Here is a 55591-nt window from a genome sequence, read left to right on the forward strand (position 1 = left end):
AAGCGCTGCTGCACGCAGAACGATGGCCCCCGCACCGGAGTTGGTGCGGGGGCCATCGGGTTTCAGCGCGCTTATGTGCCCTTCCCGCCGGTTCCTGCCGTGGCCAGGTAGCCGGCGCCGCCCTTACTGGACCTGGCGGTGGAGGCGGTCGAGCGTGAGGAACATGGCGAGCGTCAGGCTCGCCGAGTTGCCGATGTCGGGGACGTAGCTTCCTCCGAACCCCACCCCGATCGAGATGACCAGGAAGAGCAGGGTGCGCAGCGGGATCACCCGTCCCGAGCGGCCGACCTGCGGCTCCGACTGCTGCGTCACTCCTGCATGACGTACTCTGCTCATGCGTTGACCCTTTCCGCCCCGAGGCGATAGGTGTTGCGCGGAGGCGGGTACCTGGGGTAGGAGCCAGGTGCCCGCCACTTTTTGTGTCGGGTCGGTCGACCGCGGCACGTCGTCCGGCGCCTCTAACTGGGTCCACGCGATCAGTTCGATCTGCGGCCCCGTGGATCCGGACACTGGCACTGTAGTGCGCCACCATGACCGATGTGCGGGGTGGATCCCAAGCTTGACCCGGTGTTGCCAGCCGAGCCGGGGACCAGACCCGCCGTGGAGACCGCGGCGCGTGCCGGGTCAAGGGTGGCCGATACCGCTCGGGGGCGTCCAGGATTTGCCGTTTTCGCCACCGGGGCAGTCGCTGATCAGGAGTTATGCGCTCGGATTGGTTGGTCTGCCGGCATCGCCTAAACGTTGCTTTAGGAGCTACTGCACGGTAAGTCGACGGTCGGCGGTAGGCCGAGGTGGTGGGGTGTGGCGGGACGGCGCCGAGGATTTCCGCCACAAAACGCCCGTTACTTATAGCGAAGGCTCACTTACTTTTAGCTTCATTTGAGGGGTGGCGCGGACGGATCGAAGGCTCAACGAGTTCAAGTAACTAAACCGACACAATCCGTTACGCGCTTGACGTTGGTCACGAGCGAACGTTCCGAACCCGACTCGCTGACTCCCTCGGTGCCGCCCGCCGTGGCTACCCCGTGCGCTGCGCTGAGACGAACTCGGCCACGGCGGGCGCCTTGCGGGTGTGGGGTTGCATTCGACGGCTCAGGCCGGCGATCCGCATCGACAACCGGCCGGAGTTGATGTCGCCGGCGGCGGTTGTGGCCGCGAGCGCGGTCCGGCCCGCCTCTTCGAACTCGCCTGCGTACAGCAGGGCCTCGGCGAGGCTGAGCTGATCAAGGGTGCGGTTGCGGGCCAGCGACACACCGCGTAGGTCCAGGGCGCGGCTTAGGCGGTCGATGGCGGTCGCGGCGTGCGGGGGGCTGGTGCGAGCTAGGTCGGTGTACGCCGCTCCCGTGAGGCTGTAGAGCTCGGCCTCGGTGACGTGCTGGGCCGCCCAGCTTGGGGCGCTGGCGGCGTCGACTCTGGTGAAGGCATCCTCCGCGTCGCCTACCGACCGGCGGACGAGATCAGCGTCGCCTACCTGGGCGTGCGCCCATGCCCGGATGCATGCCTGGTTGGCGCGGTCGCCGGGGGTGAAGAGGTCCCCGGCGCGAGTAGCGGCTGCGTCGAGCAGCGACAGCGTCTTGTCCGGTCGCCGCAACTCGATGTTGTGGCCAGCCATCCGGACCACGGTGTGGCCGCCCAGTGCAGTGTCGCCGGCGGCGGTGGCGGCGGATAGGGCGAGCCAGGCGTGCTCGTCAGCGCCGCGGTGGTCACCGATGTCGCGGGCGATGTACGCGCCGAGTCCGGCAAGGTCCGCGATCGCGACGAGAAGAGCGGTGCGGACCGTGGGATCGGAGGCGGCCCCGTGCATCGCGGCGGCCTGCTCCAGTAGTTGGGCGGCCGGCTGCTGAACCGCCGCCCCGCCATGGCGAGACACCCAGCCGCGGTAGACGGCGGTGGTCTCGGCGATGTCGACGACGTGGTCCATGCCGACCTTGCGGGGTCGGGACGCCGATGCGAGGGGCCAGCCGGCCACCGCCATACCGGCCACGCTGAGGGCCTGAAGTACCGCACGTCGCCGCATGTCCTCACCGCCTTTCTGCTCCTCGCCCGCCAAGGCGAACAGGGCGCCATCGGCGCCGAGCGCGTGGTCCAGCCTCGCCGCCATCTCCCGCCCCGGACGTCGACGGCCGTTCTCTACCTTGCTCAGGTACCCCTGGTCGCAAGGAACCGCCTCGGCGAGCTGTTGCAGGGAGAGGTTGGATTCCACCCTCCGGCGGCGCAGCTCTGCGCGGAAATTGTCGCTCACGATGCCTGGCTCCTTGGCGATATGCCTCGCTGCTGGCATGGGGCAACCCCATCGAGGTCTGATTATGCGCTCGTACCGTCGGTCTAGACAGCCCGCTACGTCACCAATGCACATAGTGATCACGGGTTGATGGTCAGCAGTCTCGACCCACCGGGAGTGACAGTGGATCTGATCAAAATCAACGGCCTTCGCCTTCGCTGCATCATCGGCGTACGCGACGAGGAACGCCGCGACCTCAGCGACGTGGTCATCGACATGGCGGTCCAAACGGAAGCACGACCGGCCGCGCTCGTCGACGACATCGCCGAGGTGTGGAACTACCGCACGGCGACCAAGGGCGTCATCGCGCTCGTGCAGCAGTCCAGCTACCAGACGATCGAAGCGCTGGCCGAAGCGATCGCCACCCACCTACTCGACGACCACCACGCCCCACACGTCAAGGTGCGGGTCTCCAAGCCCGGCGCGCTCCGCTTCGCCGACGACGTCGCCGTGGTCATCGAGCGGAGTGCCCGGTGACCGCCCCCACCGTCGCCAGGCCCACCCGGGACCTGGCCGCCGCCGAGGAAGCCGCCCGCGCGTTCCTGGCCGCACTGGGATGGGACCTGAACACCCCATCGACGCGCGACACCCCGCGACGAATGGCGAAGGCATACGCCGACCTGGCCAGCCCACGCCAGTTCACCCCTACCGCCTTCGACAACGAGGAAGGCTGCGACCAGCTCATCGTGCAACAGGCGATCCCCTTCGCGAGCGTGTGCGAGCACCACTGCCTACCGTTCGTCGGCACCGTGGACTTCGGATACCTGCCCGACGCGCAGATCATCGGCCTGTCGAAGCTCGCGCGCGGCGTCGAACTGTTCGCCCGCGGACCGCAGGTGCAGGAGCGGCTCACCAACCAGATCGCGAACTGGCTGTGCGTCACGCTCCAACCGAAAGGCGTGGGCGTGGTGGTGCGCGCGGAGCACATGTGCATGAGGCTGCGCGGCGCGCAGGTGTCCGGCACGTCAACGGTCACGTCCGCGCTGCGCGGGCTCGTGCTGGACGACCCGCGCACCCGCTCGGAGTTCTACTCCTTCGTCAACGCGGCGGTCGCCCGGTGACCGCCATGATCGTGCTGTCCGGAGGCGAGTTCAGCTTCTGCGCCGCCCACGCCGGACTGCACGCCGACGGGTACGAGCCCCTACACGGACACACCTTCCTCGTGACGCTCCGCCTGGCCGGTGAGCCTGACGACAACGGCATGGTCACCGACTTCGGGCCCGTGAAGACCACCCTGCGGCGGGTCATCGCGCCGCTCCGGCGACGGACCCTCGTCGCCGGCGGGGCCGCGGATCTCGACCTGAGCGTCCCCGAGCAGGTGCGGTTCGGCGACTACATCCTGCCCGCCCGCTCGGTGACCGTCCTGCCGCTGGTCAACACCACCACGGAGGCGATCGCCGGGCACCTACTCGACCAGGTGCTGCTGCACGCCCCAATGCCCGGACTGCACCGGGCGGAGCTGGAGCTGTCGGAAGCCCCGGATGTGGCCGCCAACGTACGGAGGCGGCTCCCATGACCGCCCTGGCATACCGCGTCAAGGTCGCCGCGCTGCTCGCCTACGTCACCGAGTCCGCCATGATCGGCTCTCCGGTGGAACCCGTCCGCACCGACAGCCCGTGGGACATCTGGTGGGTCTGCTACCGCGCTCAAGCCCCGGCGCCCGAGCTGGGCCTGAAGGTGTGGGCGCAGCCAGGCGCGTGCGAGCGGTGCGTGACCATGGTGGCGGCCCTGACGCAGCACCGACCGGTGCAGCATCCGGAGTCGCTGACGCAGAACCCCTGCGGCTGCATGGTCGATTGGGCGAAGCGGATGCGCGCGCCGGGCGGCGACGTCGACTGGCCGCCGCTGCGCGCCAGCGTCGCCATGGTCAAGCCGGGCGGCGACGCACCCGAGGTTCTGCGGGCGCTCAGCGGCGACCAGCTCGTCACCGCCGTCGCTTCCAAGAGGTTGACCTCGGCAGATGCTCGCCGGCTCTACCCCGACGCCTACGGAGCCGAGTACGTCGCCCGGCAGGACAACTACCTCACCAGCGCTCCGGTGACCGTGTACGCGCTGCTGCTCAGCAGCGCCGCCGCCCGGAATCCGAAAGACCTGAAGATGCGGATCAGGGCAGGGCTCTCCGGCGCTGACGTGCTGCGCAACCACCTGCACATGCCGGACTCGCCCGGAGACGCGCTCTGCGACCTGGCGCACCTGACCGGTGAGGAAACCCGAAACGACCTGTACGGGAGGTACGACCGTGTCGGAGCCGACCAACGGATTGCTCTGTACCGGGATCGTCTGGACATCAGGTAGCGCGTCCCTGGCGCTGGCGGGCCCGGACGGCGGCATCCGCCACCAACCGCTTGCGCTCGACCAGATCGTCGGCTGGCACCTGCACGGGCCGCGCCGATGCGTCGGCATCTGGAACCACGACGCCGGCCGGCAGCAGATGTGCCCCCACCGGCACCACATCGAGCTGGACGCCACTGGCGGCCAGTGTCCCGCCTGCCAGGCCGCCGACCCCGGCCGCCGGTTCGCTCGGGGAGTTGACCTCACCGACCCCCGCACGTTCGGGCTCTACCTCGCCTGGTTCGACCAACGGCTGATCAAGGTGGGCCTCACCGCTGTCAAACGCGGCAGCAGCCGCCTCACCGAACAGGCCGCCATCACCTTCACCTGGCTCGCCGAGGGGCCGCTACCAGCCGTACGGCACGCCGAACGGCTGATCAGCGGCCTCGGCGAGCACGGCGAGGCAGTCCGCCGGGACCGCAAGGTCAGCGCGTGGTGGCGCCTCGGAGACGCGGACCAACGCGTGGAGCAGCTCCGCGAGGCGTGGCACCGCACCGTGCCACACATCAGCGGGGACACCCAGCTCACCGTCAAGCAACCACGCGTGCACGACCTCGCCGCGACCTACGGCCTGGCCACGCCGCCACCGGCCTCCGTGCGGGAGATCGGACCGCTCCGGGATGCCGTCACGCTGGTCGGGCGGATCCGCGTCGTCGCCGGCAGCGACATCATCTTCGACACCGTGGCCGGCCCCGGGCTGCTGAACGCCCGCTCGTTGTCCGGATGGACCCTGACCCGCGCCGTCATCAGGGGCGCCGCAGCGCCCCCGATGCGCCCCCTGAACTTGGTAGGAAGCTATGACAAGCACGTACCCGAAACGCTCTTCTGAGCCTCAGATCCGACCGGGCCGACACGTCGTCCTGGAAGGAATGCCCGGATCCGGCAAGACCACAACGGCGGAAACCCTCGCCGCAGGCGGCTACGCGGTCATCGCCGAGTACACCACCCTCGACGGGGCCGCGATCCCGGTCCAATGGCACCCGCCCGTCGGCGACGACAACGCGCACCAGTCGAACTGGCTGATCAAACATCGGCAGGCCACCGCGGCGCGAGCCAACGGGTCCGTGCTCAGCGACCGGGACTGGCTCTCCGCGCTTGCCTACGCCGCGTCGCTCGACGATCGGACGCTGCTGGCCACCCGCGCCTCGTGGGCGTACGAGCACCTGAACGCCGGCCTTCTCAGCGTCCCCGACGCGTACCTCATCGTCGGGTGCGCCCCGGAGACGAGCCTCGCCCGCCGCGCGGACCGGCTCACCGCCGGCCACCCATGGAGCACGCGAGCCGGCCTCGCCAGACTCGCCCTGTTCTACCGGGATCCGACGGCCGCCATCGCCGACGTGCACCCGGCTCTGGCGGCCGAGCTGCGCGCCGCGTCGTGGCACTGGTTGGCCGCCGTCGACCTCGGCACGATCCGCCGGCACGTCACCGACCTGCTGGCGGTGCCATGACCGGCCGCCGCCTCATCGTCTGCATCCACGACGGCTTCTACGGAGCCGGCACCGGCGCCGGGTACGCCAACCGGGCGTTCCTGCGCGCCGCAATCCGACACCTCGCGCCCCACGTGGAGCTGGTCGTCGCGCCCGTTCACCTCGAACCGTCCAGCCCCGAGTACGACACCCAGTGGGCGGGAGACACCGCACGGATCCTGCACAGCGTCGGCGCGCACGTCGCCCCCTTGAGCAACGGCACCGGCGGTCGCACACGCTTCGGTGGACTTCCCGCGTTTCAGCACCTCGCTGCCGATGCTGGCCGGGTCCTGCCGGAGGTGGCACCGCAAACCGGCGACCCTCCCGCGATCGTCGCTTTCGACGTGCCGTTCGCGGGCTTGGCGCTGCACCTGCCATCGCCGTACCTGCGCTTCCTGACGTACGTGCCCCGATCGAGTGCGCTTCAGCACGACCCGGGCAACCGCGACCGCGTCGAGTACGAGCAGCGAGGGATGGCAGCGGCCGTCGCCGGCGGAACCCGCATCGGGGTGATCTCCGAGCACATGCGGCGGCACCTGCGCGACGCCCTGGCGGTGCCAGCCGGCGCGCTGGTCGACCTGCCCGACGGGCTCACGGTCGATGAGCGTCGTCCGCTGACGCCGGCCAATGACCTCGTCCCCGCCTCCGCGCGCGCGGACTTCCTGCTGGCGCTGGGCAGAGCGGAGCCGTACAAAGGGTTCGAGGATCTCCTCGACGCCTTAGCGCTTCTTCAAACTGACCACCCGGGCGGCGGATTGCCGCACCTGGTGCTCGCGGCGGTGACCGACAGCGAAACGATCAGCGCTTACCAGCGCCAGCTCGCCGCCCGGGCCGCACAGTTGCGAGTCGACGTCACCCTCTACACCCGGTTCGACGCCCGTCTGCGCACCCTGCTCGCACATCCAGGTCTGCGTGCCGTGATCGTGCCATCGAGGCAGGAACCGTTCGGCCGGATTCCGCTGGAAGCGTTCGCCGCCGGCGCCGCACCAGTCGTCGCCACAACAGCCGGTGGGCTGGCCGAGCAGATCACCGATGGGATCACCGGGTTCACCGCCGAGCCAGGTCGGCCCGAGGCGCTCGCCGCCGCCATCGACCGCGCGTTGGCCACCACTGCGAAGCAGCGGGACCTGATGCGTCGGGCGGGCCAGGACGAGGTGGCTTCTCGCTTCAACCACGACGCCGCGGTGGGCCGGTTCCTGCGAACGGTCGCGCCGTGGGCGGTCGGCTAGTCGACGACGGTCGCTGGCGCGGACGGGGACCGCGCCGGCAACCTCCACCGGCTCTCCGCGATCTGGGCGGCAAGGGCGGCTTGCTGCGCTCCGGATTCGCCCCAGCCGAGCATGAGCGGCACGTCGGTTACCGGCACCAGGCGGCGGCCGAGCAGCCGGCCCCCGTCCGGGTCCGGGTGCCGAGCGTCGAACCCGACGATCCGAGCAGCCATGCGCAGGTAGGCGCGATCGCCGGCAAGTTCGTGCCCGAGAAGGACAGGGTCGGTCAGCCGTACCTGCGACTCTTCGGCCGCCTCCCGGTGCAGGGTGGCCGCCGCGTCGGCGTCAATCAACTCCGGGCTTCCGCCGGGGAGGTTGTGGCCTTGCGGGGTGTCCTGCACGAGCACGCGCCCGTGGTCATCGAACAGCCAGCCGTAGACCTGCACCACGGTGGTGGTCGGTGCCGGGCTGCCTGCGATCCATTCGAACCGGAGTGTGGTGGGCATGGCGGAAGGCTACGGCGTCCAGGCGGGCGGCGGGACGGCCGCGCCGACGTGTCGCAGACCTGGGGAAGACGTCTCCGCCTGGAGCAGGAGGGCGGTGCGCCGCGCTTCTCACTGGGAGCCGGCGCTCGGCACTGGTCTCGCATGTGGCCGCGCGGAGGTGGCCGCCCGCCAGCGGCCACCTCCGCGCGCCGTTCACTGCACCCCGGCCGCTGTAGTGGGAACCTACAGCGAGGTGCCGTTCTGGAATCCGTTGGTGAAGTTGGCCCATGACGTGGGGCTGAAGACCAGCGTGGGACCGTTGGGGTCCTTGCTGTCGCGGACAGCAACGGCATCGCGCAGGTTGTCCGCGACCTCGACGCAGTTGCCCTGGTTGCCGCTGAAGCTGCTCTTGCGCCACCGGGGGGCGGCGGTCGTATCAACCACGGGTGATGTCCTCCATCGTTGTAGTGATGAACTTCCTCGACGTCTTCTCGTCGAGTGCTCGTGAGGTCAGATCGCCCCAAGCCAGTTCGTAGGCCGCCACCTCGGTCGGTTTGTCGAGGTAGAGAGCGCCGGTGAGGCTATCGACGTAGACCAGCGGTGGTTCGACAGGATCGGCCGTGCCAGGCGACTCGGGGAACGACAGGATCGTGAATGCCGAGGTCATTCCGCCATGCACCCCAGCGTCGAAGGGAATGATCCGTACTGTCACGCTCGGCTGCTGGGATACATCGAGCAGCCGTTGGAGTTGCGCGGCCATCACCTCGGGGCCGCCGACGGTGCGGCGCAGCACCGCCTCGCTCAGCACCACCGACAGGTGAGGCGGGCGCGGGTCGGTGAGCAGCCGCTGGCGCTCCATACGAAGGTCGACCTGACGGTCGACTTCGTGCGCGTCGATGAGTCCTTGCGGCACGGCGGTGACCTGCCGGGCGTACTCGCGCGTCTGGAGCAGGCCGGGAATCGACTCCGGCTCGTACTGCCGGATCCGCTTGGCGCCGGCTTCGAGCTGAACGAACAGGCCGAACCAGCTCGGCAGGCTGGTGTTGGTGTAGTCGTGCCACCAGGCGCTGGCACCGCTGCTGCGCGTCTCGGCCGCCAGGGCGAGCAGCTCCTCGCGGTCGGCTCGGCTCGCCTCGTACAGCTCGACCATGGCGCGGACCTCAATGTCGCGGAACCGCACCCTGGGGTCGCCGGCCTCGATGCGACTGATGGTGGCCGGGCTGCGTTCAAGCGCCGCGGCTGCCTTCTCCTGACTGAGCCCGCGCGCCTTACGCAGCTCGGCGAGCCTGCGCCCGATGCGACGCCTCAACAGGGCTGATCCATCCGTGTCGGCCACGGGGCGCGCCTCCTATCACCAAATTGCCGGATAGCAGCATACAAACGATGGGGCTCCCGATCATAGGGAGCACTGTGCTGCATTTGCCAGGGGAAATACCGTGTGAGTTCCCCCAACATGAGGAAACCTGCGTGGTTTCCTATCCCATGATGTCTTGCATTTTGCCAGACAGCATCCCACGATGGCGGTAGCGAGTTGTGGGGGCAAGATCACCCAGAGCAGCGAACGCATGCAGTCCGGCATGCCAGGTGCCATCACCTGCACCACCGCGGCGACTGCACAGCGCTCAGCCAGCTAAGTAGGTGAAGACCGTCACAGTCCCGCTGATGAGCTGGATGCAGGGCCCGTAGCGGCCCCCCGTCCGAGACGGACCCTGCATCCTCCGGCCGAGGACAACATCCGGCGTCAACGAGAGCCCGGGTACGTCCTCGCATGAGGAGGCGATGGCAGTGGGGCGCTGGAAGTGGTTCACTCCGGCCGACGACCGTGTGTTCGCGCCGTTCGGGGTCGACCGCGAAGGCGCGGCGTCTCTCTTCAGCCGACGTGGCGGCTGGCAGCTCACCAGCAACTCCGTTGGCGCGGGCCTGACCACCAACGAGATCGCCGCAGCAAACCGAGCCTTCTGGACAGTCACAGAGCCCGCCCTGGCCAGACCCGGCCGACGCCGATGGTCGTGGTGCCGCCGTTCCCGGCGCGAGAGCCCATGACCGGCTCGAACGAAAGTGATCGCGGCATCGACCGATTCGACTCAGCCCGGCGGACCGCGCTTCAGCACAAGAACGGTGGCACCTGCTTCCACTGCAACCAGGACGGCACCTGCAACCAGCGAGCGTGGGCCGTCACCGAGCTAGCCCGCCACGCTGGCGGACCGCAGCTTCTTGAAGAGCTCGGCATCCCATCCCCGACTGAGGAAGGCCCACGGCGGTGACCACACCTCCTGGCGCAGCAGAAGACCTAAGAGTGCAGGTGCAGGGTGAACCCCGCGTAGTCAGGCCCCCATACAGCCAGCGCGTCGCCCATCGGCCCCTGCTGCTGGGTGATGAGTTCTTTCTCATCGCTCACGACGACCAAACCGGGAGGCCCCGGCTGCACGGTAACGCGGTCCGGTACGGGCTGGCCGCCGCCCTGCTCGGCGAGCTGGCCTTTATCGGGCGCCTGACCTTCGAGCATGGACACGTCGTTGTGCGGAACGCCTGGCCACCGGAGGACTGGCTGCAACGCTTCGTGCTCTCCGCCGTCGCGGCCGACCAGCGGCACACCGCAACCCGAACCTGGTTGGAGTACCTCGCGGAGACCGTCCCAGATCGCGTGGCGCAGCGCCTGTTCCGACAGGGCAAGGTCGAGCCGGTGGAGCAGCGGCGGCTCCTCCGCATGTTTCGCGGCGGCACGCGACACAAACCCACCGACACCAACGTCGCCGCCTGGTCATGGGCTCGCCTGTCCACGAGGTTGCGCAACTACGAGCCGCTGTCGCCGTTCGACCTGGCACTGGCCGGCATCACCGTGTCGTGCCGGCTGGACGGGTTCGTCCTCGACGGGGCGCCCAACACCGTTGGCGCGCACCTGCGGCGGCTGCTCTGTGAGGCACCAGAACCGATGCGGGACCTTTTCGCCCACCTGGACAGGGAGATCGGCACCGCCGTCATGAGCCACCGCGACTGATCCCCAGGCGCGGCAGCACCACCTTCCACCCCTGCAACCCTGCGAGAGGGATCGATTCCGCATGCCCCCAACTCCCCCTGACACCGTTTCCGCGGTCCTCGCCCGAGGCCGGCTCGGCACGTTCCACATCGTGTTCATCGTGATCGCGGCGGCAGCGCCGCTAACGGTGATCGCGGGCGGTGCGACGACCGGGTGGGCCGTCACCGGCGTCGCCGGGATTCCCGTGGCCTACCTGGTGGTCTCGGCGGTGCTCGCGCTGTTCTCCGTCGGGTTCGTGGCCATGTCCCGGCGGATCGTCAACGCCGGCGCGTTCTACACCTACGTCGCCCGAGGTCTCGGCCGCCCGGCCGGCGTCGGCGCGGCCATGGTCGCGCTGGTGGCGTATAACGCCATGCAGATCGGCCTCTACGGCGGCTTCGGCGCGGTCCTCGCGACGTTCCTGCGCGACCAGTACGACCTGCGCGTCACCTGGTGGGTGTCGGCGCTGATCGGGTGGGCCGTGGTCGCGCTGCTCGGCGTGCTGCGCATCGACCTCAACGGCAAGGTCCTGGCGGTCATGCTCGTCGCCGAGTGCGCGGTCGCGCTCGTCTTCGACGCGGTGATGGTCGGCCACCCCGCCGGCGGCGACGTCACTTTCGGCACGCTTTCCCCGGCGAACGTCCTCACCGCCGGTATGGGGGCCGCGCTGGTCACGGCCCTCACGGGTTTCGTCGGCTTCGAGGGCACGGTGGTGTACTCCGAGGAGACCCGCGACCCGCGCCGGACCGTGGCCCGGGCCACCTACATCTCGGTGGCCGCCACAGGCCTGCTCTACGGGCTGTCGGCATGGGCGATGTCCGTCGCCACCGGACCCGACAAGATCGTCGACGCGGCCCGCGCCGACGGCACCGACCTCATCTTCAACCTCGTCTCTCCGCACCTCGGCTCCAGCATCGTGACGGTCGGGCGGGTTCTGTTCATCACCAGCCTGTTCGCCGCGCTGCTCAGCTTTCACCACACTGTTGCGCGGTACCTATTCGCCCTCGGCCGCGAGCGGGTCCTCCCGGGTGCGCTGGGTCAGACCAGCCGCCGCACGGGTGCCCCGAAGGTCGGCTCGATCGTGCAGAGCGTGATCGCGGTGGCCGTCCTCATCGGCTACGCGATGGCCGGCGCAGACCCGATCGTGCACCTGTTCTTCTGGGTGACAGTGACCGGCGGCCTCGGCGTCCTGATCCTGATGACCGCCACCTCCGCGGCGGTGGTGGGCTTCTTCGCCCGCATCGCCCACCGCGAGGGCTGGTGGACCTCAGTCATCGCGCCGCTGCTCGCCACGCTCACGCTGACCGGGTTCCTCGCCGCCACGCTGCGCGAGTTCGACGTCCTCCTGGGCGTCGATCAGCACTCACCGCTGCGCTGGCTCTTCCCGGCGGCCTACGCGGTAGCCGCCCTCGTCGGCATCGCCTGGGCGCTGATCCTGCGCGCGACACGACCCCAGGTCTACGACGCGATCGGGCTCGGCGCGGACAGCGTCACCGCGACGCTCCGCCGCACCGTCAACTTCCGCCAGCCGGTCTGATCAAGGAGTTCACCATGGCCGCCCCCAGCAGCAGCGTGACCATCCGCTGCGCCACTTCCGCCGACACAGACCCTCTGGTTCCCGTTTTGGCGGAGGCGTTCTTCGACGGGCCGGTCGCCGACTGGCTGATCCCCGACCACGACGACCGGCGTGCCGTCTACCACCGGTACTTCACCCTCGTCCTCCGTCACGGCCTCGACCACGGCCACGTCGACACCACCGCAGACCTGTCCGCCGTCGCGATCTGGTACCCCCGGCCCGAACCCGCGCCTCCATCGACGGCGGAGAACCAGGCCGCGCTGGAGGCCGCCACCGGCCGGTACGCGCCGAAGTTCACGCTCCTCGAAGCCATGTTCGACGTGTTCCACCCCCGCAAACCGCACCACCACCTTGCCTACGTGGCGGTCAGCCCCGCCAAACAGGGCCAGGGTGTCGGCACTGCTCTGCTAAACCGCTATCACCAGCTACTTGACGAGCGGGGCATGCCCTCCTACCTGGAGGCGAGCAATGCGCGCAACCGCGAGCTGTACCTCCGACTCGGATACCGTGATGGGGAGCCGCTGCGCCTTCCCGTAAAGGGACCCACGATCTGGCGGATGTGGCGCGGACCGGTCGGCGCCGACGGTCCACCCGGCTTCCCCGCCGCCGAAACGCCGTCACCCCGGCGGTCGCAGTGACTGCCGTGCCGGCAGAAGGTGCCGTGCGGTCGGTGCAGCCGGGCGACGTCGCCGCCGTCGTCGCGCTGCTGACCGACGGGGTCATGCACGATCCGGTCGCCGAGTGGCTGGTACCCGACCCCGAGCAGCGGCGAACTGTCTTCACCGAACTGTTGGCCATGGACGTCGATCACGCCGTCGAGTGGGGCACCGTCGATGTGCTGCTGGACATGACCGCCGTCGCGATCTGGCGCCACTACCCGGACGACGACCTGCTGTCCCGCCGCCATCTGGCCACCATCACCGACACGGCACTGCCTCGCTTCCGCCACTACGACGCGATGGTCAACGCCTACCGGTCACCCGCACCGCACCACTGGCTGGCCTGGCTGTACGTCGCTCCGAGTCACCGCGGGCTCGGTATCGCCGAGCGTCTACTCGCCCGCCACCACCAGGTCGTCGACCGGCTCGGGATCCCGATCGACGTCGTGGTGACCACCGCCCACGGCCGCGACTTCCTGCACCACCACGGCTACGGCTACCACGCCCGCCTGCCGAGGCAACTACCCGGTGGGCCGAAACTCTGGCCGCTACGTCGCGCCGGCCGGCCGGTTCCCGTGAACCGGACCCAGGCGAGGCGCAGCACCTGACCAAGCGACGCTCCGCTCGGTCACCACATCAGCAGGTTGCAGCCCGGATCGCCGGGCTTCCCTCAGCCGAACCTAAGCGAGGAACGAATCCGCATGGTCATATCGACCGCCCCTGTCCGCCGCGCAGCGGTGAGCCTGCTCGGCAGCCTCCTGCTCGCCGGCTGCCAGACCAGCACGCCAGCCGGACCTGCTCCCAAACCAGCCGCGTCCCCATCCAGCCAGCCTGCCAGCATCCGACCAGCCGCCACTGACCCCGGCCTAACCTCGTCGCAGCGGCTGACGGCCCTCGCCGATGCCGTTACCGCCGCTCCGGGTGACGGCGACACCGGGCTGCCCTACACCTACCTGCACACGCAGTCCTGGAGCCGGGCCACCAACGTCATCACCCGCACCGACCTGCGGCAGTGGCGCCGTCAGACTGACGGATCCGGGCGCGAGAGCACCCGACGGCTGCCCGACCTTCCGGGAGTCGACCACCAACCCCAACGCCAGGAACAGAGCCAGCTCGCTCACGCTTCCGAGACGACGACGACGTATCCACCCGGCACCCTCCGCCCCTATCTACCCGAACCCCTGCCGACTACGGCGAGGTCGCTGGCTGACGCTCTGGCACCCCGTCAGTTGGCCGCGGAATCCGCGTACCCGAGGATCCTCGTCGGCGGGATCGTCACGCTGGTCAGCAGCCAGTACCTCAGCCGGCAGCAGCGGGCGACGACCTTGCGTGTCCTGGCCAGCGTGCCGGGCATCACCTACCGCGGACTGACCAGGGGACTCCTCGGCCGCACCGGCCTGACGTTCGCGGTCGCCGCCGGTGGATCGACAATCGAACTGCTGGTCGACCCGCGCACCGGCGAAGTCCTCGCCGCGCAGGAACACCTGACCGAACGCCTGCGCGGCCTGTTCTCGTACGTCCTCATCCTCGAACGCGGCCACGCCACCAGTCCCACAGCCGCCGAGTGAATCTGAGCTACCCGCTGTCGTCCGGGTAGAAGTGCCCGGAAGGTGTGACCGTGCGAGATCAGCAGGGGACGCTGCGGATCCGCCACCACGAGGTCACCCTTCCGGGCCCTTTCCGGCGCTCAGGTGTTCGAGCCCGACGGCACCGGGCGAGGATCATCCCGGCCGTAGTACGTCGGGGAGTTGGGGCAGACCTGGCACGCAAGCACAAGCGGCTCCCCGACCTTGCCCGGCAGGCTCTTGCCACAACACAACGGCATGGTCTCTGCCGCCGGCGCTTCAGCTTGGGTCACGATGCCACCGTACCGTCGCTCGCATGCGCGCCCCGCCTGCCCGTCGCCGCGCGGCGTACTTCCGCTCTCGGCCAAGTCCAAGGTTCCGCCTCGCTCGGCCGTGACGGTGGGGTGCACATCGGCAGGGATCCAACTGACGCGGTGGCGGTGCTGGTACGGCAGCCAGGTGCCGTGGAGGATGCCTTCCAGCAGGTGGTCTAGGTGGGGGCGCGGACCGCAGGGGAACATGGCGGTCGTGGCGGCCTTCTGCCGGCTGTAGCCGTGCGGGTTCAGCGTCGGGTACAGGTGCATGGCACCGCATGGCTTCGCCTTGCGGGTGACCGGGCAGCGGGTGGTGCTGGTCCACAGGTCGGCCCATCCGCACCGCTGCGTCTCGAAGGTGATCGCGCCGGCACCGATCTCTAGCCGGGTCTCGGACAGATACATGCGGTGGTCGGCGAGGGCCGGCACGGACAGGTGCGGGACCGCGTGCAGGAACGCGATGTCGCCGGCACCGCGGTCGGTAGTCCACACCACGCGGTCGCCCGCCTTGCGGAGCGCTCGCTGCCGGGCCTGGATGCTTCGCGCGTCTGCCTTCGAGTGCTGAACTTCCCCTGCCACCGTCAGATTCGGGCCGATGGCCAGGACGTCGGGTCGACGGCGTGCTCGGGGGCGCCAGACCTCAACCTTGACGTCGCCGCCGACGGCTTCCCAGGTGCGGGCCTTGCGCTCCTTGAGCGCCTTGTGGGTGTCGGTCTCGGGCTCGTGCTCCGGGTGTGGGGAGCGGCCGTCCTCGTGCCGGAACGTCGGGCGGTGCGGTCCCTCGACGAAGGTCAGCCAGACCGGGATGCGAGGCAGTCCGTTCTGGGCTCGGTGGCGCATGCAGAGCAGGCAGAGCAGTTTCTTGCCGCCGATGCCGTGGGGACGGTCATTGGCGAGGCGTTCGCGTAGGCCGGGCCGCGTGGGGTGGCCCCAGAACGCGAGGCGTGGCTGCAACTCGACGCCGGCGGGCACGTAGAACACGCCGTCGTTGAACGTGAGCGGGTCGAGTTGCTCCCAGATTGGTCGAGTCACAGGCTTCCCCCTGCTGATCAGGGGCGCAGGTCGCCAGCACCGACGAGTCATGCGCCGCCTACCCACTGTATCGGCACATGGAAATCGGCACCTCGAACATGAGAGCCCATCTCCGCGTGCCCGGTCAGGCGCGAGCATGCGCGCGCCTGCTCTTGTGGGACCTGTCGCGTACCCTGCACGGCCGAGACATCGGGAGTGGGGCGGGCGATGGACGACATCATCAACGTCATCAAGGCGTGGGGGCCGGGGGCGCTGGCAGTGCTCGGCGCGATCGTGGCGGTCTCGCAGGCCGTCAGCGCCAGAAGCCAAGCCAAGAGCGCCCGAGCGCAGGCCGTGAGCGCGCAGGAGCAGGCCAAGGACGCTGGAGAAGCGGCTGAGGTCGCGAAGCGTCAGGCGCGCGCCGCTGAAGAGCAGGTCGAGTTGGCCCGCCAGCAGTACCGGAGCGAGCAGCAGGCGCGGGACGAAGCGGCCGGGCCGGTCTTTCAGCTCGGTGACGCGTGGGACATGGTCAGCGGGGAGCGGTTCGGGACGATCGTGTTCACGCTGGTCGCTGGCACGCGTTTGGACCGGGTCGTGGTCAGCGCCGCCGACCAGGCCGCTGTGTTGGGTCTTGTTGAGAAGGTCGGCGAGATGGACGTCGCCTCGTCGATGACGCTGACCAATCTCGCGCCCGGCGCCATGCACACCGTCGTGCTGATGTTGGACTGGAACGCGCTGTCGCCGGTGACCGTCCGACTGGACTTCGCATGCCACGAGGGCGGTGGAGGGAGCCGCACCTGGAGCCGGTCGTACTCGGCGCAGCTTAACGAGCCGCCGGCCTCCTTGTCCGAGCGGCCGACGCGTAGCACAAGGCTCCCATGATCAGGGCGTTATCCACAGGCCTGGAAGTTATCCACAGGCATGCGCTGACCGGTGGACCCGCGTGGGCGCGGCGAGGAGACTGCGTTCGGGTCGGCGAGGCCGCCGCCCGGGCTGCTGGCCACGGCTGCGTGCAGGTGGAGCCGGCTCGGTCCGCAGGCCACCGGCCGGTCGCCCCGCGTCAGCCTGACGAAGTTGGCGCGGGGCAACCGCAGGGCCTGGTGACGTGCAGTTCTGGGCCGCCGCCGACGCGAGAGCTGCACTCGACCATCTCGGAGCGGCCATCTCACTCTGCCTGCCGCTGACGTGGCCGGCCAGGCTTCCAGATCCGGGTGTCGTGCCACTGGCGTACCTGCCACTTCGAGTAAACCGGGCCCGACGAGAGTTCGACGAGCGGCCGGGGGAAGTCGGGGTAGCGGGTCGTCCAGTTGCTGATCGTCGCGGTGTTGACCTCAAACTCGTCGGCCAGGTCGCCAGTGCCGGCGAGGTCCGCGAGATCCCAGTAGGCGGGAGGAGTCTCACCCATCAGGGCTGGTACCGCTCGGCGACGGCGACGTCCTCCGGGTCACCGCTGAGATAGGCGACGGCCTCAGCGTAGGTCGCGTGCCGGTCCCACTCGGCGATCAGCTCATCCGCCTCGTCGCGGGTGAACGTGGCCTCCATGCCCTGCCCGGCCCATCGCTTCGCCAGACGCCCGGTCCGGGTGTCGTTCTCGGCGAACGCCCCGACGAAGAGGGCAACCTTTTCCGGGTCGCTGGACATGCCCAGCTCGGCAGCCAGGTCGGTGATAGTGATCATCGTTTCCTCCTTGTGGACGTTGCGGGTTCAGCGGCGGCGCGAGGTAGGCACCGCGGCGGCGAGCAGGATCGCGGCGGTGACGCCGACGATAAAGACGAAGCCCTCGACGCTCCGGAACTCGGGGATCGCGATCAGGAAGCCGATCGCGGCGGCGGCGAGGAGGCCTCGTCCGCGCATCAGAGTTCCCCGGTCGATTCGAGATACTTCAACGCCGCACGTTCGCCGGCTCGCCCAGGCCCGGTGTTGAGGAGGTCCTCGCCGGCCTCGATGAGCTTGTAAAGGTTGGTCCGTGTATCCGGCTTGTAGCCGAGCTTCTTCGCCAGTTCGCGGCGGGCTTCCTCGTAGTCGAGGGCCTGTTCCTTCATCAGGTCGCGCAGCATGCTGGCGGCGAGCCGTTGCCGGGCCTCACTGACGGCGGTGACGGTGCCCTTGTGGTCGCGGATGTAGCCGATGAAGCGGAAGACCTCTTCCTCGCCGAACAGGTCGACGAGCTTCATGATGCCTTCGAGGCCGTCTTCGACGGTGGGGAGGCGGTCGAGGTTCGGCATGGGGATGCTCCTGTCGAGTAAGACTTACTAGCTCCGGCCAAGTATGACTTACTGGGCAGCGGTGTCAAGTCCACACCGCCGCCCAGCTTCACCCGGCTACACCCGGGACAACTCCGCCTCCAACGACGTGGCGAAGTCGTCCCAGTCGAACAGGGCAGGAGCCTCGTACGCCGGCACGGCCGACTCATCCAACGTGCGGACGTGCATGGCGGCCGGGTCGATCCCGCCGATCGAAGAGAGCAGCTCCGCGAACCCCGCCGCCTTGGCACGCCCCTGCGAAAAGGTCAGGACCGCCACCGGCGCCTCACGCCCGTCGACCCGCCGGACCGTCATCCGGCGCAGCGTGCCGCACCGTTCCCACCGCAGAGCTGCGTCGTCCCACCAGTCGTTCCCGACCGGCTCGACGATCTCGATGACGGCCGTCCGCGGCAGCTTCTTCTTGCGCGTCGCCTTCCGGGCCGACGTCTGCTCGGCGGCCGGCTCCTCGTCCTCGACGGGCAGAATGTCATCTGGCCAGGCCGCCACGAACCCTTCGTGCTGGGCGGCGTGCTCGAACCAGTGGTCGCGGGTCTCCCGAAGCGTGTTGTGCCCGTCGTACATGAGCCCGCAGGTCGGCACCGGGCAGTTGAAGATCCACTGCTGGTTGAGCAGCCGGTTGAAACGCACCAGCGGCAAGCCGGCGGCGTATCGCTCGGCCAGATCCCGGGCGCTCTTGCGGCCGTTCCGCCCGTACTTCGGGTTCTCGGCGGCGGCGAGCAGCTCGTCCAGCACCGGTCCAGCGTTCGGCGGCGTGTCGATGTCGGCTTCGAGGGCGGCGAGGAGGTCGTCCATCTGGTCCACGGCCGGCGACACCGCACCGGGTGCGGCCTCGTCGCCCACGTTCGCGTCGAGCGCCGTACCGAACTCCGCCTCAAGGGCGTCGAAGAAGGCGTCCATCTCCTCGACCCCGTGGTCGGCCGCGCGCCGGCGCAGCGCCGGGCCGTCGACGGTGACCCAAGTGTCACCGTTCATCCGCCGCGTAGTGATGACACCCTCGACCAGCCCTTTCAGCTCGAACCGGCCCTGGCCGAGCGGCTTCGGGTCCTCCAGCAGGTGCATCGCGGGGTTCGGGTCGCCGTGGTACTCGGGCGGCAGGATGTCGTCGGCCCGCAGGTCGACCACCGGCATCCGCCGCACATCGCTGGGCTCCACATCCAGCGGCCGATCCGCCGGCGGGTCTAGCGGGGTGAACATCCCGTCCAAGCGAGCCGCCATCCCCACCACCGTCGAGCCGCCCCGGTTCCCGCCGTACGGCTCGTACAAGTCGAACTTCAGCAGCGGCTCACCCTTGAACTTCGCCTTCTCGCCCATGCCCGCGGTGCAGATGCGGGGCAGCAACGTGAGGTAGCCCTTGCCGGTGTACCGGCTACCGTCCGGGTGGAACCCCTTGACCTCGCCGTACGCCCCCCAGGTGACCTCGGTCAGAGGGATCTGCTGCTTCGACGGCTTCCGCTTCCGGGCGGCCCGGACCGGTGCGGCGGCGTGCTTCGCGGCCGGCTCCGCCTTCGGCTGGCCGACCGGCTTGGCCGGCTTGGGCAGCGGTTCCTCCCGGATGGTGCGGGCCGCGCTCTCTTCGGCCAACAGCGCCGCGTACGCGTCCCAGTAGGCCCAGCACCTCATCGGGTGCCGACGCACGTCGACCTCCTGCGCCGCCTCGATCTGCTGCACGGTCGCGTCGGCCGGCAGGTCGTGAACCCGCCGCTTCGCCGCGAGGATCCGCCGCCGGCGGGCCGCCGCCGCGGCGGTGCCGTAGATCGCGCTGACGACCTCCAGCATCCACCACCGCTCGGCCGGGATCAGGTCCCTCGGCGCGGGCAGGTTCCCGTCCACGGTCGGCTCGCCCGCCGGGAACGGCTCCGCCGCAGCGGTCCGGGCCGCGCCTTCCTCGTTCATCAGCGCCGCGTACGCCCGCCAGTAGGCATCGCACTTCACGGACCACCGGCAGTCGACGTCGTCGCGCGCCGCCAATATCTCCCCGATCGGCGCGGCGATCGGCAGCTCGTGTACCCGCCGCATCGCGGCGTACATCCTGGCGCGTCGCAACTGCGCCTCGGCCGTTCCCGGTTCGCCGGGGCTGACCTGGCCGAGCAGCAACCACCGGGCATCCGGCTCGGTGTCGCCCGGCGCCGGCAGCTCCCGGCCACCGGCCGCTTCCTTCGTCGTCTTCGCGGCCGGGTCCTGGTGAACCAGGTGCCGCACTGCGAGGCCTTCCACGCTGACGTACCCCTCTCCGCGCAGCATGAACGTCTCGACCTGCCCGCCGGCGACCGTGCCGGTCAGCTCGACGTAGCCGTCACCGACGTCCCTCGGGTCCTCGGTCAGATCCACCTCCGGGCCGTACCTCCCCAAGTGCCGGTCCTCGTCGGGGAAGGTCACCTCGACCAGGTCACCGGCCCGGGTGTCGCGGGCCAGCACCCGCCGCGAGTCGTTGGGCTTCTGGCTCAGCGGCCGGTCGGCCGGCGGGTCCAGCACAAAGAACTTGGCGTCGAGCAGCGCGTGCATCCCGATGTTGGTCCGGCCCGGGTCGACCATGACGAAGTACCAGTGGGGCTTGCCCGTCAGCTTCGGCTTGGTCATCAGCCCGCCGGTGTGAATCCTCGGCACCTCCGTGACGTAGCCGGTCTGGATGGACGCGCTGCCGTCCGGGCCCATCGCCTTGATCCAGCCGTACGTCCCCCACCCAACTTCGGCCAGCGGCACCTCCCGACCAGCGGCGGGCGGCTTGCGGGTCGGCTCCGGCACCTTCCGTTGTGCCGGCGCGGCGGGCTTCCTCAACGTGCCCGGGTCAACGCGCCGCACAAGCCGGACCGTGCCGCCGTGAAAGGCGTCGATCTCGAACGGTTCCCCGTTGTGCACCTTGAACCAGGTGACCGTTGGCTTGGACGATCGCACGTTGCCATCACTGGCCAGGGTGATCTCGCCGCGACCGGGCACGTCGATGACGTCCCCCGCCTTGAGCCGCACCGGGTAGACGTCGCAGGGCGGTATGGGACGGGCAGAGACGGACACGGTGGGCTCCTTGGGTTCGGGGATGGTGCCGGTCGCGGTGATCGCGGCCAGGCGTTGGAGCTGCGGGCCGATCCCCGCGGTCCCGTCGAGGGGGCGCAGGGCGTGCGGCCACACAGCGGAGACGACGTCGGCGTACTTACGCCCGGCCAGCACGATCACCTCCTCGGCATCGAGCAGCCCGAGCTGTTCTGCCTGGTAGCGGACGGTCTCGGCGGTGACCGATCCGGGCTCGCCCATCAGCAGGTCGTACCGCTCGATGACGTCGAAGAGGTCGAGCAGCCCGTACTTGCCGGAGAGAATGATCTGGTAGCAGTCCCGGCCGCTCCCCACTCCGAAGCGGCCTGGATCGCGGGCTACCAGCGCGTCGGCGGCACGCCGCGCGGCGCGGTGGTATGAGCCGACGTACATGCCGTGCGCGTCCAGCAGCCTGCGGTCGGACTTCTTCCCGCCGCAGCCGACGATGACCAGCCGCTTCGGCGGGTCCGCAGGCGGGTCTTCGAGCGGTCGCAGGCCAGCGACGTACGCCAGGTGCTCGGCGACCGTCCATCCCATCCACGACCAGCGCGGCAGCCACCGGCCCGGGGCAAAGCTGCGCCCGGCCGTGTACCGGCCGAACGGCAGGGGCCGGTCGCGCGGGTCGAGGCCGTACGCCTCGGCGTACCCGGATTGGCTGTCGAGCTGCACCAGGTCATTGCTGACGCGACGCTCGTGTCCCTCGTGCATCTCGACCCGGGTGAACTTCGGGCCAACGGACACCACCGTCGCCCGGGACATGCAGCCCTCCGACGCCGGCAGCGCCCCCGGTAGACACACGACCTTCGCCCCGACCGGCACACTGCCGGGCCCAGGCGGACCCGGGGCCGCCGGCCGGTCGACCGGCGACCCGGAGAGACCACGGAAGCTGATCCGCCGTGGCGGCCGGAACCCTCTCGCTCGGCTCATACTCCGAGCCACCAGCGCAGCAGGACGACGAGGCAGGTCGCGACGACCAGGATCTCCGCGAACGCGATGATCAGCGGGAGGCGGTGGCCGTTGTCCCACCACCACAGGACCATGTCCCACCGCGAGTGCTCGGAACGGAAGTGCCGGCGCTCCGGCTCTCCCGCCTCGACGACCTCTTCGCACAGAAAACAGCGGCTCAGCCCGTTCTCGGGGGTGTATCTGCTCATGGATGGATTGCCCTTCACGCTGCGATAGGTCGGTTGTGCAGGTCAGCCACAGCGCAGCTCCGACAGGATCGGGTGCTCCTGCGCGGCGGCGATGATGTCGGCCATGGATCGGTGCTTCTGGAAGGCGCGGGAGCGCATGTCCCCGTCGGCCAGCCCTCGGGCGAGGTTGCGCTTCTCCACGGCCAGGTACTCCTGGGCGACGTCCTGACTGAGCGCCGCCGCCAACGCCAGGTCTTCGCCGCCGGCCAGCACGCAGAATCGGCAGCTCAGCCGCCGCATGCCCGCGTCGTACGGCCAGCAGTAAGGCACGCCCGACCGGTGGATCTCGGTCCACACCTGGTCCTCGGTCCAGTGGTGGACCGGGAACCACTCGGTGATCTCCCGATTCCGGCTGGAGTGCTGCTCATCGACGCGCAGGACCGGCAGCTTCCCGCGCCGGGTGGACTCCTGCGCACGGAAACCGAACACGTAGAGCACCCGCGCCGGCCGGCCGCGCACGCCCAGCTCCTTGACCAGCCGGGTGATGAGCTTCTTGCCCGGGCCGCGCTTCCAGTCCGAGGTGCAGAACCGGCGGTTGTCGCTGGGGAACTTCCCGTACCGCTCGATCTGGTCGAGCAGATCACCGTCCTGGTCGTGCTCCCGCTCGGTCACCTCGAACCGCAGTCCGTAGTGCTCGGCGTGCAGCCGCGCGGTGCCCTCGCTGCCTGGACGGTCGCCGAACCGGGACATCAGCAGCTCGGCGGTCGACCCCATCTCGGCGGTGCCTGGCCACGACACGCGCTTGCCGAGCCGGTTGTACTGCACGACCAGGCGGTCGAGCACGCCTTCATCGGCAGCCTGCCGGGCGGCGCGGCCGAGAGCGATCTCGCCGTCCTTGCCGCCGGAGTCGTTGGCGATGATGAGGTCCCAGTCGGCCATCCGCAGGCGGGGCCCCTCGGGCGCCCACCACGCCGGCGTCGGTACGCCAACCGGTCGCGGCACCCGGCTGTAGGCCGGTACCCCAGGGGCCAGCTCGGCGCGCAACTCGGCGGAGAGGCGGTCCCAGTCGAAGTCCGCCGACTGCCCGGTCACATCGACTCCGGCTCAGCGCCGTCGGGGAAGACGATCCGGGCGGCCCGACCGTTCGCGTCGACCTCGATGATCAGGCCGTACGCCTCCACGGTCTCGACCGGCATCCGGGTGCCGATCACCTCGACCTCGAAGACGGGCAGGTGCAGCACCCGCTGCACGATCTCGGCGATCACACCCTCCCGCTTGGCCTCGGGCACGCGGGGGAACGTCTTCTCCATGGGCTCGCGGACGGCGTCGTCGAGCGTGTCGGCGCGGTCGACGACGGTGTGTCCGGCGGGGGCGACAGTGGCGGTCATCGTTGGTCCCTCTGCTTTCTGATGTGGTTTAGGCGGCCAGGTCGTAGGGGTCGGGGGTCTTGGGGTAGGGCAGGGCGTCGAGCGCGATCGGGGTGGTCCGCCGCTGTGCCCGGTTGCCAATGGCCCAGGCGAAGCGGTGGTTGCCCCGGTGGCGGACCTTGCGGGCGCCGATCTCGGCCAGCGCGCCGGAGAGCCACGCGGTGAGCTGGTCGGTGGTGAGCAGGAACAGCGGCAGGCCGTATACCGCGCCGGGCGGGGTTGCGCCGAGGCTCACCAGGCGGGTGATCTGCCCGCCCATGCCGCGCTCGCCGCCGGTGATCTTCGCGGCGGAGCGGGCGGTCAGCACGGTGCCGTCCGGCAGCAGCGTCAGGGTGCGGGCGGTCGCCCGGCCGGTGTAGATCGCACCGAGGGCCTGGTAGATCGTCCCGACGTGGCCGGGCATCAGCAGCGCGCCGTCGAGCCGGCGGGGCAGCGGGTCGGAGAACGCGACGACGCCCCGCACGCCTTGGTCGGCAGCCGCGGCGAACACCCGGGCGAGGAACCAGGATTCAGCGTTGGCCGGCACCTCGTCGAGCAGGATCAGCCGGGACAGTTCCAGCGACTCCCGGTAAGGGGTCAGGGTGGGGAACGGCTTGGTCAGCACCGGCTTGGACATCGGCACGCCGAGCACCGCGACGCCGACCAGCCGCCCGTGTTCGAGCAGCCCGTACCGCAGGGACGCGGACGGGTAAGAGCGGGAGTAGTGGTGGCAGGTGACGAAGTCCTGCGCGAGCGCGTCTTCGAGCGCCACGACGGTGTACCGGCGAGGGTCGAACCCGCCTTCGCTGGTGCGCCGCCAGCTGTGCTGGCCGTGCGACCAGCGCTGGCACAGCTCCGACTCGAACAGGGCGATGAGGTCGGTGAAGAGCTGGTCGACGCCGGCGGTGTCGGCGACGGGCAGGTCGAGCACGAGAGAACTCCAGGGGTGCGGATGCGGTGGTGCCGCCGGCCCGGGTGTGGACCGGCGGCACCGGTAGGGGTTGGTGGTCAGGGCTTCTTGCCGCCGTTGCAGGCCCGCTGCTCGACCTCCGACAGTTCGTAGCCCTCGGATTTGAGGTAGCGCAGGTACTCGACCGGCCCCGGGTCGCTTCGGCGCCAGGCGTCGCGGGGGAGGTTCTCCTCGTACGCGGCCAGGATCATCACCAGGGTCACCATCGCGGCGCGGCCCTCGGTCGTGCACAGGTCGGCGAGCAGCTTGCCCCGCCGGTGCTCGGAGTCGTACGTTTCGTGCTGGACGCCGAACAGGTCGCGGGTGAGCTTGTGGCTGCCCTCCATCGCCGTGCGGATCTGGTGGTCGCACGAGGCGAGCGCTCGGGCGATGAACACCGCGGCGCTCTTCGGCGGAGTCTTGCGGGCGGCGAACTCCTTCAGCCACGCTTGGCGGACCTTCAGGGCGCTGTCCCACGCCTTGTTGGACTCGCGGACGTCTCGACGTTCCGCGCGGGCGGCTTCGGCTTCCTCCTCGGTCATGTCTTCGAGCTTTCGGCGGTCGCTGAAGCTGGCACCCGGGGGGTAGCGGTGGGTGTGGCCGTACTTCGGGTAGTTGGTGCAGGCGTACTGGGCTTCCCACACGTAGCCGTGCTGGCCGTTTTTGTGCACGTACTTGTGGTGGATGAACGCGGCGTGGCCCTTGCAGTCCTTGTGGTTGTCCTCGGTGACCTGCCGGCGTCCGTTCTTGAGGTACTCCAGCTCCGCGCGCTTGGGGTCCTGCATCGGTGGGCGCTCGATAACCCTGATGCCTGCGGCGCTGAGCTTCTCGACCAGCTCGGCGCGCTGCCGCTTGGACTCGCGGTCGTCGCGCAGCCGCTGCACCTGGTGGTTGAAGCCGCCCTTCTGCGCCGCGAGGACCAGGATCTTCACCGCTTCGTCGTCGCCCTCGAATTCGGCGAGCGCCGCCGCCTGTTCGAGGTCGAGGAAGTCCCATCGCTCGGTGGACTTGCGGGCCACCTCGCTGCCGGCCACCCTCAGCGCGGCCTCCACGACCGGCTTGGGTCGGGCGGTTCGCTTGGCGATGGCGCCGGCGGGGACACCGAGCGCGGCGAGCTGCTGGTAGGCCACGACGTCCTCGTGGGTCGTCAGGCCCGCGCGGTGGTGGTTCTCGGCGAGCTGGTCGATGAGGCGGTCGGCCTCGCCGGGCTCGGCGATCACCACGACGGGGACGGTGGGCCGGCCGGTCTGCACCGCGGCGACGGTGCGCCGCTGGCCGTACAGGACGACGAGCTGGTCCAGGCTGTTGCGGTGGGCGACGATCGGCACTCGTACGCCGCGCTCGCGGATGCTGTCGACGAACTCGGTGTCGAGGCGGGCGTCGAGGCGGACGTTCGCTCCCACGATGAGCGTGGAGGGCTCGACCTCAACGAAGGCGGTGTCCTGCTCCTCGGGTGCGGGGGCAGGCTGGATGGTCTGGGTCACGCTGTTCCCTTCGATCGTGTGCCGGGGGCGGATCAGTGGTCCTGCGAACGGGGCCACTCGGCGCCGATCGGGCCCGGCGGTGGGTCCGATCAGCGCCGGGCGGTGACGTTCAGGCGGCGTCGGCGAGTAGCTCCGCGAGCGGCTACGCATGCACGACGGCGATCGTGAATTGCCGCCGGTGCACGCGAAGCTATCTGCTACGGGCGACAAGCAGCAAGCATGGCTTGCCAGGTGGGCCCACCGGCTCACCAAGTGAGACTGACTAGGATTGGCTACGGCGAAACCGAGCCCACATCACCGTCAAGCCGGTGGAAGACGCCGGCGGTGACCAGCTTCTCGATCAGCGGCCGGGCCTCGTCCATCGCGGCCTGCGCCGCGTCCGCCTGGTCGACGTTGATCGCGAAGAACGCCGTCGCGAAGAGCGTCAGGTTCTCGTCCTCCAGCCCCGCCGTGCCCTTGGCGTGGTCCAACGCCTCGTCGATGAGCGGCTGGTGAACCGCGATGAGAGATCGGGCGAACTCGCGAACCGATGCCAGCGAGTGGAGGTGGAAGTAGGTCGTCGGGTCGGTCGTCATGAGCTTGTCGAACGCGGCCCAGTCGATGCCCACGCCGAACTCGCGGGCCAGATCGGTGACGGCTGCGGAAGCTCCCCGCATGGTTGGTTCTCCTCTGTCCGGGTGCGTCTCGGGTCGGCACCACTCGGAGCCCACCAGCCCGCGCTCGGCGGGCCGGTGAGCACCGGGCAGCGTCGTCAGCCGATACCGAACCGATCGCGCAGCAGCGCGATCAGGTAGCCGAGGAACAGCGCGTCGCCGACGGGGAGCATGAGCAGCCACGCCCGGTCACCCCAGGTGCCGTGGTCCCAGTCGAAGAGCACTCGCTGCCACCAGCCGTGGTCTCGCCGGTGCCGCCACAGGTCCTCGGCCTGCACCGGGTCCTGACACATCGGGCAGCGTCTCAGTCCGTTACCGCCCGGCACCGATGGCCTCCCGTCCCGCGCCGACGCTGGTCCCGCCGAGGTTCGCCCGGTTCCCGGCCGCGAGTCCCGCTCCAATGCCGGCCCCGCTGCGCTCCCGGCCGCGCTGCGTACGCACCTTCGGGTATTCGGCCTCGAAGGCGTCTTTCACCAGCGCCGCCCGGTCGCGCAGCACCAGCGCCACCGACGGACCTTCGCCGCCGTGTTGGCGCCGCTGCGTCTCCGCCTCGTCCTGGGCGTTCGTCTCGGCGGCCTTCAGCCGCTTGCCGATGGATGCCCGGTACCCGGTCATGAAGTTCTTGACGAACGCGATCTTCGCGATGTGGGGCGGGCACGGCGTCTTGCCCAGCTCCGAGGCCGACTGCACGAGCAGCGACGTGAACAGCATGTTGACCCGGTCGAGGTCGCTGTTCATGCCGAACAGGCGCATCCGCTGGTTGGTGCCGGTCGTCAACCGGATGTGCTTGACGCCCAGCGCGTCGGTGATCGTGATGAGCAGCAGCACCTTGTCGTAGGCGTACGGTCCGGGCACTTCTAGGTATCGGTTCTCGACCTGGTTGGCCGTCGGGTCGGCGGCCTCCAACATCGCGGCGGACACGCCGTACTTCCCCATGAGGTCGATCGCCTTGGCGGTGAACGCCGTCGCCTCGGCTGAGGTGGCGGCCGGATCCTCGGCCTTCGCCAGCATCTTGCGGATCCTGTCGAGCATCTTGTCGAGGTCGACGTCAGCCGCCGCGAGCGCTGCCTCGAACTCGGCTTCCAACGCGTCCAGATCGAGCAGGTCTTGCACGGTTTCTCCTTGTGGAAGCGCCCGGCCCGTCGGGTGACGAGCCGGGCGTGGGCGGGTGGTGAGGGTGCCCGGCCGGCCCCTGGTGGAGCCGGCCGGGCAGGAGCGGTCAGGCCCGACGGGCGGCGTCCCACTCGACGCCTCGGGCAGCCGCCGCGGTGATTGCCTCGACCTGCTCGCACAGCGCGGCGATCACCGCCAGGTAGCCGGCCTCGTCGCGGTCGGGCTCGCCCTGCCGCTCGTCGAACTCGGCCACGTTCTGCGGGTACCGCCAGTCGATGAGGTACTTGTTGTCGAAGCCCTGGTCGGGGGCGAACCACAGGAACCCGTCCGGGCCCTGGAAGTAGGCGATTCCCTGCACGACGACGTACACGGCGGGGACGGGGAAGTCGTCGCTGAACGTGAACCCGTCGTAGTCGAAGTCCTCCCGCGTGCCGTACGTGGTCTTGTCCGGGGCGGTGGGCTGCAACGTCGCTTCGTTCATGGGTGGGATGTCCCTCCTGCACGGGTGCCGGCCGGATGCCGGGCACCACTCGGCACCCGCCGGCCCAGGGAGCAGGCCGGCGGGTGGGCGTGCGGCGCCCGACGGTCAGGCCGGCGGGCAGGCGGGGAAGATGCCGAGGTCGGGGGTCAGCGTTTTCACCACCCGGCCGGTGACGGCGTGCAGAACCCTCATGCAGCGCTCGCATCGCAGCCAGCAGTTGGAAGCGGGCGTCACGTCACGGCCGTGTTCGTCGACGTCGGTGAACCCGTCGGCGGATGAGGTGTTGCCGCAGACGCAGAGCATCTCCTGGAAGCTCCCCGACAGCGCGTACTCCTCACTGGCTGGCCGCTCGATGACCTCGTCGTCGATGCGCTGCCGCCACAGCTCGAACACCTCGTGCCGCTCGTCGCCGAGCGGGTACGGCGAGGCGAAATACCAGGCGACCGCCGAGAAGTCATTCGCTGGCGGCATGTCCGGCATCCCCTCGGGCTTGTCGCTCTTCAGCGGGTCGGCCATCACCGACCAGCGCGGCCGGATGGCGGCGGCCAGGTCCCGGATCGCCTTGGCCGGATCGAGGTAGGCACGGACCACGGTGCAGAGGCCAGCGTGGTCGACGTAGATGTGCTCCAACTGCCACACCTCGCCGTCACCGATGGCGGCGGGGATGAGGGCCTGGCTCGGCGCGAACTGGATGAACTCGGTGGTCATGTCGGTCCCTTCGGTGGAAACGGAAGCACCCGACCTGTCGAGGGACGGGCCGGGCGCGGGATGGTTTGGTCAGTGGCGCGGGAACGCCGCGTTGATCTCCCTGGCGACGCGCAGCATCGCGGTGATCGCGGCGTCGGGGCCGAAGCCGCCGGTGGCCAGGTCGACCCGGCTCATCGGCGTCGTGCAGATCCGGCCCCGGCCGGCGACGTCAGCGCCGAACACCCTCTTGCCGCCGGACACCCGGATGGCGAACACCCCAGTCAGTCCGTGCAGCTGCAACGCGCGGCCCGCGACGGCGGAGCCGCTCTCGTGGAGGTCTTCGAGCAGGTCGCCGACAGTGTCGGGGTCGGGCGTCCAGTCGCTGCCCATGAAGTAGTGCTCGGGATGCGTCAGCCACTCCCGCAGGGCGTCCTCGTCGAAGGTGACGCGAGGCGCTCGCCACGCCGAGGTGGCGTTGTTGGCCAGCTCGGCGACCGCGCCGAGCGCGTCGACTGCCGCGTCCAGTCCAGGCTGTTCCTCGCCGGCGGCGAACGTGGAGAACATCTCCCACGCGCTGGCGAACCGCCGACCGTCCATCTGCACGACGACCAGGCCGCCGCCTTCGTAGAGGTCGGGAGTCGGGTAGACCTCGATCGAAGCCGCCGCGTGGAGGTTCCATACGTCCGGCCGAGGCGCGTTCTCCAACGCCTCGACCAGCTTGAACGCCCACATTTCGATCTCGTCGCGGTTGGACTTGTACTTCTTCCGGATCCCAAGGTGCCGGGCCCGAGTGATCGTCGCCCCGCCTACGGTGACCGCCTCGGTCAGCCAGCGCCGTGCGGCGTCGGGGTTGTAAGTGACGATCGGGTCGGTGTCGTGCACGTCTGCTCCCTGCATGATCGGGGCGTCGGGCGGGTTGCCCGTGCCACGCGGCGCCCGCCGCCCCCTGCGCGGCGGCGGGGGCCGGTTGGCGCGGGGCGGTACGGGGACAGCCAGGCGGGAGCCGCCGTCCCGGCCGGTTGCGGCCGGGACGGCGGGGACCGTCAGCTTTCGGTCGACTCGTCGTCGGCCGGGGCCTGGTCCTCGACGTTCTCGTTGTCGGCGGCGTCGCGCAGGTACGCCAGGAAGGCGGCTCGCGTCGTGTTGTCGGCGTGGTCGAGCAGGAAGTCGTAGGCGAGGTTGGTCAGGGCCTCGAAGCTCCAGCCCTGCTCGGCTGACATCTGCTGCGCCGGTCCGGTCACGTCGACCGGGTTGGCGGGGGCGAGCTTTTCCATCTGCTCGATGAGGCTGCGGCTGGTCGACCGCAGCTCGTCGGGCTCGCCGATGATCACCGTGTCACCGAGCTTCGCGCCGTACTCGATCTCGCCGAGGACGTCCATCCCGTAGTCCGTGCCGGGCGGCAGGATCTCCGGGGTGTCGGCGTACACGACGTGCAGGTTCTTGTCGGGCATGGTCTCTCCTCGTTGAGGTTTGGATGTCGGGCGGCTGCCCGCCACCACTCGGCAACCGGCCCGCCCCGAGCCTCGGGGGCGAGCCGATCACTGGGCGGTGCCGATCAGTCGTTGTCGCGGCGGTGCGCCGCGGTCTCGCGGCTGCACAGGCCGTCGTCGAGCAGCGCGCCGCAGAGCTGCGCGCCCGCCGACGGCACCCGGCAGCGGTCGGCGCCGTCCGGTCCGTCGACGAGGATGGTGTCGCCATCGACGTTGATCGTCGGGACGGACGGCTCCGGGTCGGGGATATACGTCAGGCCGTGCCGGGCCAGGATGTGCGGGTAGTCGTCCACCAGGTCCTGCTCATTCAGCGTGGTGCCCTCGTTGACGGCGCTGGTGAACGCGGCGGGGTCGCTGGCGAAGTCGTCGACCGCCGCCGTCCACGCCGCGTGCAGGTCGGTGACGCTTTCGGCGAGCTGGAACCGCCACGCCCCGGCTGACACCGCCTCGATGGTCGACCACTCGACGTACCCGTAACGGGGTTCCTTCACAGGCGGCGCTACCGGGGCGATTCCCTCGTCCGGGGCGCTGTAGCTCAGCCACAGGTTGACCGCCTCGTACCGCGCCCGTCTGAACCGCAGCACCGCCTCCGGCGGGATTGCCCCGGCGGTGGCCTCGGGGAACGCGGCGGCAATCGACGCCCAGAACGCGTTATCCGCCGCCTCGACCGCCGCCTCGATCCGCCCCCGCTGCTTCTCGACGCGGCGAACCAAGTCGATGACCATGCGGGCAACCTGCTCTGCCGGCGTGCCGTCCGGAATGACCGTCGCCGGTCCGTCGCCGTCGTCGTCGAGGCCGATCCAGAAGTCCCCGGCGTCACTGAACGGACGCTGGAGCACCGAGTCGGTGAACGACCCGGGCCCTGCGAGAACCGCGTAGCGCTGGTCACCGCGGCTGTCCGGCCACAGCCACATGTCACCCGCGTGGATCGTCGCGCCGCCGCCGTCGTAGCCGACGAACGCCGACACCCCGGCCTCCCGGACGTGCCGCACCACCTCATCCATGTCGATCCGGCCGGACGCGCGGCCCTTCTCGTAGGCCGGCAGCAGTTGCTCGACAACGAGAACGTCGGCGTCGGTCAGCCCATCGACCTGCCCTGCGATGCCCAGACGCTCGGCCGCCGGCCGCAGCCGCTTCCGCAACTCGCCGAGCGGCGCCGGCTGCTTGCCCTGGTCCTGCGCGCCGAGGTCCTCGGCGGCGTCACACAGCCGGTTCCATCGGTCCTTAATCCCAGCCATCGGCTGTCTCCTTCGGTGTGTTCGGTGGTCCTGGCCCTGCGGTCGGGGCCACTCGGCAACCGGCCCGCCCCCGAGGCTCGGGGGCGGGCCGATCACCGGGCAGCGGCGATCAGGTGCTCAGGTCTCGCGGGTGCCGGCTGCACGTCCTGCTGGGACGGTCGTGATCGAGTAGCCGGCCGCACAGCAGCCCGTCGGCGCACTCGTGGACGCAGCGCCGGTCGCCGTTGGTGACGAGCAGGTGATCGGCGACGACGACGGTCGGCCCATCGGGGAGCGAGGCGAGCGTCAGACCGTGCGCGGCGAGAATGTCCGGGTACTCGGCCACAAGGTGGTCGGGTGAGACCGCCAAGCGGTTCTGGACGACGTCGGTGAACACCCGCCGGTCGTTGCAGAACGTCGCGATCGCCGCCTTCCAGGCTGCGGCGAAGTCGGTCACGCTGTCGTCGAGCTGGAACGTCCACAGGTCGAAGGTCGGTTCGTTGTAGGCGTCAAGGGTGGGGAACTCCACGAATCCGTACCGGTGGGTTGTCCGGACCTTCCCGGCCAAACGTGATGTGAGAGTGCGCAGCTTGCGGCGCAGGGCGATGATCTGCCCCATCGGGTTTCCCTTCGGGTCGCTTCCATGGCCGGCGTTTGAAGGCAACGCCACTGGCCCGGCCCGCCTCTCGACGGGCGAGGGGCGGGCCGGTAGCGGGCTGGTGTCGGTCAGCAGTAGAGGTCGGCCGGGAGGTGCGTCGGCCGGGTGGTCACGTCGACCCACTTACCGTCGCGCCACACCTGCCACCAGGCGTGCTCGGCGGGCGGGCGGCGACGGTGCAGGGTCTCGGCGGCCCATTCGAGGTTCAGCCGCTCGGCAGGCATCGACCAGGTGGTCTCGTCCTGCGCGTACGGGTCGCCGGCCGGCTTGCCGTCGCCGTCGGGCATGAAGCCGAGCATGCGCAGCAGCGCGCCGTCGCGCTTCTCGACCGCCTTGATGCGCTTGGCGGTCTCGAACTCAGTGACCAGGTCGTTGAGCAGGTCCTCGATGTTGACCGGCCCTCCGCGCTCGCTGCGGCACAGGGCCGCGTACTCCTCCAGCGCGCCGGTCGAGACGTGCAGCGGGTTGCTGTGTTCGAACTTGCACCAGAAGTTGGTCGGCCCGCCGTAGCCCTCGTTCTCGATCGTGCCCACGATCCGCGCCCGGTCCTTCAGGTTGGCGGTGAAGGCGACCCCGTCGTGGGCCATGTGCTGGCTGAGTGAGGTGACCTTGAAGCGGTCGTCGGGCGTCCGCAGCCCGGTGTGCGGGTGGCGGACCAAGGTGATCGTGTCGGTCATGGTCTTCCTTCCGTGGGGATGAAGTGCCGCCGGGCGGACGCCCGGCACCACTCGGCAACCGGCCCGCCCCCGGTGGCGCAAGGGGAGCGGGCCGGTCACTGAGCGGCGCCGGTCAGCCGACGTCCAGCCCCTCCCGCTTGGCGACCAGCCGGAGCACCTTCTCGGCGACGGCGCGCTGCGGGTCGGTGATGCCGACCTGGCCGAGCCGGTTGATCCGGGTGGTGAGCCACTGGTTGGCGAGCACGGCCAAGGCGTGCTCGATCTCCTCGGGCGTGAGCTGCTCGGCGATGCCGCCGCGGTGGACGCTCGCCCACACATCGCGGTCGTCGACCTGCACGGTGATCTCCGGGGCGTTCGGCCAGTCGGCAAGCGGCATCACCGCCGTGGTGTCGACGTTGACCACGAGGCGGCCCTCGTCGTCGGCGAAGGTGGCGGTGTGCAGTCCGGCGACCTCCACGGCCGGCTCGTCGTAGCCGAAGGTGACCGGCTGGAAGACGGCGTTGCGGTTGGCGTGCTCGGCGATCGCGGCGGTGTGCGCCCGCAGCGTGTCGGCGTACTTGCCCCGGTCGTCATCCGGTCCGGGGTAGTTGACTGGGTGGCGCCTGGCGGCGGTGTCGAGCATGTGTCTCTCCTGTTCTTCAGGGTGCGGCGGCGCCGGCACCACTCAGCACCCGCCGACCCGGCGCTGCGGGTCGGTGGGCGACTGGGCAGTGCCGGGGTCAGATGGCGGCGTCGTGGCTGGCGGTCAGGCGGCGACGGCGGCGGGGTCGGCGAAGCCGCAGCGCGCAGCCGCCCTCGGGCACGAACACCTCGCAGTCGTACTCGGCCCGCTTCTCGGCTAGCGGCGGCCGGACGGTCAGGACGTGGCCGAGCTGCGCTCGGCCTCCGATGAAAACTTCTTCCCAGTGGATGGCCACCAGGTCCCCGGTGACCGCGTCGGGACACCCGTCGCTCGGGTCGAACCCGGCGACCCGAGCGAAGTCGCCCACCTTCAGGACCTCGATCCGCGCGGTCAGCTGCGGCTCCCACTCCTGGAACAGCGACGCGGCCTCCACCGACGCGGCATAGTGCCGCTCGCGGTCGCCGTCCCAAATGGCCTCGTAGATCCGCCGCATCGAGCGGCGGAGCTGCGCGATCGCCTCTGCCGGCATCGTTCGGGCGGCGCGCTGCCGCCACCGTGCGCCCTCTTCGATCGCGGCGAGGAACTCGCCGGCGCTGGTGCAGACGGTGCCGCCCATCTCCGCGGCCATCACTCGGGCATCGTGGGCCACCATCTCGGCGACGGTCATCTCGGTCATCGGTCACTCCCTCGTTTGCTGGCTGCTACTGGGTGTCGTGGCTGGGCAGGCCGGCCCGGTGCCTCGCGGCACCGTCCGGCGCGGTGATCCGGACGGTGCGGTCAGGCACCGTGGTCAGATGCCGGAGGCGTGGTCGAAGAGGGCGGTACGAGCACCGGCCTCGCCGAGCTGGGCGAGCAGGAACGCGGCCTGGCCGTGGACGCCGTGGTTGTTGGCCTCAGCAGCGACCGCGCCGGCCATCTCGTAGAGCGCGTCTTCGGCGTCCTCGTCGTCGACGCCGTCGAGAAGCCCCTCGGTGTGCTCGTGCGAACGGTGCTCGATCGCGACGTCGTGCACGAGGTCGCCGAGGGTGAGCCAGTCGATGTCCAGCGACTCGATCAGCTCGACCAGTCCGTCGACGCCCAGATCGGGGACCGGCCGCAGCGCGTCGGTGATGTCCAGGCGCAGCGCCCCTCCTGCGGGGAAAGCGCGGGGGAACAGTTCGGGGGCGGTGCGGTAGACGGTGCGCAACCGGGCCGAGATCACATCCGTGCGCCGGAGCTGGTCACTGTGCTCGTCCGTGGCGGCCCAGATGTCGGCCCGGACGGTGTCGTAGAGCGTGAAGAGCTGGACGCTGACCTCACCGGCGGCGGGAACGTTCGGCGAGGCGTAGAAGACCATCGAGCCGGCGTTGGTGAAGCACTGCTGGATGCGCCGGGCGGCGTCCTGAGCGTGGAGACGGGCGATGTACAGGCGGTTGCGGGTGGTCGAGACGTTCATGGGCGGGTCGCCTCCTCGGCGGGGGTTGGGGATAGGCGGTGCGGTGTGGCGCCGGCCGGGCGGGGTGCCCGGCCGGCGCGGGAGAGCGGTCAGGCGGGGCGGTTTGGCAGTCGCCAGGGAGCGATCTCGGCGTAGACGCGCCGGTCGGCGATGACGGCGTAGGGGTTGCTGTCGTCGAGGACGACCGTGCGGATCTCGCTGGTGGTGCGACCGTGGTCGTCGAGCAGCCGGCCCATGACCACCGGGAAGCGCTCGATGGTGTCCAGCAGACCGATGCGCAGCCGGTAGGTCTGGCCGTCGCCGGCGGCGGTGACGTCGATGACGTCGCCGGTCGTAGCGGCGATCGTGTGAGTGACGGTGAACTGCATGGGTCGCTCCTGGCTTTCAGCCTGCTCAGCGGCAGGCAGCATCGGGTAGGACTTACTTGTTGTTGGGTGTGAAGGGGCCGCGCCGCAGCACGGGCGGGCCCGGTGCAGCCACCGTGCGGCGGCACCGGGCCCGGGTTGACCGTCAGGCGAGCATCGCCAGGAGGTCGTCCAATTCGGTCGCGAGCTGCGCTTCCAGCTCGGCCAGTTCCGTGCTTAGCTCCGCTTCGAACGAGTCGAAGAAGCTGTCCAGATCCCCGAGGTCACCGAGCCCGTCGACCGGTGCGGTGTCGGCCGGCACGGTGGCCACCGGCTCGGCGTCGGCCGGGACCGCCTCGTCTTCCTCGTTGCGGACCGCCGCCGCGTGCAACGCCGCCTCGATCTGGTCCAGCCGGGCCAGCGCGGCGGTCAACTCGTCGGCCTGCTCGAACGGCCGCACCGCCATCTCCTCCGAGCTGGCGATCTCCGACCGCAATCGCGTCACGGTGCTCCGCAGCGGTCCGGCCATCGCGTCCGCCGTCGCCAGCAGCTTGCCCAACTCTTGGGCGTACCGGGCCGGCTTCCAGAACCGGTACGCCCGCAGCTCGACGTTCCCGCCGCCGCCGTTGACCAGCAGCATCGGGTGCCGCTCCGGCTGCTTGCCGGTCTGCGTCCATGCGCTGGCCGACACCCGCACGCCGGCGAACACCCCACTAGGAGCGCTGAAACTGGAGTACGACTCGGTCAGGGTGGCGAGCCTGTCACCGTCGTTCTCGGCCAGGTCGCCAGCGTTGGCCGCGATGGCTTCCCACGCCTCGGCCTCGCGCTCCTTATGGCCGGCGCGCTCCTGCATGTGGGGGATGTCCCGCTTCATGCGGTCGACCGTCGACCGGTGGTTTCGCTGCAACCCGCGCAGCTTCTTGATTCGCGCGTCAATCTCGGCCTTCTCCAACAGGAGCGGCTGGCCGGTCGCGGACGCCTTGACGGCAGCGAACGACATGACGCCGTCGGAGGTGACGTCCTCCACCGTCCGGTCGAGCTGCCCGGAGGTGACCTGCGAGATGAACCCGATCTTGCGCGTGAGCATCTGCCACATGTAGGCGTCGAAGGTCCGCTCCGTGACGTACCGGCGGACCGCCACGACGCTGTGCCGGTTGCCCGGCCGCAGGCCGCGCCCGTCGCGCTGCTCGACATCCGCCGGCCGGTACGGGGCGTCGATGTGGTGCATCGCCACGACCCGGTCCTGGATGTTCGTGCCGACACCCAGCTTGTCGGTCGACCCGAGCACCACGGACACCTTGCCCGACCGGCAGTCGGCGAACAGCGCCGCCTTGGCCACGTCGCTGTCGGCGTCGTGGATGAACCGGATCCGGCCGCGTTCCATGCCGGCGGCGACGAGCATGTCCCGCAGCCGTCCGTACGTCTGCGGCCCACGGTCCTTGTTCGGCGTGCCCAGGTCGAGGAACCCGATCTGCAAGTCCTCGGGATTGGCCCGCCAGAACTTCACCATCTCCTCGGCGACGGCGTCGAGCTTGCCGGGCTCCGGATCCCACAGCCCGACCAGCACCGGGTCGGTGGCCATGCGCCGGCCGTCGCCGCACACGGCCAGCATGTTGTCGTCGCCCGGCTGGATGTTCCGGCCCCGGCTGCGGCAGTCCCGGGCCCGGTCGACCAGCTCCCGCGTGTACTCCCGCTGAGCGGGGGTGGGCTGCACGACGATCGTCTGCACGTCGGCCGCCGGCCGCTTCAGCCCAAGCTGCTCGGCCGTGCGGATGTCCGCGACCTGCGACACCAGCATCCGCAGCTCGGGGGCGTTGAAGAACAGCGCCGGCCGCGTCCGCAGCTCGAACTGCCCGCCGTCCACGGTCACGTCGACCGAGGTGACGAACTGCACGAACGCCGCCGCCCACGAGTCAGCCGACGCGAGCCCGATCTCGCGCAGGTGCTCCGGCATCAGATAGTGCAGCACCACGTACAGCTCCAACATCGTGTTGGACACCGGCGTGCCGGTGAACAGCGACGCGTAGCGGCCCGACCCGCGCCGGCCCAGCCACTGGAGCTTCATGTCCAGGTCCGTTGCCCGCTTGCTCGGCCGGACCGAGAACCCGTCGGTGCGGACCGGCACTGCCAAGTTCTTGTAGTAATGCGCCTCATCGATGAGGATGTAATCCACTCCGAGCTGCTCGAACGTCACACCCTTGTCCCGGCCCCGGGCCGTGTGCCGCAGCTCCAAGATCCGCTCTTCGAGCGTGTCCTTTCGCTTGGCGGCGTTCTTGACCATCCGCCCTTCCAACTCACCGTCCGGGCACGCCTCGGCGATGGACTGCTCAAGGTCCGCGATCTGCTCGTGCAGGTACGCCTCCTCGGTCTGCGCGGCGACCGGCAGACCCGACGGACCGAACGCGCTGTGCGTCATCACCACGATGTCCCAGTCCCCGGTCGCGCAGCGCGCGGCGAACGCGCGCCGGTTCTCCGCGATCGTCTTGGCCGACGCCGACAGGATCCGCGCCGACGGGAAGAGCTGTCGGAACTCCCGGGTGATCTGCTCGATCAGGTGGTTCGGAACGACCACCAGCGGCTTGCGGGCCAGGCCGGTCTGCCGCAGCTTCATCGCGGTCATCGCCATGCTGGCCGTCTTGCCGGCACCGACCGGGTGGCCGCACAGCGCCGCCGGCGTCGCCATGGCCCGCGCCACGTACTCCAACTGGTGCGGGTACGGCTTGAACCAGGGCGCGAGCCCGTCGACGGTGATGTGCTCACCGGAGAACTTTCGAGGCGCGAGGCTGTTGTACAGCTCGTTGTAGAGGTTCACCAGCCGGTCGGTGCGGTCCGGGTCCTCCCACACCCACTCGGCGAACCGGTCCCGGATCCGCTGCTGCTTCTCCGAGGCGAGCAACGACGCCTCCGGGTCCTTGCGGCGCACGTCCCGGCCGCCGATCGTCACCTCGCGGTAGACGATGGGGGTCTTGCCGTTGAGGGCGTCGGCGATCAGCTTGTACGCGTTGGCGTCCGGGGTGCCCCAGTCGGCCGTCGCGGCGACCGTGCCCGTGCCGTAGCTGTCGACCTCCCACGCGTTGGTCGACTTGATCCGCTTCACCTCGGCCGCGTAGCCCAGCAGCTCCTGAACGAACTGCTGCACGTCGTCCGGCCCGATCCACGGTGCTCCCAGGTTCGCGGTGATCTCACCCGGCCCCAGCAACTTCGGGAGCACCCGCTCCAACGCGGTCACGTTCACCGCGAACGACGGGTCGGCCTCGGCCGCCGTGATGGCCTTGCGGTGCTTGCCCCGCACGTTGCCCGACAGGTACTCCTCGGCCGTCTGGTAGTCGCGCGTCTCGGGGTCGCAGAACACCTTGTCGCCGAGCATGCCGGCGATGTCCCGCCGGATTCGCTCGCTCTGCTCGCCGACCGGCCCGGCCCCGTCGCCGAGGCTGACCGACCGGCCGAGCAGCGCGGCGATGTAGTCCAGGTCGACGCGGCCACCGCGCCGGTCGAGGCACCACGCGAGCGCCTGCTCCGGGTCGTCCGTGCGGGTCGGCCGAACCGGCGGGACGTTCTGCCGGCTGCTCAGGATCGGCGCGGGCTTACTCTCGTTGGTGTCCTGGTCGAACACCTCCAGCGCGAACACCAACTGCGCGTCCGGGTCCGACCGGAACCCGCCCATCCTCGGGTTGCGGCGCACCAGCGTCGGCCGACCGTCCTCGTCCGGCTTCCCGTTGACGACGTCCCCGCGGTTGAGCGCCCCGAACTGCTTCACGTACCGCAGGTACGCCGCGCGGCACTGACGCCGCACCGGCTCGATCTCAGCGTCCGGCAGCGAGTGGTCCGCTTCCTGCTCGACCAGCTTCACGGCCAGGTCCCGCAGGCCGATCAGGGCTTCCAGTTCCTTGCCGGCGCGGGCCACGGGCACCGTCCGACCGCCCTCGACCTTGTGCACCTTGCCGCCGACCAGGTGGTAGGACCCCTCGTGCCAGCCTTCCGGCGTGGTCAGGTCGTCGACGTCGCCGAGCGCCGTCACGTCCTCCGGCCCGATCCACAGCAGGTTCCGCTTGCGGGCCTGCTCGACGATGTCGGCGCCGACCTTGGCGATGCCGTGCGCGGCCGGCAGGTCACCGGGCCGAGCCTTCACGGTGACGCTCAGCCCGTACTGCGACGTGCGCCCCTCGCTCATCTCGCCCAGCACCGCGCCGGGCTCCTCCTGCCACCACTTGTTGATGAACCCGATGCCCGGCACGTATACCGTGTCGCGGAACGGCTGGCCGTAGGTGCGCGTCTCGTCCTTGCGGCGCAGGATCACCACGTCGGCCACGATGTCCGTGCCGCCGGCCAGACCGCCGTTCGGCAGCCGGATCGCGCCGACGAAGTCGGCCAGCGCAGCGATCTCCGCGCGGTGCTCGTCGCCCGTCGCGTCCATCGTGTAGCGGGAGGTCAGCAGCACCGCGACGCCGCCCGGGGCGAGCGCCGACATCGTCCGCCAGATGAAGTAGTTGTGCAGGGACGACCGGACGGCCGCCGGCGCGTTGGCGTCGAACACCCGCACGTCGGCGTACGGCACGTTCCCGATCGCCGCCGCGTAGCCGGCAACCAGGCGCGTCTCCTGCAACTTCCCGACGTGCACCGTGGCGTCCGGGTGCTGCGCGGCGCAGATCGCCGCCGCCGTCGGGTCCCGCTCGACGCCGGTCATCTCGACGCCGTCCGGGGCGGTGCGCAGGAACACCCCGCCGCCGCAGCCCGGTTCGAGCACCTTGCCGCCGGTGAAGCCGAGACTGCGGAGGATGCCCCACATCGACTCGGCCACGTCGGTCGGCGTGTAGAACGCGTTGTAGGTGCCTCGCGATCCCAGCTCGACGTCCTCGGCCGGCAGCAGCGAGCGCACCTCTTCGGCGATGTCGGCCCAGGTCTGGTCCTTGGGGGCGAACATCGGAGCGAGCGGCCCCCAGCCGGACCAGCCGGCCAGGATCTCCCGCTCGTCGTCGTGGGCGACGGTACGCGCCTCCCGGCGCATCCTGGCCAGCGTCCGCAACGCCGCTACCGACGCGCGGGCACGGCCGATCGCACCCAGACGGGGCGCAGCTTCAATCATTGAACATCCTTTCAAGTAAGACTTACTGGCTGAAGGCGCAGTGATGCGCCGGCCCGTGCACCGATCCGGCACACTCCCGCGCGCCCGCCCCCGCCGGGTCGGGCGCCCGAGGCAGTGTCAGAGCAGTCAGGAAGCCCGCCGGGGCACCCGCGGAAGGTCGCGCGCCGCCGGGGTCGTCCTGACGCCCGTCGACTCGCGATGCAGCTTCGCCGCAGCGGCCCGCTTCGCAGCGAGCACACTCGTGACCGGCGCAGCGTCGTACGCGGCACGCACCGGGGCGGCGTGCAGCCGCTCCTGCTGAGCCGTGAGCGCGTCGCAGGCCGCCAGGAATCGCTCAACCGACGGGGCGGCCGGAGCGGTCTGACGACACAGCACCCACCAAGCGCTGTCCTCAAGCGAGTCCAGCGTCCGGATCACCCGGCTGCGGGCCTTGTTGCAGCCGTCCGGGTACAGCCATTGGGCCACCCGGACGGCGGTCAGCGGGTCGACGCGCAGATGGTCAGCGAGAATCCGCAGGTTCACCGCAAACGGGCACGCCCCGATGCCGTGCCGGTAGGCGTACCGGTTCGACACCGAAAACGCCAATTGCTGCGCGCCTTCGTCGAGGATGTACATGCGGCCGTCCAGGCGAATCACGACGGCCGGAATGGGCGGGAAGGGCATCGGAACCCCCGATGTCGTAGGGACGTGTGGCCAGGTCTGGCACACTCCCGGCGTGCCCATGCCGCCGCAGTGGCATGGGCACCCGAGGCCGTGTCAGAACGGGCCCATCACCACCCCAGTCGGGAGGTAGACCGGGACGTTGAACATGGACCAGACGTGCACGGACAGCGGCGACGCGAAGTGCGCGACCTCGAAGCCGTCCGGGCGACGCCGGATCGCCTCGAACCGCGCCTTGCCGGCCGGCAGGGGAAGGTTCGTGCAGGTGTCCCGCTCGGCGGTGGTGCCGTCGCACCAGACGATCAACCCGACCGCCTCCGGCTCCCCGTCCCGGTAGACCGTCAGCACTTCGGCCGGGTCGCCGGGGTGCCGCACGATCCGGTACCGGTGGCCGTCGGTGCCGGTGCCGCTCTGAACGGGGCGGGGCTCCCGCTGGGCGCGCTTGCGCTCCTCTCCGCGCAGGCCCCAGGGCATCGGGGCGGCGGCGAACCAGAGAGGCATGTGCTGCGTGGTCATCGTGTTCCAATCCCGCCGGCCGGGCCGGCGTAGGTGGGGGGTGAAGTGGCCAGTCCGGCGCACTCCCGGTGCATCCGGTCCCGCCGTCGCGGTGCCGGATGCCCGAGGCAGCGTCAGCGGGGGCCGTCGATGGCCAGGACGTCGCCGCCCTCGATGTCGTTGGGGCAGCCGGGCATGTGCGGGTCCGCGATGTGCGCCCCGCACTTCCGGCACTCGTTGCGCCGGTTGTAGGTGCTGTTACCGCCGAGGGTTGCCGTCAGGCGCTTCATGCCAGCGGCGAGACTCTGCAGCCACTCAGGCATCAGCGTCTTGCGCTCGTCGGCGCTGATAGCGGTAACGAAGTCGGCGGCGACGGATGCCAGCGGCTCCAACGCCCGACTCCTGGCGACATGCCACAGGAACACCTGCCGCTCGGTGAGGACGCGAGCAACCCGAGCGTCCGAGGTATCGACGATCCGCCCGTCCGGGGCGATCCACCGTGCGAGACCTTGGGCGGTCCACGCGTCGCACCCGAACCGCTCGCCCAGGGCGTACACGAGCACGGCGTTGGTGCCGTGCTCGGCGAAGCTGCGGGCCTTCCCGTACCGTCGCGCCACCTCGCAGGCGAGGTCCTGGTCGCTGGGGGTCAGGATGAACGGCTTGCCGTTGAAGTAGGTCACGAGGGTCGGCTTGGTCATGGTCGGCTCCTTGCGGGGTTGCTCGGTGGTGTGCGCGGGCTGGCACACTCCCGGCGTGTCCGTCCGGCCTGGCCAGGGTCGGACGGACACCCGAGGCAGTGTCAGCACTTCAAGTCAGTCTTACTTGCTGAGGGCAGAGTGATGCCCCGGCAGGTCAGGCAGCGAGGGAGTACGCCTCATCCGTGAGACCCACACCCCGGACGCCGGACACGATGCCCTCAACCCGCTCGACGATCGTCGCGGCGTCCACCACGGGCGACAGCTTCACGGTGACGGTGAACTCGTCGCGCGCCCGGTTGTGGAACACGCTGACCTTCATCTGGTCGTCCTCGTTGGTGATCAGCTTGTTCACCTGAAGGGTGACCTTCCGGTGAATGTCCGACCGCACCTCACGCACGGTGTGCCGACCGCCGGACAGGATGGCGTACGTCTTCACGTAGTCCGCGACGGCCAGCGCGGCAGCCTTCACCGGCGACACCTCCTCCGGCTCCGCGACCGGCTCCGGCTGCGCCACGGGCGCGGCCGGCTGCGACACCGGCTCCGCGACGGGCTCCACCGCGCGGGCCGCCCGGACGCGGCACGCCTGTCCCAGCCGCGCCATGTGCGGGGTACCGACCTTGCCGTTGCCGCACGAGCAGTCATCGCCGGCCACAAGCGGCAGCGCGACCGGCTCCGACACCGGACGGGACTCCGCCTCTTCCAGCCGCCGGACCAACTCGTTCCACGCCTTGTCGAAGTTGGTCACGGACAGCGCGCGCAGCTCCGCCACCGACATGCGCTCCACCTCGGACCGGAAGACGGGCCGCGCCCGGTACACCTCCAACTCCTTCGACAGCTCCCGCAGCTCCGCGTCCAGGTCGCCCATCTGCGGCAACTCCTCGACCTGCTCCACCTCCGGCGCGACCGGCTCCGGCTCCGCCACCGGGGCCGGCGCGGCGCAGTCCAGGCACAGCGCCATGGGCATGTTCGTCTCGTCGTTGCGGACCACCTTGGACGTGCGCAGAGAGAGATCCGTCCGGCCGCACCCCTTGCCGCACCGGACCCCGCCCTGGTTCGTGAGGACCCACAGCAGCCCGCTCTCGGCGTGGGCGTACGCCCGCTGACGGCGCAGCAGCTCCGCCTGACTCACCTTCGGCGCGGCAACCTGGCCCGTGACCGGGTCGACGTCGTCGATCTCCACCTCGACCGAGAAGCCAGCAGCGCGCAGCGCGTTGGCGGCACGGTTGATCCGAGGGCGGTCCGCCTTGGCACCCCGGGACTTGGAGATGTACCAGAACTTGCCGGCCATGTACCAGCGCCACTTCTGGCCGTTCTTGCCCATGACCACGTTGACGCCGTCGCCCTTCTCCGTGCCGCGCAGAACGGTGCCGTCCTCCACCGTGTGCACGATCCGCAGCGTCTTCGCCACCTCCGGCAGGGGCACCGCAACCGGGGCCGGTGCCGGGGCCGGCTGAGCCTGTGCCTGCGGCTGCGGCCGGACAGGCTCCGCCACCGGGGCCGACTGTGCGACCGGCGGCGCGGCCGGTGCCGGGACGAACGGCTGCGCCACGGCCTGGGCGACCGGCTGCGCCGGCTGCTCCGCCACCTGCGGCGCGGACTTGGCGATGCTGGCCGCGATGGTGTCCCGCAACCAGCCGAAGGTGCGGCCCTGCGGCAGCACCGGCCCCGGGAAGTCCCGGACACCCTGCTCCGCCAGCGCCAGCGCGGCCCTCAGATCGGTCTTCCCGGCCTGCGCGACCTGAATACCCAGCTTGATCGCTGCCTTGTTCTGCTCACCCATGATGACTCTCCTGTGCGTGCTGACTGCCCGTTGTGAAATCAGTCGGCGCACACCGCGTACGCCGACAGAAACCGCCACGGACTAGGGACACGGGTCGGCGGGACATGCCACGCCGACCCGTGCCCAAGTCAGAGGCCCCACCGGTGGCGGGGCGGTAAGCACTACGCGTGTCAGGTCGCTACGTCTGCTCACACGTTTCGAACTCTGGAGGCTTTCAGCGGCGTCCACGGTTCGAGCCGTGGGATTTTTCGTATGTGGGACGCCATTGGGGAGGTTGGCCTCCCCTCCGTTGTGGCGTGAGACAGCGTGTCTGTCTCAGTGCAGGCAAACGTGGCCATGGGTCAAGCCACATGGCAGGCCGGCTCCGCCGTAAGGCGGCCAATGGTGGCCCTTCCTTCCCCGATTAGGGAGTCAGACGCTTTCCCGCACGCTCCGGTTTACCCCTAAGACACCCAATCCTGAATCAAGCCAGGCCGGGACTATTACCCGCATTGTCAAATGGGACACCGTTCGGCCGTGCCCGTACGGCACGGCAACGCACACCCGCTCCCCTCCATGACAGAGGATCGTCGCGCAAACATGTAATACCGGTTACTCACCTCACTGCATGCACCGATTGCCGTGCTTTACCAGCGCGCCCACTTCAACGCGGGCTATCGGTTCATATTCGTCTCATCGCCGGTTTCCGGATAGGGGCTCTTAGTCCCGGGAGACATGTCAGCAGGGGGCTTCCCCGCCGCGCCTGAATCTGGCGCTATCCCGGATGTCGACACCTACGGCAACGGTTCCCGCAAAACGCGTTCACCACTCTTGGCGCACCTCGGTTCGGACCCGAGGTCCCCTTATCAAGCCAGACTATTGCGATCCGCTGGCGAATGGGGTTGGACGTCACGCTATGGAGTTCTCAACTAACACGTCACCCCTCGCGGGGTCGGCACAGTCTGCCAATCCGGATCCCTTTTCGACGCAGGCAACGGGGGTAGTGATCAGAGATCGCCCACTCGTGCCACACTCGCCGTCCGTGTCACCGAACGCCCTAGCCAGCGGTGCCGACGGCCCGTAGGCCCACGGCCGGGTAGAACTGCGGAGCCCGCAAAACGCGGGACGCTTCCGCAATTCCGGCCCGTTGTTGCTAGCCGTTTTGCTGGGATGAAGCTTGGCATTTCTTCCTGCCGTTTGTCAAGTCAGTCTTACTTGGCTCGGCTTTCATTCCGGCCGGGCATGCCCGGACTCGCGGAATGATCCCCCGTGCCGTCGTAAGGTAACCGACGCACGACATGCGGAAGAGGTATCGAACCTCGCGAGCGATACCCCGATCAACCGGCCGTAAGTGCCCCGGTCCGACGCGAGGGATTCGGGTCCCGGTGCCCAATGGTGCGGCACCCGCCCTATCTAACTCGCCTACCCGGCCCGACCCTATCTGTAGCGGTCCGACCGTTCCGCCTTGCAGGGAATCACGTTAGGTGAGTGACCCCCGTTCGTCAAGTCAGTCTTACCGGCTGCCTTTAGCTGCGGTCAGATGTCGCCACCGGATACGTCAGCCGTAGCTGTCGCCAGAATGCCGGGGCCGTGCCGCTTGCCGTGCCGCTTGCCGAACTGGGATCAGCTTGAGGCATGCGCCGCACCATGTCAAGTCAGACTTACTTGGGTCGCACCTTTATATGCGCGAAAGAGTGACCCGATTTTTTTCTCTGCCAGGCACGCCGCGCGACGTGCCGCGCGCAGCTCCCCGCCGCCGCCGCCCGGATACCCGGGGGGGTACCCCCGCCCGGCGCCGGCCGCCCCGCCGGTACGTTCAGCGGTTCCGGCTCTGTACGGGTCTGGGATTTTTCAGGACCCCGGCGGGCAATCGGAAGCAGGGCCCGGCCGGACGATGCCCACCGAGAGGCCGGCGACCCGCTCCAGTCGTGCGCAACTGAAGTCCGCGGTCTCGGCGTGCTGGGAGCCTCGGAACCGTGCGCCTTGGAGATCAGCCGCGTAAAAGGAAGCGCCGCCCAGCTCGGCTTCAAATAGCTGGACGTCAGACATGATGGCGAATTTGAAATCAGCTTCCGTCAGCTTGGATCGCGTGAGCTTCGAGTGGTTGAGGTCAGCGGACCACGCGCTGGCAGCAGTGAAGTCAGCATCTAACAGGGAACTCCAGAAGAGTCTCGCGTCGTCGAGGTCTGCCCCTCGGAAAGAAACGGATTGACCTACGGACCACGATGCATCCGCTCCCGCGAACTTGGCCCCCTCGAAGCGGGCTCCAGAAAGGCGCGCGCTGACCAGGGAGGCTGAGCTGAAGTCCGCGTGGTTGAAGTCCAGGTCGTGGAGGTCTGCCCGTCGTAGATCCGTGCCGGACAGGTCGATTAGGTAACCCGTGTCTTCCGGGGAGTCGCGTCGGCCCAAGACCGTCAGCGCAGCCTGGATGTCTGTAGCCATCACGGGAATCCTGGGCACGGGCGGCATGCTGGGAGCGGGCGGTAAGCCCCCGCTTGGCTTCCGTGTCTTCTGCCGAACGAATCCGCAAAGCACCTGGATGATGGTGTCGCGGTCGCCGGGAGATTCACGCATGAGCCGTTCCAAGGAGTAGATGGCGCCGAAGCGGACGTTGATCTCCTCCGACCCGAGCTGGTCGACTGCTCTTGCGAAGCGGTCCGCGATCTGGCCCTGACGAAGCAGAGTCACTTGCTCCCGCGTCGCGGTGGCCGAGTCGGCGGCCACGTCAACAGACCGGGCGGTGAACACCATGCCGAACCCGCTCACGACGAGCGCCCCGATGGCGGCGATGGTCGTCGCATGGGTGGCGACGCGCTGCGAGCGGGACTCGGGCCCTGGCCGTGCGGTCACAACCTGAAGGCGGCGGCGGGGAGGCACGGTCCCCATTGCACCTTAGGGGTGCAAGGCCTAACACTTATCGGTTACAACCCGCCCGCATCTGTCGCCAGCTCGCCTGGACGTGCTGAGGCTCTGGAACCTTCGACTCGTGCCAGGCGCGCGTGGCGTCGTCCCAGCCGAGGGTGACCCGGTGGAAAGGAACGGCCTGCTCGCCGAGGTGCGGCTTGAGGATCTCGTCGCAGTACAGGCTCTCGACGTGCCGCGCGCTCGCGTAGTCCACGAGGATCCGGTACGGGTGCGGGCCGTTGCCGCCGTCCCAGGTGATGACGACTTCGGCGCCGTCGGGAAGCTCGCGGATCTGCTGGACGGTGAGCGGCTCGCCGAGGTGGTTGGCGCGGCCGGTGCTGCCGGGGGTGGCGCAACCGTGGTGGGAGTCCCAGGGCATCAGGAGCCTGCCTCGTGCTCGGGGGTGCGCCAGTACCAGATCAGCGAGGTTCCTTCGGGCTGCTTGTGCAGGTCAACCTTGGTCGCCGGGCGGCCGAGGTGGAGCTCGTCCTCCATGCGGCCGGCGCAGGGGGCGACCATCCGAACGAGACCGTCCGGGGTGTCCCCGTGCCCAACGATGGTGTGCAGGACCGGGTCTCCCCACGTCGGGTAGTGCCAGCCGGGTCGGCGTTCCTCCCACGTGATGAGTAGTCGCGGGGTGCCGACCCGCGTCCGGGTGATGGCCAGCGCGTCGATCACCGAGTCAGGCTCGGTCTCGATCTGCCGCACCTGGCCCCTGCCCGCCCACTGGTACGCCTCGGCGAGGGGAGCGTCGACGGCGGTGGGGATCGGGGCACCGCGGCGGGCGGTGTAGATGTCGAGCAGTGCGTCAGGCGCCTCGAATCGGCCGCCGCACGGGTAGCCGTCGGGCTGGGGCATACGGCACTCGGTGAAGAACTCGCGCGGTGATCGGGTGTAGCGCCCGCACCGGCCGCACTGCTGGGACGGCGCGTCGTCGCGCAGGTGCGCGGGCCACATCGACTGGTCGGCGCTCCACTGGCCGGTCATCGCGGCCCTTCCGGAGGCTCGGCCGGTACCCAGCGGCATTCGTACGGGGTGCATCCCTGGTTCCCGACGATGCGGCAGCCGCGGTGGGCGCGGATGTTCTTGCTGACTCGGGCGAGCGAGTCGACCGGGGCGAGCATCGGGACGAGTTCAGTCACCGGGGCCTCCGACGGTTGCGGAGGCCGTACGCGCGCCGGGTGGTTCTGATGCGAGCCTTGACGGCGTCCCACTGGGCGCAGTGCTCACAGCCGCGTCGGGCCATCCGCACCCAGGAGCGCGGCACCTTGCTCCAGCCCTCGAACTCGGCACGGACGGCAAGGAGCGAGTGGTCATCGAGCCGGGCGAGCGGGTCAGCCTCGGCGGGTAACGGGACGGGATCAGTCACGGGGGTGCTCCGGAATCGTGAGCCGCCCTGCGCCGCGCAACCCTTGTACAGCGAGTGCGGCAACCTCATCGGCGAACTGGGTCATGTGCCCGATGCGGCAGGACGACTCGTACCTCGACATGAGGGCTGAGTAGACGATCCGGAACGCCTCCGGGTCGCCGGACGCCTCGCCGAGCCGGACCAGGTCAACTTGCTGCTGGTTCACGGCCTCGTCTACGTCGGTGCCGCTATGGGGCTGCTCGGTCATGGCTTCCTTCTGGCGTGCGGGGCGGACGGTGTAGTCGTCGCTGCTGACGATGGGCGGCCGACCGGAGCGACTGATTACCTGGGCGAGCGGGACACCTCCCGGCGCGACGACTTCGTACGTGCGGGTGGGATCGACTCGGTCGGCGAGTCGGCGCAGCCATCGGCCGGCGCGCTGGCGGGGATGGGCCATGGGGTGATTATGGCCGACGAAAGTGTCGATGACTGCTCTTGGATGACGTCAATGCTCGCGAAGAAGTTGCGCATGATCGTTCTCTTGTGACACTGTTCAGGCGCGGGTGCAGTGTGCCCGCAGCGACTTTCGGTCCCAAGCTGGATTCCCGGCTTGGGACCTTTTCTTGTTTCCGGGGGTGCCCGTGACGATGAATCGCGACGCGTTCCTCACGCGGGCTCAGGCGGCCAAGGTCGTCGGGATGCGCGAGTCGACGATCGGGAACTGGCGCGCTCGGGGCTGGATGTCCCCGGAGGGGGAGAGGCGTCACCTGACCGTGCGCCGCCGCAAGGACGGCACCCTGGGCTACCGCCTCGGCGATGTCCTCGACGCAGAGCGGGACACCCGCAACAACCCGAAGTCCCGCCGCGGCGGCGGTCGGGTGGCAGCGTTGCGCGCCGCCGGCGACGCCGAGCCGCGCGGGGCCAAGGAACTGCCGAGAGCGGGGCACGAGGTGCTTCGGCTCCACTGCCCGCCTCGGCCCACTTCGTTGAGCGCGCTCGCCGCTGCGGCCTGACGCAGGCCTTCGCCGAGGGCCGGCGGACTTTCCGGGGGGTGCGTATGCCCGGGGGTTGGGTCAACAGCACCCGCCGGGACAGGCTCCCGGCGGACTGGCGTACGGCCATCCGGCCCGCCGTGCACGAGCGGAACCGCGAGCACATCTGCCACCTGTGCGGGAAGCCGGGCGGGGACGCAGTCGATCACAAGAAGCGGGGCGACGACCACTCGCTGGAGAACCTCGACTGGGTTCACCAGGACGTGCCGCCGTACTGCCACCGCTACAAGTCCAGTGCCGAGGGTGTCGCCGCGCAGCCGCGCGAGCGGCGGGCCCGCGAGAAGCATCCCGGCCTGCTGTGAAGGGAGTGCGCGGGTGACGACGGTAGTCGCGTGCGCGGTCGACGGTGCGGTCTGTATGGCCGCCGACACCATGACCAACGTCTACGACCGGCCTATCCCCGGCGGCGCCCGGAAGATTCTTCGGCTGCCAGCCGGCGACGGCGAGGTCCTGATCGGGGTGACCGGCTCCGGGGGCCTGGTCGGTGTGGTCGAGACGCTCCTGAAGATCGACGGGGAGCCTCGGCCGGACGAGAACCCGCAGCGGTGGGCGTTCACCGTCGCGAGGGCCGTCACCGCGCTGGCCACCGATGACGGTCTGCTCGAAGACGGCACCCTCGACGGCAGTCTGCTTCTCGGCTGGAACGGCCACCTCTGGACGCTGGTGCACGCGATGGCGGTGCCACACCCGGACGGCCGGGCCGCGCTCGGCTCCGGTGAAGGGCCGGCGATCGGCGCGCTTGACGCGCTTCTGGATCGCGAGGTGGCACCAGCGGACGCGGTGGTCGCCTCCGTGGAGATCGGCTGCAAGCGCGACCGGTACTCCGGCCTGCCGATCCAGGTCGAGACGCTGAATCCCGCGACCTGACCGTGCGCGGCGCCAAGCTCATGATCGCGATCTACCTCTTCGTCATCATCGGCGGCTTGTGCGCGGGCCTGCTCGCCCACTCCGACTGCGCGATCCGCTGCTGACGCCGGGGGGTGACGTGCACGCCCGAGACTCGCTGACCGTTCCGGACGGCCGCCGGTACTCCGCGCTGGCCCCGAACGAAGTCCACCACGACATGCGGATCGACGCCGCAGCCACACGGCGGAACATGCAGCGGTTCCCTTCGGTGGTCGAGGCGCACCGCAACTGCTCAACCTGCGCGGAGCTCGCGCCGGTGAGGGAGCTGGCGCCGAGCCGGCTCGGCCGGGTTCGGCTCACCATCGCCGACATCGCCGAGGCGGTGGCGCTGCCGGCCGGGTACCGCGCGGTCCGGATGTACGTCGACCAGCGGACGCAGGTGCTGCACCTGGTGATCGAGGGAGACGACCTCGACCCACTGCCACCTGACGCCGAACCGCCGCCCGTGCGTACCTGACCTCCTCTTCTTGCACACCTTCAGGGCCGTCCCCGACACGGGGGCGGCCCTTTCCCGACATGGGAGTTGATCGACATGGCTGGTGTTGGACCGGCGCCGAAGTCGCCCGACAAGCGGGCCCGCCGCAACTCCGATCCCGTCCCGCAGACCGTCCTGACGTTCGTCAAGGGTGAGCAGCCCGAGCTGCCCCGAGGATTCGACTGGCCGGAGCGCACCCGCGACTGGTGGGCGATGTGGGCCAGCTCGCCGCAGAGCGACCACTTCACCGCGACCGACTGGGACTTCCTCCTGGACACGGCGATGATCCACGCCGAGTTCTGGTCCGGGAACCTCGCGGTCGGCGGCGAACTGCGACTGCGAGTGGCGAAGTTCGGCGCGACCCCCGAGGACAGGGCCCGGCTGCGGTTGGTGTTCGCCGACGCCGACGAGAAGGACGCCGCCCGGCCGGCCGGCGCCAGCGCCCGCGAGCGGTACGCCAACCTGCGCGCGGTCCCCGCCGCCGAGCCCGACGCCACAGTCACCCCGATCAAGCCCGCCGCGCGGAAGGCGCCGGCGAAGAAGGCCACCACCGCGAAGAGGACCACGCGTCGTGCCGTGGAAGCCGACTGAGCCGGGCGAGCGCCCGACCCTCGGCTGGCTGGTCCTGGAGTGGCTGACAGAGAACATCTCGACCCCGGACCGCGCGGACTACGAGCCGTACCTGCCGACCGCTGAGCAGGCCGAGTTCATCCTGCGGTTCTACGAGCTGGACCCGCGCACCGGCAAGCGGCGCATCCGCCGCGGCGTGATCTGCCGGCCCCGTGGTTGGGGGAAGTCCCCATTCCTGTCCGCGCTCGCGATCGTCGAAGCGCTCGGCCCGGTCGTGCCGGCCGGCTGGGACGCCGACGGGCAGCCGGTCGGGATGCCGTGGTCGGAGATCCGCACTCCGCTGGTGACGCTCGCCGCGGTGTCGGAGGCGCAGACGAAGAACTCGTGGGTGCCGCTGCTGGAAATGCTCGACGGTCCGGTGCTCGACAACTACCCGGGCCTCGAACCGCTCGGGACCTTCGTCAACCTGCCCCGCGGGAAGATCGAGCCGATCACCGCGTCGCCGACGAGCATCAAGGGCAACAAGCCGGTCTTCGCGATCCTCGACCAGACCGAGGAATGGACGAAGACCAACGGCGGGATCCGCCTCGCCGAGGTCATGCGGATCAACGCGGCCAAGCTGGGTGGCACCACCGTCGAGTCGCCGAACGCATTCACCCCCGGCGTGGGGTCGGTCGCCGAGGATTCCGCCCAATACCACAAGGCGATCATGGAGGGCCGGGCCCGCAACGACGGTCTGCTCTACGACCACCGCGAGGCCCCGCCCGAGACGGACATGACCGACCGGGAGTCACTGCTCCGCGGCCTCGCGTACGTGTACGGCGACTCGGCCGACATCGACGGCGGCTGCCGGCTGCACAACCCGCCGTGCCAGCGGCGCGGCTGGGTCGACCTGGACCGGATCATCGCCGACATCTGGGACCCGAGCATCGACCCCCAGACCGCGCGGGCCGACTTCCTGAACCAGGTCACGCACGCCAGCGACAGTTGGCTGTCGGAGCCGGAGTGGAACGCCTGCCAGGCGCGACCCCCGAAGGTCGTCAAGGACGGCGACACGATCACCCTCGGGTTCGACGGCTCCCGCAAGCGGGCGCGCGGCGTCACGGACGCGACCGCCCTGATCGGCTGCCGGGTCTCCGATGGGCACATCTTCCAGATCGAGGTCTGGGAGCAGCCTGAGCTGAAGCCCGGCGACGAATGGCAGGTGCCGACCGCGCAGGTCGACGCCGCCGTACGGCAGGCGTTCAAGCGCTGGAACGTCGTCGGGTTCTACGCCGACCCGGCCAGGTTCGAGACCTTCGTGGCGGCCTGGGAAGCAGAGTTCGGGGCGAAGCTGAGGGTGAAGGCCACCCAGCAGCACCCGATCGAGTGGTGGATGACCGGTGGCCGGGCCACGCAGATCGTCCGCGCGCTGGAGGAGTTCCACTCCGCGGTGGTCGACCGGGAGCTGACCCACGACGGCGCGCCGGTGCTCGCCCGGCACGTTTTGGCGGCTCGCCGCCGCAAGTCGAGGTCGGGCATCCAGATCGCGAAAGATCATCCGGACTCGATCCACAAGATCGACGCCGCGGTCGCGGCCACGCTCAGTTGGGCTGCCCGGCTCGCCGCGCTGTCCAAGCCAGAACCGCCCCAGCAGGAGATGTACGTGCCGAAGCGGCTGCGCTGACCTGCGGCGGCAACCAGGGGGTGCCTAGTGATCGTGATCCGGGAGTACCTCTACCACCGCCGCCGCGCCCAACAGGTCGAAACGTTCGCCGCGCACCGCTCTCTCCCGGTGTCCCGCTCCGGCCCCACGCGGTGGCTGTGGTGGGCCTTGCAGAACGAGGCCGAGAACGCACGGCTGTTCCTGGGATCAGCGTTCGACGAACACATGCCGCTGCCCGCCTCCTGGGACCTGGCGATCAGCCACCGCTTCACACGCCACCGCGAGCGGCGCTGGCCCGGCTGGCAACACCCGGACATCGAACTGCCCGGATGCTGCGCGGTGTGCGCCGCCCGGTGGCCGGCCGGCCGCAACATCAAGCACCCCGCCTGCGGGCGGGCGATCGAACACGCCATCGAGGTGGCGGTAGACGGCAGATAGCGATCTGGCCGGCGCAGACCGGAAGGGGGTGCGCCGGTGATCGACGTCAGCGTGCGTGACTCCGCCGGCTGGTGGATCCAGCGGCAGTTCCGCCGGCTGGCCAACCCGAAGCGGCGCCGCCGGTTGCAGAAGCTCTACGACTGGCAGCACGGCAACGCTCCGCTGCCCGACGGCACCGAGTTCGCGAAGGAAAGCTTCCGGGCGTTCATGCGCCAGTCCCGCACCAACTTCGCCGAGTTGCTCACCAGCTCGGTGTCCGAGCGGATGGTGCCGCACGGATTCCGCACCGCCGTCGACGGCGACGAGACCGGCGACCAGGCGGCCGTCGACCTGTGGGAACGGGCCGGCATGGACGTACGGGCAGCCGACCTCCACGACCTGATGCTCTCCATGTCCGAGGCCTACGTCATCGTCGGCGACGTCGACGACGAGACCGGCGCTCCGATCGTCTCCGCCGAGGACCCCCGCTGGATGACCGGCGAACCGGACCCGCTGATGCCGTGGCGGTGCCTCGCCGCGCTGAAGGTCACCCACGACGACATGGACGAAGTCGACCGGGCCTACCTGTACCTGCCCGGCAAGGTGTACGTCGCGACCCGCCCGAACCGGTACGGCAGCGCCCCGGGCGGCCCGGACTGGTGGAGCACGTCGACGGGCGAGGGCATCGTCCGACCGAACGAATACGGACCGGCCCCGACCGTGTACTTCGACCCCCGCGCCTGGTCCTGGGACGAGCAGCGCGGCGGCGCCGAAGGGCAGACGCTGCGGCACTCGCGGATGCCCGTCGTCCGGTTCGAGGCCAAGGACGGCATGGGCGTCTTCGAACCCCACCTCGATCTGCTCTCGCGGATCACCAACGTGATCTTGCAGCGGACCGTGGTGACCACCATGCAGGCATTCCGCCAAAGGGCGATCAAGGGCCTGCCCAACGTATACCCGGAGGGACACTCCCGCGCGGGCGAGGAAATCGACTACACCGACGTCTTCTCCATGGACCCGGCCGCGCTGTGGCAGATCCCGGCGACCGCCGAGATCTGGGAGTCCAACCAGGCGAGCCTCGACGGAATCCTGGCAGCGATCAAGGACGACGTCACCCAGCTCGCCGCCGTCTCCAAGACCCCGATCCACGCGCTGATGCCCGCCGGCCAGAACCAGTCCGCTGAGGGCGCAGCCATGCAGCGCGAGGGCCTGGTCGAGAAAGTCTCCAACCAGATCAAGCGCACGTCCCACCCGTGGGCGTGGGTGATGAGCCTCGCGTTCGAGACGTTGGGCGACCAGCGCCGCGCCGACCTCGCCAAGCTGAAGGTGCTGTGGCGCTCCCCGGAGCGGCTGTCCCTCGCCGAGCGCGCCGACGCGGCCAGCAAGGCACAGGACATCCCATGGCGGTCCCGGATGCTCTACATCTGGGAGTTCCCGCCGTCGGTCGTGGAGCGGATGGCCAGCGAGCGCGCCGACGAGCTGCTGTTTCAGGCGCAGCTCGCCGCGCAGACCGCGGCCTTGCAGGGCATTGATGGGCCGGTGCAGTCGACTGGTGCCGGGGCTTCCCGGTCGCCGCTGCCGCCGATCCCGAGCGACAGCACCACCGACGTCCTCGCTGACCCACTCGCCGGACTACCTACACCGGCCGACGCGGGTCCCGCCGGCGAGTTCGTGTAGCGCGCCCCGCAGGGGTCAGCCGGCCGGGCGGCTGGGGGACCAGCGGCTTTGCTTCCCCGTCATGTCGGCAGCCCGGTGGAGATAGCCCATGTTGTCGCGAATCCACCGGCGGCCCGCGGTGTCCCGGAACTCCACCGCGACGGCGATCCGGTCGCGTAGATCTTCGTCAGGCAGGACTTCCGAGAAGCTGCTGGGGAGCACAACGATCCGCGGTTGCTCTCGGGGTGGCACCACCCGAATGGACTCGGCTATCCACGTCCTCACGGTTTGGTCGTCACTGTCTAACAGCGAGAAGAAGACCGTGACGTCGTAGATGGGCAGGTTGGACCCGTTGAGGATGTGCGCGGCCCAGC

General features: G+C 69.8%; 62 protein-coding genes (2 of these 62 cut by a window edge). 22 read left to right on the forward strand and 40 right to left on the reverse strand.

Annotated features, from left to right (window positions below; all coding sequences use genetic code 11):
* Positions 1-2, forward strand: partial view of a TROVE domain-containing protein gene (locus ACLQ2W_RS05685; protein ID WP_425785477.1) — a 2-nt sliver only. It extends 1663 nt beyond the left edge of the window; just 2 of its 1665 coding nucleotides fall inside the window; the start codon falls outside the window, past its left edge; its stop codon straddles the left edge of the window (only 2 of its three bases are visible, at positions 1-2).
* Positions 3-123: 121 nt separating this feature from the next.
* Here the strand turns inward: ACLQ2W_RS05685 and ACLQ2W_RS05690 are convergent, their stop codons facing one another.
* Together ACLQ2W_RS05690 and ACLQ2W_RS05695 are read right to left on the reverse strand one after the other, a co-directional pair.
* Entirely contained in the window at positions 124-312 is a 189-nt protein-coding gene (locus tag ACLQ2W_RS05690) for a hypothetical protein (protein ID WP_425785478.1), read from the reverse strand.
* Between the two features lie 706 nt (positions 313-1018).
* A complete protein-coding gene (locus ACLQ2W_RS05695) occupies positions 1019-2242 on the reverse strand; it encodes a helix-turn-helix domain-containing protein (RefSeq protein ID WP_425785479.1) in 1224 nt (407 codons plus the stop codon).
* A gap of 162 nt (positions 2243-2404) precedes the next feature.
* Between ACLQ2W_RS05695 and ACLQ2W_RS05700 the strand changes: the two genes are divergently transcribed.
* Genes ACLQ2W_RS05700 through ACLQ2W_RS05730 form a run of 7 tightly spaced genes read left to right on the forward strand, consistent with a single transcriptional unit; the run spans position 2405 to position 7307 of the window.
* Positions 2405-2758: a dihydroneopterin aldolase gene (locus ACLQ2W_RS05700; protein ID WP_425785480.1), complete on the forward strand. Its 354-nt coding sequence runs from the start codon at positions 2405-2407 to the stop codon at positions 2756-2758.
* Entirely contained in the window at positions 2755-3342 is a 588-nt protein-coding gene (gene folE, locus ACLQ2W_RS05705; protein WP_425785481.1) for a GTP cyclohydrolase I, read from the forward strand. Before ACLQ2W_RS05700 ends, folE begins: the two co-directional genes overlap by 4 nt.
* A gap of 5 nt (positions 3343-3347) precedes the next feature.
* Positions 3348-3797: a 6-pyruvoyl trahydropterin synthase family protein gene (locus tag ACLQ2W_RS05710; RefSeq protein WP_425786021.1), complete on the forward strand. Its 450-nt coding sequence runs from the start codon at positions 3348-3350 to the stop codon at positions 3795-3797.
* Positions 3794-4576: a hypothetical protein gene (locus tag ACLQ2W_RS05715; protein WP_425785482.1), complete on the forward strand. Its 783-nt coding sequence runs from the start codon at positions 3794-3796 to the stop codon at positions 4574-4576. Before ACLQ2W_RS05710 ends, ACLQ2W_RS05715 begins: the two co-directional genes overlap by 4 nt.
* On the forward strand, positions 4521-5441 hold the full coding sequence (locus ACLQ2W_RS05720; RefSeq protein ID WP_425785483.1) for a DUF2797 domain-containing protein: 921 nt from the start codon (positions 4521-4523) through the stop codon (positions 5439-5441). The genes ACLQ2W_RS05715 and ACLQ2W_RS05720 overlap by 56 nt, the downstream gene beginning before the upstream one ends.
* Complete coding sequence (locus ACLQ2W_RS05725; RefSeq protein WP_425785484.1) at positions 5410-6060, forward strand: AAA family ATPase; 651 nt, start codon at positions 5410-5412, stop codon at positions 6058-6060. The genes ACLQ2W_RS05720 and ACLQ2W_RS05725 overlap by 32 nt, the downstream gene beginning before the upstream one ends.
* Entirely contained in the window at positions 6057-7307 is a 1251-nt protein-coding gene (locus ACLQ2W_RS05730; RefSeq protein ID WP_425785485.1) for a glycosyltransferase family 4 protein, read from the forward strand. The genes ACLQ2W_RS05725 and ACLQ2W_RS05730 overlap by 4 nt, the downstream gene beginning before the upstream one ends.
* Here the strand turns inward: ACLQ2W_RS05730 and ACLQ2W_RS05735 are convergent.
* The 3 genes from ACLQ2W_RS05735 to ACLQ2W_RS05745 all read right to left on the reverse strand — a co-directional run bounded on the left by ACLQ2W_RS05735 (position 7304) and on the right by ACLQ2W_RS05745 (position 9107).
* On the reverse strand, positions 7304-7792 hold the full coding sequence (locus ACLQ2W_RS05735; RefSeq protein WP_425785486.1) for an NUDIX hydrolase: 489 nt from the start codon (positions 7790-7792) through the stop codon (positions 7304-7306). The genes ACLQ2W_RS05730 and ACLQ2W_RS05735 overlap by 4 nt on opposite strands.
* A 222-nt stretch (positions 7793-8014) precedes the next feature.
* Positions 8015-8215, reverse strand: coding sequence for a DUF397 domain-containing protein (locus ACLQ2W_RS05740; RefSeq protein ID WP_425785487.1), 201 nt, complete (start codon positions 8213-8215; stop codon positions 8015-8017).
* Entirely contained in the window at positions 8208-9107 is a 900-nt protein-coding gene (locus ACLQ2W_RS05745) for a helix-turn-helix domain-containing protein (protein ID WP_425785488.1), read from the reverse strand. The genes ACLQ2W_RS05740 and ACLQ2W_RS05745 overlap by 8 nt, the downstream gene beginning before the upstream one ends.
* A 960-nt stretch (positions 9108-10067) precedes the next feature.
* Here ACLQ2W_RS05745 and ACLQ2W_RS05750 point away from each other — a divergent pair.
* From ACLQ2W_RS05750 to ACLQ2W_RS05770, 5 genes are all read left to right on the forward strand, one after another.
* Positions 10068-10769: a GOLPH3/VPS74 family protein gene (locus tag ACLQ2W_RS05750; protein ID WP_425785489.1), complete on the forward strand. Its 702-nt coding sequence runs from the start codon at positions 10068-10070 to the stop codon at positions 10767-10769.
* A gap of 61 nt (positions 10770-10830) precedes the next feature.
* Positions 10831-12324 carry an APC family permease gene (locus ACLQ2W_RS05755; protein WP_425785490.1) on the forward strand — a complete coding sequence of 498 codons (1494 nt, stop codon included), beginning with the start codon at positions 10831-10833 and terminating at the stop codon, positions 12322-12324.
* A 14-nt stretch (positions 12325-12338) separates the two neighbouring features.
* Entirely contained in the window at positions 12339-13001 is a 663-nt protein-coding gene (locus ACLQ2W_RS05760; protein WP_425785491.1) for a GNAT family N-acetyltransferase, read from the forward strand.
* A 23-nt stretch (positions 13002-13024) separates the two neighbouring features.
* On the forward strand, positions 13025-13630 hold the full coding sequence (locus ACLQ2W_RS05765; protein ID WP_425785492.1) for a GNAT family N-acetyltransferase: 606 nt from the start codon (positions 13025-13027) through the stop codon (positions 13628-13630).
* 93 nt (positions 13631-13723) lie between these two features.
* Positions 13724-14590: a hypothetical protein gene (locus ACLQ2W_RS05770; RefSeq protein WP_425785493.1), complete on the forward strand. Its 867-nt coding sequence runs from the start codon at positions 13724-13726 to the stop codon at positions 14588-14590.
* Positions 14591-14709: 119 nt separating this feature from the next.
* On the opposite strand, the gene ACLQ2W_RS05775 is transcribed toward ACLQ2W_RS05770, so the two are convergent.
* Entirely contained in the window at positions 14710-15933 is a 1224-nt protein-coding gene (locus ACLQ2W_RS05775; protein ID WP_425785494.1) for a hypothetical protein, read from the reverse strand.
* A 207-nt stretch (positions 15934-16140) separates the two neighbouring features.
* On the opposite strand from ACLQ2W_RS05775, the gene ACLQ2W_RS05780 reads away from it, so the two are divergent.
* Positions 16141-16794, forward strand: coding sequence for a hypothetical protein (locus ACLQ2W_RS05780; protein ID WP_425785495.1), 654 nt, complete (start codon positions 16141-16143; stop codon positions 16792-16794).
* Positions 16795-17077: 283 nt separating this feature from the next.
* Here ACLQ2W_RS05780 and ACLQ2W_RS05785 read toward each other — a convergent pair whose 3' ends face one another.
* The 33 genes from ACLQ2W_RS05785 to ACLQ2W_RS05945 all read right to left on the reverse strand — a co-directional run bounded on the left by ACLQ2W_RS05785 (position 17078) and on the right by ACLQ2W_RS05945 (position 48953).
* On the reverse strand, positions 17078-17317 hold the full coding sequence (locus ACLQ2W_RS05785) for a hypothetical protein (protein ID WP_425785496.1): 240 nt from the start codon (positions 17315-17317) through the stop codon (positions 17078-17080).
* A complete protein-coding gene (locus ACLQ2W_RS05790; RefSeq protein WP_425785497.1) occupies positions 17317-17589 on the reverse strand; it encodes a hypothetical protein in 273 nt (90 codons plus the stop codon). Before ACLQ2W_RS05790 ends, ACLQ2W_RS05785 begins: the two co-directional genes overlap by 1 nt.
* Before the next feature lie 27 nt (positions 17590-17616).
* Positions 17617-17766: a hypothetical protein gene (locus ACLQ2W_RS05795; RefSeq protein ID WP_425785498.1), complete on the reverse strand. Its 150-nt coding sequence runs from the start codon at positions 17764-17766 to the stop codon at positions 17617-17619.
* Complete coding sequence (locus tag ACLQ2W_RS05800) at positions 17766-18137, reverse strand: hypothetical protein (protein ID WP_425785499.1); 372 nt, start codon at positions 18135-18137, stop codon at positions 17766-17768. The genes ACLQ2W_RS05795 and ACLQ2W_RS05800 overlap by 1 nt, the downstream gene beginning before the upstream one ends.
* A 96-nt stretch (positions 18138-18233) precedes the next feature.
* Positions 18234-21959, reverse strand: coding sequence for a DUF6884 domain-containing protein (locus tag ACLQ2W_RS05805; RefSeq protein WP_425785500.1), 3726 nt, complete (start codon positions 21957-21959; stop codon positions 18234-18236).
* 164 nt (positions 21960-22123) lie between these two features.
* Positions 22124-22354 (reverse strand): hypothetical protein, encoded by a 231-nt coding sequence (locus tag ACLQ2W_RS05810; RefSeq protein ID WP_425785501.1) that lies wholly within the window; start codon positions 22352-22354, stop codon positions 22124-22126.
* 42 nt (positions 22355-22396) lie between these two features.
* Positions 22397-23425 carry a phosphoadenosine phosphosulfate reductase family protein gene (locus ACLQ2W_RS05815; RefSeq protein ID WP_425785502.1) on the reverse strand — a complete coding sequence of 343 codons (1029 nt, stop codon included), beginning with the start codon at positions 23423-23425 and terminating at the stop codon, positions 22397-22399.
* A complete protein-coding gene (locus tag ACLQ2W_RS05820) occupies positions 23422-23721 on the reverse strand; it encodes a hypothetical protein (protein ID WP_425785503.1) in 300 nt (99 codons plus the stop codon). The genes ACLQ2W_RS05815 and ACLQ2W_RS05820 overlap by 4 nt, the downstream gene beginning before the upstream one ends.
* Positions 23722-23749: 28 nt before the next feature.
* On the reverse strand, positions 23750-24670 hold the full coding sequence (locus ACLQ2W_RS05825; protein ID WP_425785504.1) for a hypothetical protein: 921 nt from the start codon (positions 24668-24670) through the stop codon (positions 23750-23752).
* Positions 24671-24747: 77 nt separating this feature from the next.
* Entirely contained in the window at positions 24748-26172 is a 1425-nt protein-coding gene (locus ACLQ2W_RS05830; RefSeq protein WP_425785505.1) for a ParB/RepB/Spo0J family partition protein, read from the reverse strand.
* Positions 26173-26444: 272 nt separating this feature from the next.
* Positions 26445-26828: a hypothetical protein gene (locus ACLQ2W_RS05835; protein ID WP_425785506.1), complete on the reverse strand. Its 384-nt coding sequence runs from the start codon at positions 26826-26828 to the stop codon at positions 26445-26447.
* 95 nt (positions 26829-26923) lie between these two features.
* The gene (locus tag ACLQ2W_RS05840) at positions 26924-27118 is read right to left on the reverse strand and encodes a hypothetical protein (protein WP_425785507.1); all 195 of its coding nucleotides are present in this window, start codon (positions 27116-27118) and stop codon (positions 26924-26926) included.
* Positions 27119-27137: 19 nt separating this feature from the next.
* The gene (locus ACLQ2W_RS05845; RefSeq protein ID WP_425785508.1) at positions 27138-27938 is read right to left on the reverse strand and encodes a DUF2786 domain-containing protein; all 801 of its coding nucleotides are present in this window, start codon (positions 27936-27938) and stop codon (positions 27138-27140) included.
* Positions 27939-28044: 106 nt separating this feature from the next.
* A complete protein-coding gene (locus tag ACLQ2W_RS05850) occupies positions 28045-28419 on the reverse strand; it encodes a hypothetical protein (protein WP_425785509.1) in 375 nt (124 codons plus the stop codon).
* 105 nt (positions 28420-28524) lie between these two features.
* Positions 28525-29127, reverse strand: coding sequence for a hypothetical protein (locus ACLQ2W_RS05855; protein ID WP_425785510.1), 603 nt, complete (start codon positions 29125-29127; stop codon positions 28525-28527).
* A 69-nt stretch (positions 29128-29196) separates the two neighbouring features.
* Complete coding sequence (locus ACLQ2W_RS05860; protein ID WP_425785511.1) at positions 29197-29988, reverse strand: hypothetical protein; 792 nt, start codon at positions 29986-29988, stop codon at positions 29197-29199.
* Positions 29989-30149: 161 nt separating this feature from the next.
* Complete coding sequence (locus tag ACLQ2W_RS05865) at positions 30150-30557, reverse strand: hypothetical protein (RefSeq protein ID WP_425785512.1); 408 nt, start codon at positions 30555-30557, stop codon at positions 30150-30152.
* A gap of 104 nt (positions 30558-30661) precedes the next feature.
* Positions 30662-31834 (reverse strand): hypothetical protein, encoded by a 1173-nt coding sequence (locus ACLQ2W_RS05870; RefSeq protein ID WP_425785513.1) that lies wholly within the window; start codon positions 31832-31834, stop codon positions 30662-30664.
* 109 nt (positions 31835-31943) lie between these two features.
* Positions 31944-32432, reverse strand: coding sequence for a hypothetical protein (locus tag ACLQ2W_RS05875; RefSeq protein ID WP_425785514.1), 489 nt, complete (start codon positions 32430-32432; stop codon positions 31944-31946).
* A gap of 107 nt (positions 32433-32539) precedes the next feature.
* On the reverse strand, positions 32540-33148 hold the full coding sequence (locus tag ACLQ2W_RS05880; RefSeq protein WP_425785515.1) for a hypothetical protein: 609 nt from the start codon (positions 33146-33148) through the stop codon (positions 32540-32542).
* 112 nt (positions 33149-33260) lie between these two features.
* Positions 33261-33770 carry a hypothetical protein gene (locus tag ACLQ2W_RS05885; protein ID WP_425785516.1) on the reverse strand — a complete coding sequence of 170 codons (510 nt, stop codon included), beginning with the start codon at positions 33768-33770 and terminating at the stop codon, positions 33261-33263.
* Positions 33771-33867: 97 nt separating this feature from the next.
* Positions 33868-34446, reverse strand: coding sequence for a hypothetical protein (locus ACLQ2W_RS05890; protein WP_425785517.1), 579 nt, complete (start codon positions 34444-34446; stop codon positions 33868-33870).
* 114 nt (positions 34447-34560) lie between these two features.
* Complete coding sequence (locus tag ACLQ2W_RS05895; RefSeq protein WP_425785518.1) at positions 34561-35205, reverse strand: hypothetical protein; 645 nt, start codon at positions 35203-35205, stop codon at positions 34561-34563.
* 89 nt (positions 35206-35294) lie between these two features.
* Positions 35295-35573: a hypothetical protein gene (locus tag ACLQ2W_RS05900; RefSeq protein ID WP_425785519.1), complete on the reverse strand. Its 279-nt coding sequence runs from the start codon at positions 35571-35573 to the stop codon at positions 35295-35297.
* Between the two features lie 142 nt (positions 35574-35715).
* Positions 35716-40632, reverse strand: a complete 4917-nt coding sequence (locus tag ACLQ2W_RS05905) for a DEAD/DEAH box helicase family protein (RefSeq protein ID WP_425785520.1) — start codon at positions 40630-40632, stop codon at positions 35716-35718.
* A 126-nt stretch (positions 40633-40758) separates the two neighbouring features.
* Positions 40759-41295 carry a hypothetical protein gene (locus ACLQ2W_RS05910; RefSeq protein WP_425785521.1) on the reverse strand — a complete coding sequence of 179 codons (537 nt, stop codon included), beginning with the start codon at positions 41293-41295 and terminating at the stop codon, positions 40759-40761.
* 93 nt (positions 41296-41388) lie between these two features.
* Positions 41389-41793: a hypothetical protein gene (locus ACLQ2W_RS05915; RefSeq protein WP_425785522.1), complete on the reverse strand. Its 405-nt coding sequence runs from the start codon at positions 41791-41793 to the stop codon at positions 41389-41391.
* Positions 41794-41921: 128 nt separating this feature from the next.
* A complete protein-coding gene (locus ACLQ2W_RS05920) occupies positions 41922-42485 on the reverse strand; it encodes a hypothetical protein (RefSeq protein ID WP_425785523.1) in 564 nt (187 codons plus the stop codon).
* A 154-nt stretch (positions 42486-42639) separates the two neighbouring features.
* The gene (locus ACLQ2W_RS05925) at positions 42640-44265 is read right to left on the reverse strand and encodes a hypothetical protein (protein WP_425785524.1); all 1626 of its coding nucleotides are present in this window, start codon (positions 44263-44265) and stop codon (positions 42640-42642) included.
* Between the two features lie 1830 nt (positions 44266-46095).
* Positions 46096-47094: a pentapeptide repeat-containing protein gene (locus ACLQ2W_RS05930; RefSeq protein WP_425785525.1), complete on the reverse strand. Its 999-nt coding sequence runs from the start codon at positions 47092-47094 to the stop codon at positions 46096-46098.
* A gap of 64 nt (positions 47095-47158) precedes the next feature.
* Entirely contained in the window at positions 47159-47527 is a 369-nt protein-coding gene (locus ACLQ2W_RS05935) for a hypothetical protein (protein ID WP_425785526.1), read from the reverse strand.
* Positions 47527-48135, reverse strand: coding sequence for a hypothetical protein (locus tag ACLQ2W_RS05940; protein WP_425785527.1), 609 nt, complete (start codon positions 48133-48135; stop codon positions 47527-47529). The genes ACLQ2W_RS05935 and ACLQ2W_RS05940 overlap by 1 nt, the downstream gene beginning before the upstream one ends.
* A 374-nt stretch (positions 48136-48509) precedes the next feature.
* A complete protein-coding gene (locus ACLQ2W_RS05945; RefSeq protein ID WP_425785528.1) occupies positions 48510-48953 on the reverse strand; it encodes a hypothetical protein in 444 nt (147 codons plus the stop codon).
* 190 nt (positions 48954-49143) lie between these two features.
* On the opposite strand from ACLQ2W_RS05945, the gene ACLQ2W_RS05950 reads away from it, so the two are divergent.
* The 8 genes from ACLQ2W_RS05950 to ACLQ2W_RS05985 all read left to right on the forward strand — a co-directional run bounded on the left by ACLQ2W_RS05950 (position 49144) and on the right by ACLQ2W_RS05985 (position 55238).
* Positions 49144-49509: a hypothetical protein gene (locus ACLQ2W_RS05950; protein WP_425785529.1), complete on the forward strand. Its 366-nt coding sequence runs from the start codon at positions 49144-49146 to the stop codon at positions 49507-49509.
* A gap of 38 nt (positions 49510-49547) precedes the next feature.
* A complete protein-coding gene (locus tag ACLQ2W_RS05955) occupies positions 49548-49850 on the forward strand; it encodes an HNH endonuclease (RefSeq protein ID WP_425785530.1) in 303 nt (100 codons plus the stop codon).
* Between the two features lie 13 nt (positions 49851-49863).
* On the forward strand, positions 49864-50415 hold the full coding sequence (locus ACLQ2W_RS05960) for a hypothetical protein (RefSeq protein WP_425785531.1): 552 nt from the start codon (positions 49864-49866) through the stop codon (positions 50413-50415).
* Positions 50416-50644: 229 nt separating this feature from the next.
* Entirely contained in the window at positions 50645-50911 is a 267-nt protein-coding gene (locus ACLQ2W_RS05965; RefSeq protein ID WP_425785532.1) for a hypothetical protein, read from the forward strand.
* A gap of 75 nt (positions 50912-50986) precedes the next feature.
* A complete protein-coding gene (locus ACLQ2W_RS05970) occupies positions 50987-51520 on the forward strand; it encodes a hypothetical protein (RefSeq protein ID WP_425785533.1) in 534 nt (177 codons plus the stop codon).
* On the forward strand, positions 51501-53165 hold the full coding sequence (locus ACLQ2W_RS05975) for a hypothetical protein (protein WP_425785534.1): 1665 nt from the start codon (positions 51501-51503) through the stop codon (positions 53163-53165). Before ACLQ2W_RS05970 ends, ACLQ2W_RS05975 begins: the two co-directional genes overlap by 20 nt.
* 33 nt (positions 53166-53198) lie before the next feature.
* Entirely contained in the window at positions 53199-53582 is a 384-nt protein-coding gene (locus tag ACLQ2W_RS05980) for a hypothetical protein (RefSeq protein ID WP_425785535.1), read from the forward strand.
* A gap of 36 nt (positions 53583-53618) precedes the next feature.
* Positions 53619-55238 (forward strand): phage portal protein, encoded by a 1620-nt coding sequence (locus tag ACLQ2W_RS05985; RefSeq protein ID WP_425785536.1) that lies wholly within the window; start codon positions 53619-53621, stop codon positions 55236-55238.
* Positions 55239-55253: 15 nt separating this feature from the next.
* Here ACLQ2W_RS05985 and ACLQ2W_RS05990 read toward each other — a convergent pair whose 3' ends face one another.
* Positions 55254-55591, reverse strand: partial view of a hypothetical protein gene (locus ACLQ2W_RS05990; RefSeq protein WP_425785537.1) — the 3' portion only. The gene runs 334 nt beyond the window's last position; only the last 338 of its 672 coding nucleotides appear in the window; the start codon falls outside the window, past its right edge; it ends in the stop codon at positions 55254-55256.

It is taken from the genome of Micromonospora sp. DT227 (genome assembly GCF_049841835.1).
Taxonomy (GTDB): Bacteria; Actinomycetota; Actinomycetes; order Mycobacteriales; family Micromonosporaceae; genus Micromonospora.

Bases quoted from the DNA above. Each gene is read 5' to 3' on its own strand.
- ACLQ2W_RS05810 (WP_425785501.1), bottom strand. From the start codon at position 22,354: ATGAGCAGATACACCCCCGAGAACGGGCTGAGCCGCTGTTTTCTGTGC.
- ACLQ2W_RS05850 (WP_425785509.1), bottom strand. From the start codon at position 28,419: ATGAACGAAGCGACGTTGCAGCCCACCGCCCCGGACAAGACCACGTAC.
- ACLQ2W_RS05790 (WP_425785497.1), bottom strand. From the start codon at position 17,589: ATGATCACTATCACCGACCTGGCTGCCGAGCTGGGCATGTCCAGCGAC.
- ACLQ2W_RS05965 (WP_425785532.1), top strand. From the start codon at position 50,645: ATGCAGCGGTTCCCTTCGGTGGTCGAGGCGCACCGCAACTGCTCAACC.
- ACLQ2W_RS05795 (WP_425785498.1), bottom strand. From the start codon at position 17,766: ATGCGCGGACGAGGCCTCCTCGCCGCCGCCGCGATCGGCTTCCTGATC.
- ACLQ2W_RS05785 (WP_425785496.1), bottom strand. From the start codon at position 17,317: ATGGGTGAGACTCCTCCCGCCTACTGGGATCTCGCGGACCTCGCCGGC.
- ACLQ2W_RS05915 (WP_425785522.1), bottom strand. From the start codon at position 41,793: ATGCCTCTCTGGTTCGCCGCCGCCCCGATGCCCTGGGGCCTGCGCGGA.
- ACLQ2W_RS05935 (WP_425785526.1), bottom strand. From the start codon at position 47,527: ATGCCCTGGGACTCCCACCACGGTTGCGCCACCCCCGGCAGCACCGGC.
- ACLQ2W_RS05710 (WP_425786021.1), top strand. From the start codon at position 3,348: ATGATCGTGCTGTCCGGAGGCGAGTTCAGCTTCTGCGCCGCCCACGCC.
- ACLQ2W_RS05895 (WP_425785518.1), bottom strand. From the start codon at position 35,205: ATGAACGTCTCGACCACCCGCAACCGCCTGTACATCGCCCGTCTCCAC.
- ACLQ2W_RS05940 (WP_425785527.1), bottom strand. From the start codon at position 48,135: ATGACCGGCCAGTGGAGCGCCGACCAGTCGATGTGGCCCGCGCACCTG.
- ACLQ2W_RS05885 (WP_425785516.1), bottom strand. From the start codon at position 33,770: ATGCTCGACACCGCCGCCAGGCGCCACCCAGTCAACTACCCCGGACCG.
- ACLQ2W_RS05820 (WP_425785503.1), bottom strand. From the start codon at position 23,721: ATGACCGCCACTGTCGCCCCCGCCGGACACACCGTCGTCGACCGCGCC.
- ACLQ2W_RS05865 (WP_425785512.1), bottom strand. From the start codon at position 30,557: ATGCCCGACAAGAACCTGCACGTCGTGTACGCCGACACCCCGGAGATC.
- ACLQ2W_RS05840 (WP_425785507.1), bottom strand. From the start codon at position 27,118: ATGTGTCAGGACCCGGTGCAGGCCGAGGACCTGTGGCGGCACCGGCGA.
- ACLQ2W_RS05925 (WP_425785524.1), bottom strand. From the start codon at position 44,265: ATGGGTGAGCAGAACAAGGCAGCGATCAAGCTGGGTATTCAGGTCGCG.
- ACLQ2W_RS05910 (WP_425785521.1), bottom strand. From the start codon at position 41,295: ATGCCCTTCCCGCCCATTCCGGCCGTCGTGATTCGCCTGGACGGCCGC.
- ACLQ2W_RS05835 (WP_425785506.1), bottom strand. From the start codon at position 26,828: ATGCGGGGAGCTTCCGCAGCCGTCACCGATCTGGCCCGCGAGTTCGGC.
- ACLQ2W_RS05735 (WP_425785486.1), bottom strand. From the start codon at position 7,792: ATGCCCACCACACTCCGGTTCGAATGGATCGCAGGCAGCCCGGCACCG.
- ACLQ2W_RS05760 (WP_425785491.1), top strand. From the start codon at position 12,339: ATGGCCGCCCCCAGCAGCAGCGTGACCATCCGCTGCGCCACTTCCGCC.
- ACLQ2W_RS05715 (WP_425785482.1), top strand. From the start codon at position 3,794: ATGACCGCCCTGGCATACCGCGTCAAGGTCGCCGCGCTGCTCGCCTAC.
- ACLQ2W_RS05780 (WP_425785495.1), top strand. From the start codon at position 16,141: ATGGACGACATCATCAACGTCATCAAGGCGTGGGGGCCGGGGGCGCTG.
- ACLQ2W_RS05945 (WP_425785528.1), bottom strand. From the start codon at position 48,953: ATGGCCCATCCCCGCCAGCGCGCCGGCCGATGGCTGCGCCGACTCGCC.
- ACLQ2W_RS05770 (WP_425785493.1), top strand. From the start codon at position 13,724: ATGGTCATATCGACCGCCCCTGTCCGCCGCGCAGCGGTGAGCCTGCTC.
- ACLQ2W_RS05890 (WP_425785517.1), bottom strand. From the start codon at position 34,446: ATGACCGAGATGACCGTCGCCGAGATGGTGGCCCACGATGCCCGAGTG.
- ACLQ2W_RS05870 (WP_425785513.1), bottom strand. From the start codon at position 31,834: ATGGCTGGGATTAAGGACCGATGGAACCGGCTGTGTGACGCCGCCGAG.
- ACLQ2W_RS05805 (WP_425785500.1), bottom strand. From the start codon at position 21,959: ATGTCCCGGGCGACGGTGGTGTCCGTTGGCCCGAAGTTCACCCGGGTC.
- ACLQ2W_RS05905 (WP_425785520.1), bottom strand. From the start codon at position 40,632: ATGATTGAAGCTGCGCCCCGTCTGGGTGCGATCGGCCGTGCCCGCGCG.
- ACLQ2W_RS05875 (WP_425785514.1), bottom strand. From the start codon at position 32,432: ATGGGGCAGATCATCGCCCTGCGCCGCAAGCTGCGCACTCTCACATCA.
- ACLQ2W_RS05725 (WP_425785484.1), top strand. From the start codon at position 5,410: ATGACAAGCACGTACCCGAAACGCTCTTCTGAGCCTCAGATCCGACCG.
- ACLQ2W_RS05900 (WP_425785519.1), bottom strand. From the start codon at position 35,573: ATGCAGTTCACCGTCACTCACACGATCGCCGCTACGACCGGCGACGTC.
- ACLQ2W_RS05730 (WP_425785485.1), top strand. From the start codon at position 6,057: ATGACCGGCCGCCGCCTCATCGTCTGCATCCACGACGGCTTCTACGGA.
- ACLQ2W_RS05800 (WP_425785499.1), bottom strand. From the start codon at position 18,137: ATGCCGAACCTCGACCGCCTCCCCACCGTCGAAGACGGCCTCGAAGGC.
- ACLQ2W_RS05755 (WP_425785490.1), top strand. From the start codon at position 10,831: ATGCCCCCAACTCCCCCTGACACCGTTTCCGCGGTCCTCGCCCGAGGC.
- ACLQ2W_RS05920 (WP_425785523.1), bottom strand. From the start codon at position 42,485: ATGACCAAGCCGACCCTCGTGACCTACTTCAACGGCAAGCCGTTCATC.
- ACLQ2W_RS05970 (WP_425785533.1), top strand. From the start codon at position 50,987: ATGGCTGGTGTTGGACCGGCGCCGAAGTCGCCCGACAAGCGGGCCCGC.
- ACLQ2W_RS05950 (WP_425785529.1), top strand. From the start codon at position 49,144: ATGAATCGCGACGCGTTCCTCACGCGGGCTCAGGCGGCCAAGGTCGTC.
- ACLQ2W_RS05880 (WP_425785515.1), bottom strand. From the start codon at position 33,148: ATGACCGACACGATCACCTTGGTCCGCCACCCGCACACCGGGCTGCGG.
- ACLQ2W_RS05855 (WP_425785510.1), bottom strand. From the start codon at position 29,127: ATGACCACCGAGTTCATCCAGTTCGCGCCGAGCCAGGCCCTCATCCCC.